The 57,671-nt window shown below is 63.3% G+C and carries 48 protein-coding genes and 1 pseudogene (1 of these 49 running past the window's edge); 14 read left to right on the top strand and 35 right to left on the bottom strand.

Going from position 1 to position 57,671, the window contains the following annotated elements:
* Positions 1-345: the 3' portion of a metallophosphoesterase family protein gene (locus G3480_RS03465; protein WP_164652278.1), read on the top strand. 912 nt of this gene lie to the left of the window's left edge; only the last 345 of its 1,257 coding nucleotides appear in the window; its start codon lies off the left edge, out of view; it ends in the stop codon at positions 343-345.
* A pseudogene (locus tag G3480_RS29405) lies at positions 255-902 on the top strand (ATP-binding protein); the annotation flags it as partial. The gene G3480_RS03465 and the pseudogene G3480_RS29405, both read left to right, overlap by 91 nt.
* Before the next feature lie 62 nt (positions 903-964).
* Here the strand turns inward: G3480_RS29405 and G3480_RS28190 are convergent.
* Positions 965-1,240 (bottom strand): hypothetical protein, encoded by a 276-nt coding sequence (locus G3480_RS28190; RefSeq protein ID WP_240905559.1) that lies wholly within the window; start codon positions 1,238-1,240, stop codon positions 965-967.
* A 103-nt stretch (positions 1,241-1,343) separates the two neighbouring features.
* Here G3480_RS28190 and G3480_RS03460 point away from each other — a divergent pair, with 103 nt between their 5' ends.
* Positions 1,344-3,836 carry an ATP-binding protein gene (locus G3480_RS03460; RefSeq protein ID WP_240905558.1) on the top strand — a complete coding sequence of 831 codons (2,493 nt, stop codon included), beginning with the start codon at positions 1,344-1,346 and terminating at the stop codon, positions 3,834-3,836.
* A 90-nt stretch (positions 3,837-3,926) separates the two neighbouring features.
* Here the strand turns inward: G3480_RS03460 and G3480_RS03455 are convergent, their stop codons facing one another.
* The 5 genes from G3480_RS03455 to G3480_RS03435 are packed head-to-tail and all read right to left on the bottom strand — an operon-like array spanning position 3,927 to position 7,804.
* Positions 3,927-5,000: a glycosyltransferase gene (locus G3480_RS03455; RefSeq protein WP_164652276.1), complete on the bottom strand. Its 1,074-nt coding sequence runs from the start codon at positions 4,998-5,000 to the stop codon at positions 3,927-3,929.
* Entirely contained in the window at positions 4,997-5,413 is a 417-nt protein-coding gene (vapC, locus tag G3480_RS03450) for a type II toxin-antitoxin system VapC family toxin (RefSeq protein WP_206171470.1), read from the bottom strand. The genes G3480_RS03455 and vapC overlap by 4 nt, the downstream gene beginning before the upstream one ends.
* Positions 5,413-5,610: a type II toxin-antitoxin system VapB family antitoxin gene (locus G3480_RS03445; RefSeq protein ID WP_164652275.1), complete on the bottom strand. Its 198-nt coding sequence runs from the start codon at positions 5,608-5,610 to the stop codon at positions 5,413-5,415. Before G3480_RS03445 ends, vapC begins: the two co-directional genes overlap by 1 nt.
* 50 nt (positions 5,611-5,660) lie before the next feature.
* Complete coding sequence (locus G3480_RS03440; protein ID WP_164652274.1) at positions 5,661-6,749, bottom strand: glycosyltransferase; 1,089 nt, start codon at positions 6,747-6,749, stop codon at positions 5,661-5,663.
* Positions 6,746-7,804 carry a glycosyltransferase family 9 protein gene (locus G3480_RS03435; protein ID WP_164652273.1) on the bottom strand — a complete coding sequence of 353 codons (1,059 nt, stop codon included), beginning with the start codon at positions 7,802-7,804 and terminating at the stop codon, positions 6,746-6,748. Before G3480_RS03435 ends, G3480_RS03440 begins: the two co-directional genes overlap by 4 nt.
* A 218-nt stretch (positions 7,805-8,022) precedes the next feature.
* On the opposite strand from G3480_RS03435, the gene G3480_RS03430 reads away from it, so the two are divergent.
* Together G3480_RS03430 and G3480_RS03425 are read left to right on the top strand one after the other, a co-directional pair.
* Positions 8,023-9,396: an O-antigen ligase family protein gene (locus tag G3480_RS03430; RefSeq protein ID WP_240905557.1), complete on the top strand. Its 1,374-nt coding sequence runs from the start codon at positions 8,023-8,025 to the stop codon at positions 9,394-9,396.
* A complete protein-coding gene (locus tag G3480_RS03425) occupies positions 9,393-10,688 on the top strand; it encodes a capsular polysaccharide export protein, LipB/KpsS family (protein WP_164652272.1) in 1,296 nt (431 codons plus the stop codon). Before G3480_RS03430 ends, G3480_RS03425 begins: the two co-directional genes overlap by 4 nt.
* A 139-nt stretch (positions 10,689-10,827) precedes the next feature.
* Here G3480_RS03425 and G3480_RS03420 read toward each other — a convergent pair whose 3' ends face one another.
* The 4 genes from G3480_RS03420 to G3480_RS03405 form a co-directional block, all read right to left on the bottom strand.
* Positions 10,828-12,120, bottom strand: a complete 1,293-nt coding sequence (locus tag G3480_RS03420) for an NAD(P)/FAD-dependent oxidoreductase (protein ID WP_164652271.1) — start codon at positions 12,118-12,120, stop codon at positions 10,828-10,830.
* Positions 12,121-12,145: 25 nt separating this feature from the next.
* Positions 12,146-12,745 carry a c-type cytochrome gene (locus G3480_RS03415; protein ID WP_164652270.1) on the bottom strand — a complete coding sequence of 200 codons (600 nt, stop codon included), beginning with the start codon at positions 12,743-12,745 and terminating at the stop codon, positions 12,146-12,148.
* Positions 12,746-13,018: 273 nt separating this feature from the next.
* Positions 13,019-14,023, bottom strand: a complete 1,005-nt coding sequence (locus tag G3480_RS03410) for an ankyrin repeat domain-containing protein (RefSeq protein ID WP_164652269.1) — start codon at positions 14,021-14,023, stop codon at positions 13,019-13,021.
* Entirely contained in the window at positions 14,013-14,585 is a 573-nt protein-coding gene (locus G3480_RS03405; RefSeq protein WP_164652268.1) for a NapC/NirT family cytochrome c, read from the bottom strand. The genes G3480_RS03410 and G3480_RS03405 overlap by 11 nt, the downstream gene beginning before the upstream one ends.
* Positions 14,586-15,212: 627 nt before the next feature.
* On the opposite strand from G3480_RS03405, the gene G3480_RS03400 reads away from it, so the two are divergent.
* Both G3480_RS03400 and G3480_RS03395 read left to right on the top strand, forming a co-directional pair.
* A complete protein-coding gene (locus G3480_RS03400) occupies positions 15,213-19,094 on the top strand; it encodes a glycoside hydrolase family 99-like domain-containing protein (RefSeq protein ID WP_164652267.1) in 3,882 nt (1,293 codons plus the stop codon).
* Positions 19,095-19,332: 238 nt separating this feature from the next.
* Positions 19,333-20,457 (top strand): glycosyltransferase, encoded by a 1,125-nt coding sequence (locus G3480_RS03395; RefSeq protein WP_240905556.1) that lies wholly within the window; start codon positions 19,333-19,335, stop codon positions 20,455-20,457.
* A gap of 6 nt (positions 20,458-20,463) precedes the next feature.
* Here G3480_RS03395 and G3480_RS03390 read toward each other — a convergent pair whose 3' ends face one another.
* On the bottom strand, positions 20,464-21,855 hold the full coding sequence (locus tag G3480_RS03390) for a glycoside hydrolase family 99-like domain-containing protein (protein WP_338114052.1): 1,392 nt from the start codon (positions 21,853-21,855) through the stop codon (positions 20,464-20,466).
* A 196-nt stretch (positions 21,856-22,051) separates the two neighbouring features.
* On the opposite strand from G3480_RS03390, the gene G3480_RS03385 reads away from it, so the two are divergent.
* Entirely contained in the window at positions 22,052-22,903 is an 852-nt protein-coding gene (locus G3480_RS03385; RefSeq protein ID WP_164652265.1) for an ABC transporter permease, read from the top strand.
* Positions 22,904-22,914: 11 nt separating this feature from the next.
* Positions 22,915-23,673 carry an ATP-binding cassette domain-containing protein gene (locus G3480_RS03380; RefSeq protein WP_164652264.1) on the top strand — a complete coding sequence of 253 codons (759 nt, stop codon included), beginning with the start codon at positions 22,915-22,917 and terminating at the stop codon, positions 23,671-23,673.
* 607 nt (positions 23,674-24,280) lie between these two features.
* On the opposite strand, the gene G3480_RS03375 is transcribed toward G3480_RS03380, so the two are convergent.
* The 9 genes from G3480_RS03375 to G3480_RS03335 form a co-directional block, all read right to left on the bottom strand.
* Positions 24,281-24,514 (bottom strand): ATP-binding protein, encoded by a 234-nt coding sequence (locus tag G3480_RS03375; RefSeq protein ID WP_164652263.1) that lies wholly within the window; start codon positions 24,512-24,514, stop codon positions 24,281-24,283.
* Positions 24,515-24,888: 374 nt separating this feature from the next.
* Positions 24,889-26,544, bottom strand: a complete 1,656-nt coding sequence (ubiB, locus tag G3480_RS03370; RefSeq protein ID WP_164652262.1) for a ubiquinone biosynthesis regulatory protein kinase UbiB — start codon at positions 26,542-26,544, stop codon at positions 24,889-24,891.
* Positions 26,541-27,182: an SCP2 sterol-binding domain-containing protein gene (locus G3480_RS03365; RefSeq protein WP_164652261.1), complete on the bottom strand. Its 642-nt coding sequence runs from the start codon at positions 27,180-27,182 to the stop codon at positions 26,541-26,543. The genes ubiB and G3480_RS03365 overlap by 4 nt, the downstream gene beginning before the upstream one ends.
* Positions 27,179-27,928 carry a bifunctional demethylmenaquinone methyltransferase/2-methoxy-6-polyprenyl-1,4-benzoquinol methylase UbiE gene (ubiE, locus tag G3480_RS03360; protein WP_164652260.1) on the bottom strand — a complete coding sequence of 250 codons (750 nt, stop codon included), beginning with the start codon at positions 27,926-27,928 and terminating at the stop codon, positions 27,179-27,181. The genes G3480_RS03365 and ubiE overlap by 4 nt, the downstream gene beginning before the upstream one ends.
* Positions 27,929-28,287: 359 nt before the next feature.
* Positions 28,288-28,650: a gamma-butyrobetaine hydroxylase family protein gene (locus G3480_RS03355; RefSeq protein ID WP_164652259.1), complete on the bottom strand. Its 363-nt coding sequence runs from the start codon at positions 28,648-28,650 to the stop codon at positions 28,288-28,290.
* Between the two features lie 114 nt (positions 28,651-28,764).
* Positions 28,765-30,096 (bottom strand): ATP-dependent protease ATPase subunit HslU, encoded by a 1,332-nt coding sequence (gene hslU, locus G3480_RS03350; RefSeq protein WP_164652258.1) that lies wholly within the window; start codon positions 30,094-30,096, stop codon positions 28,765-28,767.
* Between the two features lie 110 nt (positions 30,097-30,206).
* A complete protein-coding gene (gene hslV / locus G3480_RS03345; protein WP_164652257.1) occupies positions 30,207-30,752 on the bottom strand; it encodes an ATP-dependent protease subunit HslV in 546 nt (181 codons plus the stop codon).
* A 34-nt stretch (positions 30,753-30,786) separates the two neighbouring features.
* On the bottom strand, positions 30,787-32,607 hold the full coding sequence (gene asnB / locus G3480_RS03340; RefSeq protein WP_164652256.1) for an asparagine synthase (glutamine-hydrolyzing): 1,821 nt from the start codon (positions 32,605-32,607) through the stop codon (positions 30,787-30,789).
* Between the two features lie 77 nt (positions 32,608-32,684).
* Entirely contained in the window at positions 32,685-33,902 is a 1,218-nt protein-coding gene (locus tag G3480_RS03335) for a phosphatase PAP2 family protein (RefSeq protein WP_164652255.1), read from the bottom strand.
* Between the two features lie 580 nt (positions 33,903-34,482).
* Between G3480_RS03335 and G3480_RS03330 the strand changes: the two genes are divergently transcribed.
* Complete coding sequence (locus tag G3480_RS03330; protein ID WP_240905555.1) at positions 34,483-36,876, top strand: DUF1631 domain-containing protein; 2,394 nt, start codon at positions 34,483-34,485, stop codon at positions 36,874-36,876.
* Here G3480_RS03330 and G3480_RS03325 read toward each other — a convergent pair.
* The 12 genes from G3480_RS03325 to G3480_RS03270 form a co-directional block, all read right to left on the bottom strand.
* The gene (locus tag G3480_RS03325) at positions 36,779-37,840 is read right to left on the bottom strand and encodes an NAD-dependent epimerase/dehydratase family protein (protein WP_164652253.1); all 1,062 of its coding nucleotides are present in this window, start codon (positions 37,838-37,840) and stop codon (positions 36,779-36,781) included. The genes G3480_RS03330 and G3480_RS03325 overlap by 98 nt on opposite strands.
* Positions 37,837-38,748 (bottom strand): glycosyltransferase family 2 protein, encoded by a 912-nt coding sequence (locus G3480_RS03320; protein WP_164652252.1) that lies wholly within the window; start codon positions 38,746-38,748, stop codon positions 37,837-37,839. The genes G3480_RS03325 and G3480_RS03320 overlap by 4 nt, the downstream gene beginning before the upstream one ends.
* A complete protein-coding gene (locus G3480_RS03315; protein ID WP_164652251.1) occupies positions 38,745-40,859 on the bottom strand; it encodes a glycosyltransferase in 2,115 nt (704 codons plus the stop codon). Before G3480_RS03315 ends, G3480_RS03320 begins: the two co-directional genes overlap by 4 nt.
* 56 nt (positions 40,860-40,915) lie before the next feature.
* Positions 40,916-41,392: a DUF302 domain-containing protein gene (locus G3480_RS03310; protein ID WP_164652250.1), complete on the bottom strand. Its 477-nt coding sequence runs from the start codon at positions 41,390-41,392 to the stop codon at positions 40,916-40,918.
* A 212-nt stretch (positions 41,393-41,604) separates the two neighbouring features.
* Positions 41,605-42,066: a hypothetical protein gene (locus G3480_RS03305; RefSeq protein ID WP_164652249.1), complete on the bottom strand. Its 462-nt coding sequence runs from the start codon at positions 42,064-42,066 to the stop codon at positions 41,605-41,607.
* A gap of 398 nt (positions 42,067-42,464) precedes the next feature.
* On the bottom strand, positions 42,465-43,358 hold the full coding sequence (gene hypB / locus G3480_RS03300) for a hydrogenase nickel incorporation protein HypB (RefSeq protein WP_164652248.1): 894 nt from the start codon (positions 43,356-43,358) through the stop codon (positions 42,465-42,467).
* A gap of 176 nt (positions 43,359-43,534) precedes the next feature.
* Complete coding sequence (gene hypA, locus G3480_RS03295; protein ID WP_164652247.1) at positions 43,535-43,936, bottom strand: hydrogenase maturation nickel metallochaperone HypA; 402 nt, start codon at positions 43,934-43,936, stop codon at positions 43,535-43,537.
* Positions 43,936-44,109: a hypothetical protein gene (locus G3480_RS03290; protein WP_164652246.1), complete on the bottom strand. Its 174-nt coding sequence runs from the start codon at positions 44,107-44,109 to the stop codon at positions 43,936-43,938. The genes hypA and G3480_RS03290 overlap by 1 nt, the downstream gene beginning before the upstream one ends.
* A 14-nt stretch (positions 44,110-44,123) precedes the next feature.
* On the bottom strand, positions 44,124-46,004 hold the full coding sequence (gene speA, locus G3480_RS03285; protein ID WP_164652245.1) for a biosynthetic arginine decarboxylase: 1,881 nt from the start codon (positions 46,002-46,004) through the stop codon (positions 44,124-44,126).
* Positions 46,005-46,183: 179 nt separating this feature from the next.
* Positions 46,184-46,621: a D-aminoacyl-tRNA deacylase gene (gene dtd / locus G3480_RS03280; RefSeq protein WP_164652244.1), complete on the bottom strand. Its 438-nt coding sequence runs from the start codon at positions 46,619-46,621 to the stop codon at positions 46,184-46,186.
* Positions 46,618-47,580 (bottom strand): prolyl aminopeptidase, encoded by a 963-nt coding sequence (gene pip, locus G3480_RS03275; protein WP_164652297.1) that lies wholly within the window; start codon positions 47,578-47,580, stop codon positions 46,618-46,620. Before pip ends, dtd begins: the two co-directional genes overlap by 4 nt.
* A gap of 496 nt (positions 47,581-48,076) precedes the next feature.
* Complete coding sequence (locus G3480_RS03270; protein ID WP_164652243.1) at positions 48,077-49,627, bottom strand: hypothetical protein; 1,551 nt, start codon at positions 49,625-49,627, stop codon at positions 48,077-48,079.
* 462 nt (positions 49,628-50,089) lie between these two features.
* Here G3480_RS03270 and G3480_RS03265 point away from each other — a divergent pair, with 462 nt between their 5' ends.
* The 3 genes from G3480_RS03265 to G3480_RS03255 are packed head-to-tail and all read left to right on the top strand — an operon-like array spanning position 50,090 to position 52,433.
* Positions 50,090-50,815 (top strand): glycosyltransferase, encoded by a 726-nt coding sequence (locus G3480_RS03265; RefSeq protein ID WP_164652242.1) that lies wholly within the window; start codon positions 50,090-50,092, stop codon positions 50,813-50,815.
* On the top strand, positions 50,812-51,213 hold the full coding sequence (locus tag G3480_RS03260; protein ID WP_164652241.1) for a DUF2304 domain-containing protein: 402 nt from the start codon (positions 50,812-50,814) through the stop codon (positions 51,211-51,213). The genes G3480_RS03265 and G3480_RS03260 overlap by 4 nt, the downstream gene beginning before the upstream one ends.
* Entirely contained in the window at positions 51,213-52,433 is a 1,221-nt protein-coding gene (locus G3480_RS03255) for a glycosyltransferase (RefSeq protein WP_206171467.1), read from the top strand. Before G3480_RS03260 ends, G3480_RS03255 begins: the two co-directional genes overlap by 1 nt.
* A 62-nt stretch (positions 52,434-52,495) precedes the next feature.
* Here G3480_RS03255 and G3480_RS03250 read toward each other — a convergent pair whose 3' ends face one another.
* From G3480_RS03250 to G3480_RS03240, 3 genes are read right to left on the bottom strand one after another with little or no spacing between them, the layout of a single operon-like run.
* On the bottom strand, positions 52,496-53,965 hold the full coding sequence (locus G3480_RS03250) for a hypothetical protein (RefSeq protein WP_164652240.1): 1,470 nt from the start codon (positions 53,963-53,965) through the stop codon (positions 52,496-52,498).
* A complete protein-coding gene (locus tag G3480_RS03245) occupies positions 53,962-55,131 on the bottom strand; it encodes a hypothetical protein (protein ID WP_164652239.1) in 1,170 nt (389 codons plus the stop codon). The genes G3480_RS03250 and G3480_RS03245 overlap by 4 nt, the downstream gene beginning before the upstream one ends.
* Before the next feature lie 48 nt (positions 55,132-55,179).
* Positions 55,180-56,547 (bottom strand): TAXI family TRAP transporter solute-binding subunit, encoded by a 1,368-nt coding sequence (locus G3480_RS03240; protein ID WP_164652238.1) that lies wholly within the window; start codon positions 56,545-56,547, stop codon positions 55,180-55,182.
* Between the two features lie 337 nt (positions 56,548-56,884).
* Between G3480_RS03240 and G3480_RS03235 the strand changes: the two genes are divergently transcribed.
* Positions 56,885-57,484: a hypothetical protein gene (locus G3480_RS03235; protein WP_164652237.1), complete on the top strand. Its 600-nt coding sequence runs from the start codon at positions 56,885-56,887 to the stop codon at positions 57,482-57,484.
* Positions 57,485-57,671: the final 187 nt, after the last annotated feature.

Raw genomic sequence — 57,671 nt, 5'->3', positions numbered from 1 at the left:
GAGGCCCAGCGCTGGAGGGCCGAGATTCTGGGGATCGCACAGGACTTTGGTGAGGACGCTGTCTGGATCGAGCAGATCAAAGTGGCAACCTCACCGGTCTATGACCTCGGCCAGTTGGCGGAGCGTGATGCGCTGACGAAGATCGTGCTGGAAACGCTGGAGCAGGCGACCCACAGCCCGGATGACTTGCCGGACGACATCCTCGAGATGCTCAATGTGCTGCCTCTGGACGTGCGGGCCGAGGTGGAAAGGGAATGGGCGACGGAGCAGCGTTCCGCGCTGATGGCGGATGTCCGTGCAATCATTCTGGATTCGCTCCAAACGGAAGGAGGAACGTCCGCATGAGATTCCAGCGACTCAGCATCCCCGCGTTTGGACCCTTTACCAACCTGGATCTTTCGTTTCCCGCGGAGGATTGCGATCTGCATCTGATCTATGGCGAGAACGAGGCCGGCAAGAGTTCTCTGCTGAGAACCATCCGCGATTTGTTATTCGGCATTCACGGCAAGTCCCCTGACAACTTCCTGCACGACTACAAGCATTTGCTGGTTCGGGGCGAGATTGAGAATCGAGCGGGTGAACAACTGGTGTTCCAGCGCCGCAAGGGCAACAAGAACACGCTTTTGGACCGGGATGGCAATCCCCTGCCGGATAATGCCCTACAGCCGTTCCTGGGTGGTGTTGATCAGGCCCATTTTTCAGCCATGTTTGGCCTGGGCAGCAGAGAACTCCGCGAGGGTGCCATGCAATTGCTCAAGGGAGAGGGCGAAATCGGCACCGCACTGTTTTCCGCAAGCCTGGGCGGCACGCCCATTCAGCGTGTCCTGGAGGCGCTGGTTGCGGATTCCGAGCAGCTCTTCAAAGGCCGGGCGTCGGCCAACGTGTCGATCAGACCGGCGGCGCACCGACATAAGGATCTGTTGAAGCAAAGCCGCGACGCCACGGTCAACGCCGAGACCTGGGATCAGTTGAAAAAGGACTTGACGGAACAGGCTTCGGCCCGACAGACGCTGGAGGACGAGATCAACGACATCGCGCGCGAGCTCGCCTGGGTTGAGCGCTGTGAGGATGCCTTGCCGAGCGTCGGACGTTTGAGCGATGAAATGCGATCACTCAGCGAGCTTCCCCCCTTGCCGGATGTCGCCAGTGATTTCGTCGAACGGGCGCGATTGGTTCGCGCCGCCGTGACCAGTTCCAGTGATGGTGTCCAGGCGCTCACCACCCGGATCAACCAGCTCAACAGCCAAGTGGCCGACTGTGCGACTTCCCCGAAGGTCCTGGCTGAGGCGGAGGCACTCGACGTCCTGCATCAGGAACTGGGGGCCTATCGCGAGCACAAGAAAATGCTCGCCAAGCTGAAAGAGGAACTGGCCGGCATTGAACCGGTCTTGCGGGCGGGCATGAAAAACCTGGGTGTCCATGGGGAACTGACATCACTGGAGACCCTGCGCCTGAGCAGTGCCGTGCGACTGAGTTATGAAGAGGCTGCAAACGCCCTGCGGGACGCGATGAAACAGCATGCCGAGAATGCGGCCACGGTGGATGCCTTGCGGGCCGAGATCGAGAATGATGGAACCGAGCTGGCCCTGCTCCCGGAAACCGACTTGACGCCGCTACGAGAGGCCCTCGCGGAGGCCGCGGAGGCGACGGAAGCCAACAAGACCCTAGCCGCAAGCCAGGCGGAGGTCGAGAACCTGATCCGCGCGGTTGCCACCGAGCAGGCGCTGGTGCCTGGTGTTCCCGAGGACGTGGATGCCGCCGCGCGCCTTGCCGTTCCCGCACCCGCCACCATTCGCAAATTCCGTGAAGAGTTCGACCGGCTGGAGCGCGAAATCGATCAGGCCGGCAAGCTGGTCCGAGACGAGGAGCGAAAGATCAACGCATTGGAGGACGAATTGCGCCGTCTTGAGCGTCGCGGCGCCTTGCCATCCGAGGAGTCCCTCGGGCAAGCCAGGGAACATCGCGACCACGGCTGGCAATTGGTCCTTGCGGAATGGAAGGGGGATGGCGCGCAGGAACCCTTCGACCCCGAAGTCCCGCTGGAAGACGCCTTCCCGCAAGCGATAGCCAAGGCGGACAGCATCGCCGATCAATTGCGACGGGATGCCGAAGCCGTTGCCCAGGCCGAAGAAAAGCGTCTCCAGATCCGAACCAGCCAGAAAACCATCATGGAGGCAAAAGAGGCACTCGTTGCACACCGGGATGCGGCCGCGACATGCCAGGCGGCGTGGGAGGCGGAGTGGGCGCCAAGCGGAATCACCCCCCGTTCGCCCGACGAGATGGACGACTGGCGCGAGAACTGGGTTCGGTTCAGAGACACCGTCATCAGGCTGCGCGAAGCCGAGGCCGCTTTCAGTGCCAGGCACACAAAGGTTCAGAACGCCAGAAACACGCTGGCGGCGGCTTTGGCGGAGTCTCCCAACAAGTCGTTTTCCGTGCTGTTCGAAGCGGCCAGAGACCGTGTTCAGCAAGGGGAGGAATCAACAGGCCAGCGCAATGCCATCGGGAAGCGCCTTGAAAAGCAGAAAAAGACCCTGGCGGGCCTTGATCGAAAGTCTGTCGATCTGCTGGGTGCGCTCGACACGGCGAAGGCAAACTGGACGTCGCGCAGTCGGTCAGCGGGGCTGGCGCAAGACACGACGCCGGAATCAGGTCTGAGATTACTTCAGGAACGCCAAGAGCTTCTCGCCAAGTTCGACACTTGGGGCAAATTGTCCGGCGAAGCTGAGATCATCGCGGACAGGATCCGTCAGTATGAACGCAGTGTTGCCGAGAAGGCGGTCGCGCTGGAGATCGAGGCGGGCCTGACGGAAGCACAGGAGGCCGCTCTGTGGAAGGCGCTTTCGCAGGCTCGGAAGGCGCAGACAGAGCATGATCAGCTCATGACTCAGATGACCGACGCGGACGCTGAGCTGACGACCGCGAGACAGACGGCAACACAGGCATTGCAAGACCAGGCAGAGCTGATGCGATTGACCAACCTGGAGATGCCGGAAGCACTGGAGCCGCTGCTCGCTAACCTAGAGAAGCGCAAGGCCATCCAAGACCGGATCGATGGTCTGAGAGACACCCTCAGCCTACTCGCTAAGGGGCAGGGGGTGGATGAGTTTGTTGCTCGGGTTCAAGCCGAGAACGCGGATGACTTGCCGCAGCGCAAAGCCAGTCTGGAAGGCCGAAAGACAGAAAAAACCCAGAGCCTGCAGGACGTGCAGGCCAAGTTGATCAATTTGAACCATGAAAAAAGCAAATTAGAAAGCGCCGGGGATGAGGCCGCGGATTTGCGCCAGCAGGCGGAATCCGTGGCGGCGACTTTGAAGCAGGACGCTGCCAGATTCATCCGCCTGCGATTGGCCGCCCATTTCCTGCGGAACCAAATCGAACGGTTTCGAGAGGAAAACCAGGGGCCGCTGCTGGAAAAATCAGGGCAGGTGTTCAAGCAGATGACTCAAGGCGCCTTTGATGGTCTCGCGGCGCAATTCAACAACGAGGATGTCCCGGTGATGGTTGGCCGCAGGGTGAATGGGGTAACCCCTGTGCCTGTGGAAGGCATGAGTGATGGAACCCGTGATCAGCTCTATCTCGCCCTTCGTCTCGCGGCGATGGATCGTTATCTGGAGGATTATGAGCCGATGCCGCTCATTCTGGATGACTTGCTGATTACTTTCGATAATGAACGAACTAGGGCGATTCTTCCGCAGCTTGCGCATCTCGCCAGGCGGACTCAGATATTCCTCTTTACGCATCACGCACATCTGGTTGAACTCTGCCGCGAGACAGTGGGTGAGGGGCAGTTCAATCTCCACAATCTCAGCCGCAGTCTTCATCACCCGGGCTGAACATGCACCGGCAGCGCCCCCCGCTATGATCGGACGCCCGTCGCGGCGAGGGCGCAGCTCCCACCGATCAAGGCGCATCCGACTCCGGGCTCAGCCGGCCAGGCAGCGATAGAGTTCGAGATAGCGGTCCATGATCGCTTGGCGGCCGAATTCGCGCTCGACGCGCTCGCGGCCACGGCTGACCATCGACACCATGAGCGCCGGATCGGATAGGGTCTGCCGGATCCCGCTCGCCAACCCGATGGCGTCCTCACAGGACACGCAGAAGGCATCCTCGCCGTGCCGCGCCAACTCGCGCGCCCCGCGAAAGCGCGCGGTCACCAATGGCTTGCCCCAGGCCCAGGCCTCCAGGATGACGTTGCCCAGGGTCTCCGCATCCAGAGACGGGAAGACGACCAGATCCGCCATTTGCAGGTAGGGTGCCGGATCAGGCTGCCAGCCGGCCCAGAGGATGCGGTGGGATTGACCGAGCTGCTCGGCCTGCGCCTGGAGCTTGGGACCCAGGGGACCGTCACCGACCATCACCAGGCGCAGCGGCCGGTCGGCGATGCGCTCGGGCAGTCGGCTCAGCGCCTCGATCAGATAGGCTTGACCCTTGACCGCTACGAAACGCCCAAGCGTCAGCAGCACCCAGGCGTCCTCCGGGATGCCATGCGCCTGGCGCCGCTCGGCGACGGCCTCGGGCGCGACCGGACGCGCAGCATCGGCGAAGTTGTAGATGTGATAGATGCGCTCCGCCGGCAGCCCCTGGCGCACCATCCAGTCGCAGAGCCCCTTGGTATTGCCGATCCAGGCGTGCGCGTGTCGGTAGGGCCCCAAGGCGTAATAGCCGCCGAGCCGCGAGACATGCACCGGACGCTCCCCCAGCGGCAGATGGGTCAGCCGCGTGGCGCGCCCCATGTAGGTCTGGACGATATCCGGCCTGAGCTGCTGGATGAGCCGCGTCGTCGCCCGCCGCGACCAGGGATCCCAAGTCGTGCGATAAGGCAGTGTGTGGACCGGAAGCCCGCCCAGATCCATGCCGTCCAGCGCGCTGCCGTCGCGGATGGCGAGCTGAGCAGCAGCACCGCAATCCGCCAGCGCCTGCGAGAAACGGATGAACCAGCGCTCAGCGCCGCCGAGGGCCTTGCTCGCGACCATTTGCAGGGTGCTTGGGTCGCTCATGAAACCGACCTGACCGAGGCGGCGGGATGGACCTGAAGGCCCAAGATCCGCTCGATGGGCTCAAAATCACGATCAGCGTGCAAAAACGTCACTCCTTCCAGGATGCAATAGCTCGCGATGATGACGTCGATGGTCTTGCGAACCGTGATGCCTCGAGCGCGCAACCGCCGGTAGTTGTCCGCTGCAGCCAAGGCGACCTGGTAGCCGCCAAGCTGACGGAAAGGTAGCGAGCAAAGCAGCTGGCGCGCCTGCAGATAGCCTGCTTCGGATCGGAACCCCTGGAGGACCTCCGTCAGGATCAGGTCGCCGATCAGTACCGGCTCGCTCGCAAGCACGGAATCGAGCGCGTCCGTCTGACGAGAGACGACCCCATTGAAGTAGCCGATCCAGACCGAAGAATCGACCAGTACCATCAGGCATCGTCGCGCCGCATGGCGTCCAGGTCACCTTCCCAGTGCAGCTTGCCGCGCGCAGCACGGATGCGTTCCTGCTCTTTCAGACGGACGAGCATTCGGAGTCCTTCCTCAACAGCCTCGCGTTTGGTCTTGAGACCCGAGAGCGCAAGGGCGCGCTCCATCAGCTCGTCATCGATGACGATGTTCGTTCGCATGACCTTTGCACCAATGTGTACCAGATTCAGATATTATACACATCCGCACTTCAGCCGACGGATTCCATCAGCTCTCGGTAAACGGCGAGATTCCCCTCCACCATGGCGTCGATCGAGAACGCGCGCGCCATGAGCGCTCGGCCGCCCGCGCCCAGGGCCGCTCTGCGCTCGGCATCCTTGAGCAAGGCGGAGATGGCATCGCGCAGGGCGCGGACATCGCCAGGCGGCACCAGCAAGCCGTTCTCGCCATCGCGTACGGCCTCGGGGATGCCGCCGGCGCGACTCGCGACGATGGGCACACCGGCGCTGGCGGCTTGGAGCAGGGAGACGCCCAGCCCCTCCATCAGGGCCGGGTGCACGACCAGGTCGAGGCAGGGCAGGATCTCGGCGAGGTCGTCACGGAAACCGGCGAGCCGGATGCGCGCGCTCAGACCGGTCTCGGCGATCTGCCGCGTCAGCTCATCGGCGAGCGGCCCCTGGCCGAAGAAACGCATCTCCAGGCTCGGGTGCTCCACCATCAAGTCGCGCGCCGCCTCAATGAGAAAGCGGTGACCCTTGCGTGGAATGAGCTGGGCGATGACGCCGATCAGCTGGGCGTCCTCTGACACACCAAGGCGCGCTCGAACCGCCGCCCCCGCACAGCCGCCGGCATAGTGCTCGAAATCCACGGCGCTGCGGACGATACGGAGCTTGGCCGACGGCAGCCCTTCCTCGATCAGCACCCGACCGATGCCCTCGGAGATGGCGACGACCCGATCATGCAGCCGGTACTTGAGCGCGACCAGCCACCTCGGCTCTGGATTGTCGACCCGACGGGTGTGGATGACGGGCACGCCAGCGAGTCTTGCGGCAATCCCACCCATGACGTCCGCCCCGATGCGGCTGTGCAGGTGCACCAGGTCGGGGCGCGCTTGCCGGATCAGACGCCGCAACCGATCGGCCATGAGCACATCGGCATCGCCGTGCATCGGCATGCCGTGGACCTCGGCGACGGACGCCGCCGCCGCGGCCAAGGCACAGCCGCGCGGACAGGCGAGCAGGCTCTGATGCCCGCGCGCATGGAGCCCGCGCAGCAGATGCAGCACCTGAAAGGCCCCGCCGTAGAGATGACGACCGCCCTCGACGTGGAGAATCTTCACGCCTTCAACACCTGCTTGGCGGCGGCGATCACCTCTGAGACCTCAATGCGCTGCATGCAGTCGAGCCAAGGCCGCTGCTCGGGCGTCGCCCGAGGACCGCAGGTCGGCCGCCGCTTGCAGGGCGAACAGGGGAGCTGGTGATAAAGCACCTGGGCATTGGGGCGCGTGGTGTCGAGGTAGGGACAGGTCGAGCCGAACAGCAGCAGGCTCGGCGTATCCAGCGCAATCCCCATATGGCCTAAACCCGTATCCACGGCGACCAGCAGCGCCGCCCGATCGATCATCGCAGCCGCCTCGGTCAGGCTCGTCTTACCCGCGAGATCGACGACGAGATCGTCCGTGGCGTCGGCGATGCGCATCGCGGCCTCGCCATCGCCCGGCCCGCCGAGCAGCACCGGCACCAGTCCCAGCTCGTCGCCTATCCGGCGCGCCAGGCGCGACCAGTGCGCCTCGATCCAGTGCTTCTGCGGTCGCGTCGTGAAGGGACAGAGCACCGCGTAGCCGTTGCCCAGCGCCTCGCGCCGGATGATGTCTTCGACGAAGGCCGCCTCGGGCTCACCGTAATGCACCACCATAGCGAACCCGTCCACCGGCAGGCCCAAGGACTCCGCGAGGAAGAGGTACTCCGAGCCGATCCGCTTGGACTCCCCGCCGCGCGGCAGCCTGCGCGTCATCAGCCATTGACTACCCTCGCGCGAACCCAGCCCAATGCGCTCGCGCGCGCCGGAGAGCCGCGTCAAGGCACCGCTCTTCAGCAAGCCTTGAAGGTCGATCGCCAGATCGAAGTCGCGCGCGCGCAGGTTGTCCCGCAGCGCGCGGATGCAGCGCGCAAGCTCACGCAAACGCCGCTCACGCCACAGGCGCTGCCAGTGTCGGAGCGGACAGACGATGACCTCGTCGAGGTCCGGATGCTGATCCAGCAGTGCCGTGCACTCCGGCTGCACCAGCCAGGCGATATGGGCATCCGGCCATTGGCGACGCAGGGCGGAGACCAGCGGCGAGGCAAAGACGATGTCGCCGATGGCGCTCAGTCTGACCAGTAGGATGGATTTCATGGTGATCGCTGCTGAGCGGTCCTAGGCAGGGTCGGCGCCCAGGATCACCGAGCTTCTCGGCGCCGCGCAGCCAGTTCGAGCCGCGCGCCAGCGCCCGAGGAGCCCCTGCCCCTGGGAATTCCAGAAGCCCAGCATGGTAGCATCCGGCTCCGCATCCCTTCGAGGACCATGCTCGGCCGGGCCTGTCGGCCCGAACCCTGCCCAATCGGCTTGACTCGATGAGACCTCTCACAGACTTTGCCGTGAATATCCTGGCGCCACTCCGCAAGCTGCTGTCCCGACTCGACGCCGAGCGGATCATACTGACGCTCGCCCCAGCATTCCTGGCCGTCAGCACGGCGACCATCAATGTCGCCTACTACGAGGTGCATGGCCCAACCCTGCATGCACTGATGCTGCTGAGTCTGATCTGGCTCTATCTGCGTTGGCGCCGCGGGCAGCCGCTGGAAAGGGGTCGCACCGGCTCGCTGCTGAGTGCGATCTTTCTGGCGTACGCCCTGATTGCGGTCCTCGCGGCGGGCATGGCTGGCTTCAATACCGACGCCTTGAACCGGCTGGAGCACTTCAGCTACTTCCTGGCTGGGGCTTTGCTGATCCCCTTCCTCGTCGCCGCTCGAATCCGACCGCTTTGGCTTTGGAGCGCGGTCGCGGCCGCTGCACTGCTCTCGGGGCTCTATGCCTTTTGGGAGGTCCAAACCCTGGGGCCGGCCTTCGAGCAGACCACAGGCATGAGCTACCGCGCCGGCGGGAGCAAGAGGAAGCAGATCCCCTTTGGCGACATTGCCACACTCGCGGCGGTCCTCAGCGGGCTCGCGGCCTGCGTCTACTACCCAAGGCGCCGCATACTCTCCGTCCTCTTTCTGCTCGCGGCGCTCGGCGGGAGCTACGCCAGCTTCGCCTCTGGAACGCGCAGCGCCTGGCTCTTCTTCCCGACGGGCATCCTGGTCATCGCCCTCTACCTGATGCAGCAATATCCCGCGCAACGGCGTCAATTGTTCGCGGGGCTCGCGGCACTCTTCTTGGTCGCCGGAATTGCGCTGGTGCAGTCCGATCAGATTCGCGACCGCTTCGCCATGGCCGTCTCAGAGCTGGCGGACTACGCCAATGGCGACGGCGTTCAACCGGGCAACTCGCTCGGCGAACGTTTCGAGATGTGGCGCGGCGCCTGGATGGCCTACCAGGCGCACCCCTGGCTCGGCATCGGCGTCGGTCAGCTCAATAGCCATTTCAAGGAGGTCGCCGATCGGGGGCTGATCTCGCAGGCGATCGTCGCCTTCAACCAGGGCGAAGGTCATACCCACGCCCACAACGACTACATCCATACCCTGGCCACACGCGGGCTGGTCGGATTGGGATCACTGCTGCTCCTCTATCTGGTGCCGCTCGGCGTCTTCGCCCGCACCGCGCTCGCCCGGCACGACCCAGAGCTTCGGGGAATCGGCTACGCGGGCATCCTCACCATCTTGGCCTACATGCAGTTCTCTCTCACGGACTCCATCCTGCTCATGCGCATCACCGCCGGCTACTTCGTTCTACTCACCTGCTGGCTGCTGGCCATGAGCCTGGCCGGCTCCAGGGCGGAATCCCTATGAGCACAAAGGTCATCGCCTTCATCGACCCAGGCCCGAACCTGACGCAATATCTCGCCGCCGTCGGCGCCCGACTGCCGGCGGGCTACAGACCGGCCTATTTCGCGCTGCGGGTGAAGAGCCGCAGCCTCTTGCGGCGGCTCGGCCGGCCGATGCATCCGCAACACCGGACCGGCAAGGCGACGCACTGGCCGAGCCACATCGAACTCGATCAGGACGGGCTCATCGCCAGGCTACGCAAGGCGTCCGACAAGACACTGGTCGCCCAGACGGCAGCCGAGTTCTGCTGGCTGGTCGGCGCCCTGGACGCCTTCCTGAATGAGATCGAGCCTGCCGGCGTCTTTCTGTGGAACGGCTCGGGTCTAGCCGCGGTCATCACGGAGCAGCTCGCGCGGGCGCGGAACATCCCACTGATCTTCGGCGAGAACGGCTATCTGCCGGGCACGCTCCAGCTCGATCCCCGAGGGGTCAACGCCTTCTCGGGCATCGGGCGTGACGTCAGCCTCGACGAAATCCGCGCACGCTCGTACAACGATGCCCAAAGCCAAGCGCTGGATCGCCTGCTGGACGACTACCGAGCGGGCAAGGCGCCCAAGCGCATGCCGCCGCGCGGCGGCCGAGTCCGCCCCTCGCCGCTCGCCTATCTCGTCCAGGCTTGGGAGGACTTGCATGAGCGCGAGCCATCGCTGGACGGCAACCGGCTCATCCCGCGCGAGATCCCGCCGCTCCCGGAGCGCTTCGTCTTTTTCCCGCTCCAGGTCCGCAGCGACAGCCAGCTCACCATCCACTCACCCCTCTACGGCAATCGGCTGGACGAGGCCATCGCGGATCTCTATGCGGCCGTGCAGGAGATCGACCCCCAGCTCAAGCTGGTCGTCAAGCTGCACCCGGCGGACCTCGGCAAGTCCGACTATGACCCCGTTGTTCGACGCCTTCCGGACATCCTTTGGATTGGCGGCGGCGATGTGCGGACCATCCTGGAGCGCGCCGCCTGCGTGGTCACCATCAATTCGACCGTCGGCATCGAGGGCATGATCTATGGCAAGCCGGTCGTCACCCTGGGCGACAATTTCTACGTCCGCGAGGGACTGGTCCATCCGGTCCGCGACCGGAGCGAGCTGGTCGAGCGGCTTCGCGCCGCACTCAGCGGCCCGCCTGATACCGAACTCACCCAGCAGTATCTCCGCTATCTCTACTTCCACGCCTTCGTGCGCGCCCATTGGCGCGATTACGCCGAGGCATCGCTCGATGCCATCGCGGCACGCATCGTCGAGATGACGGCAACGCCGCGGTAGACGCCCGCCGCTGCCTATCCGGGAATCGGCGGACCGCGCTCGTGCGCGTGCCTGCTACGCAAATGGAGACCAAATGAAAAAGGGGCCACAGCGTGGCCCCTCGGTCAGTTACCCCCGGCAGGGGTCAAGGCTCTCGCGCTTATCCGAAGATGTCATGCACGATGTTGTTATACCAGCTGTACGCATAGGCGACTTCACGGGCGAGTGCCCAATCCGGCGCATCCATGGGCGTCAGACCACCCGAGTCCGGCACCGATGCGATCTCGGAGCCATCTTCGCTCAGCCGATAGACGGCGGCGACGGAGATCCCGTAATCCGGCGCGATGATGGAGTAGCAGGTGTTGATATAGGAGGGCGTTCCCGGCTCCTCACCGTTGAGCATGGCGATGATGGCAGCGGCCACCACCTTGCCTTGGCTGTTGGCGGAGTAACCTGACTTGGGCATCGTGGTCGCGATGCAGGCGTCGCCGATGACATGGATGCCTTTGTGGATGCTCGACTCGAAGGTCTTCTTGTCGACAGGGCACCAGCCGGAATCGTCCGCCAGCCCGGCGACCTGAGCGATCTTTCCAGCGCGCTGGGGCGGGATGACATTGAGCACATCCGCCTCGATCTTGTCCCCGAAGCTCGTCTCGGCGACGGTCTTGTCGGCATCCACCTTGACCACGGCGGCATCCGGACCTGGATGCCACTCGATTATGGCGTTGTCCGTACCGAAGCCGTAGCGCCGCTCCCAGCCCTGGGTGAAGAGGCCTTGCTTAGAGAACTTCTGCTTGCTGTCGAGGATGATCACCTTCGACTTGGGCTTGTGGGTCTTCAGGTAATGCGCGATCTGGCTGGTACGCTCATAGGGTCCGGGCGGGCAGCGGAAGGGGTTCGGCGGCGCGGCGATGACGACGGTGCCACCGTCTTTCATGGCCTCGAGCTGCTTACGCAGCAGGGCGGTCTGCTCGCCCGCCTTCCAGGCGTGGGGCAGGCGCTCGGCGGCGGCTTCGCTATACCCCTCGATCTTGTCGTAGAGCAGCTCGATTCCCGGCGCGACGACGCAGCGATCGTAGCCGAAGTCCTTGCCCCCGGCGGTCTTGACCACCTTCTTGTCCGCATCGATGCCGGTCGCGCTGTCGTGCACCACGTTGATGCCGAGCGCCTTGAGGCCCTCATAGCCGTGCTTGATGGAATCGAGCTTGCGCTCACCGCTCAACACCTCGTTGCTCATATAGCAGGTGTAGTAGCTCTTGTTGGGCTCGATGATGGTGACGTCGATGTCCGGAGCCGCCTTCTTGATGTAGCGCGCCGCCGTGGCGCCGCCGGTGCCGCCGCCGACGATGACGACGCGTTGGTTCGCGCCGAGGGCGATCTGGGGCAAACCGAGCGCTGTGGCCGCGCCCGCGATACCGGAAACTTGGATGAATTGCCGTCTGGTCAGTGCCATCTCTGCTCCTCCGTCTAGACTCTCGTTATTGTTGGCTGGCGTAGTAGGCATTGAGGGCGTCGAGACCGGCCTCGCCTTCCCGTTCAAGCATCTCCTCGAGCTTTCTGCGCATCTTCTTTTCCATCTCTCTGCGATCTGCGCGGAAGTCGGCCATGGCGTATTGCAGATAGGGGATCCACTGCCCGGCCAGGATGTTGTAGTCCTCTTCATCCTTCAGCGGCTTGCCGCCTTCGGCGTGGCACTTCTCGCAGTACTTGTCGTGAAGCGTCGCGCCCTTGTCGACGAGCGCCTTGTCATAGGATTGGACCGCAGGCTTGTACTCCTGCTTGTGGAAAACCTCCGCCATCTTCTCGAAGTCTTTCGTCGAATAGCCGCGAGCGATGCGACCCATGATGGTCGAATAGGTATCGCCGCTCTTGAAGGCCTCCATGGCATCGACGAAGACGACCGGGTCCATCTCGGCGATCGAAGGGGCCGCCGGCCCCTGGCTGTTTCCGCCATAACCGTGACAACCGGCGCAGGCACCCGCAAGCATCTCGCCGGTCGGCTCGGCGCCAACCGTCGACGACAGGCAGAGCGCAAGGGCCCCGATCGCGAAGGTGAATGTCGTTCTACTTGTTGCCATCGTTCTTATCCTCTCCTCTTCACTTGCTCTAGTGGCTTAATCAGGTGGGACCTGCTCCACCTCTACGAATCCCGCCCGCAGCGCCTCGCGCTCGGACGATCTCGATCACATCGCAGCTCGGGCTTCTGTGGTCAGCTCGAGAGCAGGGTCGCCGTGGGGCATCGCCGCGGACGGGCGGCGATTTGGCGGGGCCTCATGGACAGCCAGACAAATACCTTGCCAAGACTGTTGGAATTCGGTCTCAAACAGAGAGGGGCTCAAGCCCTGGCTGTGTTACTCGGAGGCTGTTGCCGCGAGGATGTCCGCGGCCTCGGCATTGCCCTTGGCGCGCGCGATCTCCGCCGCCGTCCGATTGTCGCCGTCGCGCAGTTGTGCCGAGGCTCCCCCTTCGAGCAAGGGCCGGAGCACGGCATTGTGCTCAGTCGCGACGGCCTCCATCAGCGCCGTCGTGCCCTGGGCGTCTTGTGCGTTCGCATCCCCACCCCAGGCGAGCAGGCGCGAGACCATGTCTGCGTGGCCGCGACCGGCCGCAAGGATGAGCGCCGTCGCGCCCGTCAGGTCACGTGCGTGGAGATCCGCGCCCGCATGGACCAGCGCCTGTGCGACGTCGAGATGCCCCTGATCGGCGGCGATGAGCAGCGCGGTGTCACCCTCCTTATCACGCGACTCCAGCTCGGCCCCGCCCGCGACGAGCAAGGCAATAACGCCGGCCTCTCCCTTCTCGGCCGCCTGCATGAGTGCGGTCCGGCCGTCCCGGTCGGCGGCCTTGGGGTCCGCCCCGCTGGCGAGGAGCTGCTGGACCATCTCGGCGATGCCGTAGCGTGAGGCGATCATGAGCGCATCCCAGCCGGAGCGCGTGCGATCGTGCACATAGGCCTTGTGTTCGAGCAACAGGGCACTGATGCCGGTGTGCCCCCCCTCGGCGGCGAAGGTCAGGGCAGTACAGCCCGCGGCGGTCCGGGCGTTGACAGCGGCCCCTCGATCGAGCAGCAGCGAGACGGTCGGCAGATCATCGGCCTCGACCGCCATCATGAGCGCTGTCTTGCCGAACTGGTTGCCCTCATTGATGGGCGCCCCCTGGTCGAGCAGGCTGCTGATGGTCTCGGTATCGCCGATCATGGCGGACAGCCTCAGCTCGCGCGCCAAGTCCTCCTCGGCCGCGGCCAGCGCATGAAACAGAGCGCCGCTCAGGAGCAGTGCGGCGACGATCGAGCGCGCATGGAGCCTTTGCAGCGTCCTCTCTCCAACGCCGGCTCGGAGTGGGGTCTCAGTTGGCATCCGCAACCTCGCTGTCGCTGTCCTCGGGCGGATCCGGCTCGTAGTGCACGACACCGCGGTGACAATCGATGCAGGTCTTGTCCTTGTCGCGGGCCGTAGAGTGGCGACTGCGCGCCGAACGACTCTGCTCGGACAGGTCCATGTTGTCGAATTCATGGCAGCTGCGGCACTCTCGCGAATCGTTGGCGCGCATCCGATCCCAGACCATGTTCGCCAGATACCAGCGACGCGCCTCGAACTTCTCGGGTGTGTCGATGGTGCCCGCGATCTCGTGGTAGACGTCCTTGGCCGCGATGATCTTGGTCAGCAGCTTGGGGCCAAGCGGTTTGGGCACATGGCAATCCGCGCAGGTTGCCTGGACCCCGGAGGTATTCTTGTAGTGGAGCGAGTCCTGATATTCCTCGTAATTGGTCTGCATCGTGTGACAGGAGGTGCAGAACTCGAGGGTGTTGGTGGTCTTGATGGCAAAGTCGACGCCAAAGACGAGCAGCACGCCGACGACGAGAAGGGCCGCTGTCAAGGCAAGTGAAATATGGCCAGAAGAAGCCGAGGGCTTCGACATTGAGACATCCTCCTCTGTGGCGGCACCCATCGCATGCGCTCGCCGCGGCGGTCTTGTGACGGGCTCAACCCGCCAAGCTGACGCGCTTCGTTATTGATAATTGTCATGGATATTACGTCATTCACGCCGCCTTCGCCAAGTTCAGCCTCGGCGCGGGACAGGGTCTAGAGCGGTCTGTGTTTCCCGATAAGCCCGCATGAACCTTTGGCATGAAACGCCGGCTCCGAGCGCGTCGCGTCCTGTTTTCAGCGTCTCGCCATGCAATCGTGCAATCGAGTCTGAGCTGTTCGCGATGCTGCGCCCTTGGGTGTGAGGCGAAATCCTGTCGCAGTCTCATCCCGCGCCCTCGGACGTCGACAAGCCAAGTACAATGGGGCGTCGACCCTTCCGCAGATGTGCTTGTCGTGCGACGATCCCTTGCAGGTCCAAGGATGCAGCCAGGCGCCGCCCGCCGGCCTTCAGCACTGGGAATGCGGGTGCTGGCGAGACCCTTGTGCGCTCACCCGAGGTCGATCAGGGGAAAGGCGAGAATAGGCGCAGAGACAAGGCTCTAAGCCGACTGCAGTTGGCCCGCCGTTTCTGCCGGGATGAGCTAGGAAGAACCAAAAATAAGCGAGCGAGAAAGCGATGGCGCCCCAAATCTTGGATGATTGCATCGGACCGGGACGGGTCTTGGTGATCGCACGGCAGTGCGGTGACGAGTTGGTCGGCTGCGGTGGTGCGCTCCTCGCGCACCTGAGCCGACAGGATCCGGTCTCGGTGATCTTTCTCGAGGCCCCGCTCACGCCTGCCCGAATGCCTGATTCGCCAGATGAAGCTTGCGTCTCCGCTGACATGCTGGGCTATGGCCGACCCACTGGCCTAGGGCTGGCTCCGGGCGAGATCCGCTACTCTGAAACGCTGATCGCCACGCTTGGCGACCAAATCGACGGCTTTGGTCCCGACCTCATCTATAGCTGCGCGCCAACCGAACCGCTTGCGGCGAACCGCTGGATCGGGCTGTCGGTTGCAGAGGCGCTTCGGCGGTCGGGTCGCTCGTGCCGGTTGGCCTTCTTCGAAATGGATGCACTTTTGCAGCCCAATATGCTCCTGGATATCACCCGCCACAAAGGGCGGAAGGCGCAAGCGCTCAGCCGAATGGCTGCGGACGGGCCTGAAGCGACGCTTGGCCGCGCCGCGAGAGCGCGCGCGATCCTGGCATCCTCTGGTGAAGAGGCGCGCGACCCTTCCGTCGAGGCCTTCTTTCTGCTCGAGGCCGACGCGCTGAGGCGATCGCGTCCTGGCGGTCCTGCGAGCCTGCTCCTGACTGCGGCCCGAGCGAGTGATGCAGCAGAGTCGCTGCGGGTCCCTGCCCCCCTCGTGTCAGTCATCGTTCGCTCAATGGCACGACCTGAACTCGCCGACGCGCTCAATTCGATCGCCCTTCAGACCTACCCCAACATCGAGACCATCGTGGTACAAGCCAGCGCCGGGCCACCGATGTCTTGTCCAGAGCGGGTCGGGCATGTGCCGGTGCGGCTCCTTCGCGGCGACGGCGCATTGCCCAGAAGCCATGCGGCAAACCTGGGCTTGGAGCACGCGCGTGGCGAATACCTCGCCTTCCTGGATGATGATGACTGGTGGCTTCCGGAGCATCTCGCGGCCCTGGTGCCTTTGATGTCGGCTGGTCCGGAGCGGGCGGTCTACAGCGGGGTGCGCTGCGTGCGCGAGGCGGAGGGCGACTGGGTTGAGGCGCACGGCTTCAACGCGGCCTTCGAGCCGGATCGCCTCCTCGTCGAGAACTTCATCCCCATTCACTCGGTCCTCTTCCACCGCTCGCTCTATGAGGAGGGGTGTCGCTTCGACCCCGCACTGGATGTCTACGAAGACTGGGACTTCTGGGTCCAGGTGAGTCGCTTGACCGGCATGCGACACCATGCCGAGATTACCGCCATCTATCGTCTCGCCAGTGGCGCGGGGTTCGGTGTCGATGCCGAGGGCAGCGAAGTCGCGGAGGCGCTGGAGCGCTTTCTTGCGAAATGGCGCGGGCATTGGACGCCTCTCGAAATCATGACGATCATCGAGCGCGCGCGCGCCGCCCAGGGTATCCAAGTGATGCAGCGTCAGGTGCGTCTGCTGGAAGCGCAGCGCGATCAGTTCAGCGAACACGCTCAAGTCTGGCGGACAAGGGCCAAGGAGGCGGAGAGACAGCGGCATCAGGCACAAATCGAGGCGAAGACGCTGGAGGGGCGCTTGCTCGTCGAGCACCTGTCGGAACGCGAGCGGGTCAGCGACGAACTCAAGCGTCTTCTTGGCGAGCGGCAAAGGCACTACGAGCAAGTCATCGGCGAGGTGAGCATCGCGCGCGATGTCGCCCTTGCCACCTTGGATGACGTCTATGGCTCGACCTCATGGCGGGTGACGCGGCCGCTGCGCGGAGCCCGCAGCGCTGTAAGCGCTGTCCGCGCCGGAGCGCGTGCAGCATCAATGGCGCTCCCTCACAGCCTTAGGTGGGCCTATCGTCGGTTGCTGCCCCAACGCCTGCGTCAGCAGGCCGCACCTGCCGTCGCGCGCCTGACTGCGTCTCTGCCGCAGCTGATCGAGCGCAGCACCGATGACGGCTGGCAATCAGCGCCCTTTCCTGCCCAGCCTCTGCAGATCCTCAAGATTCCCAAGGAGCACCTGGCGCGCTGCGCATCGACGTTGGTGATACCGACCTCGGAGGATCCCGAGGTGAGCATCGTCATGCCGGTCTTCAATCACCCCAAGTACACCTTGGAATGCCTCGCGTCCTTGGTCCAGCATCCGCCTCAGACGGAATTCGAGCTCATTCTCATCGATGACGCCTCGAGCCAGGACACCAAGAGGCTGCTGCGCGCGGTGCGCGGGATCCGTCTCATCGAGAATGCCGAAAACCTGGGCTTCTTGCGCTCATGCAACAAGGCCGCGGCCACCGCGCGCGGGCGCTACCTCATGTTCCTCAACAACGACACCCAGGTGCGCGCGGGTTGGCTCGATCATCTGGTCGCACCCTTTGCCGATGCAGCCGTCGGTATGACCGGCTCCAAGCTGTTGTATCCGAGCGGCCATTTGCAGGAGGCGGGCGTAAGCATCTCTGCCGATGGGGTCGCTCACTTGATCGGGCTCAATGGCGATCCCGCCTCGCCTGCCCATAACCGCCTGCGCGAGGTCGACTATTGCTCGGGGGCGAGCTTCATGATCGAGCGCACCCTCTTCGAGAGCCTCGGCGGCTTCGATACCCGGTTCGCTCCGGCCTATTTCGAAGACGCGGACCTTGCCTTCCAGGTACGCAGTCGCGGCCGCAAGGTGCTTTATCAGCCGGCCTCGGAGGTCGTGCACCACCTCAGTGTGACGACCGAAGCCAGCGGCGATAAGCTCATAAGAATCGAGGCGAACCGCGATAAGTTCGTTCAGAAGTGGGCCACGGAGCTGGAAACCCTCAATCAGGTGCGACTGATCAGTTTTTATCTACCACAGTTTCACCCGATCCCCGAAAACGACGCTTGGTGGGGCGAAGGCTTCACCGAATGGACCAACGTCACCCGCGCACGCCCGACCTTTGAGGGGCATTACCAACCGCACCTTCCGACGGATCTGGGCTTTTATGATCTCAGACTCGCCGAGATACGTCAGCGGCAGGCAGACTTGGCGCGGCGTCATGGGATCTACGGCTTTTGCTACTACTACTACTGGTTCAACGGACACCGTCTGCTGCACCGTCCGCTCGATGGTGTGCTGGCCAGCGGCGAACCCGACTTTCCCTTCTGCGTCTGCTGGGCGAATGAGAATTGGTCCAGGCGCTGGGATGGGCGTGATGCGGACCTCCTCATGACGCAGCACTACTCGCCGGAGGATGATGTTGCCTTCATTCGAGCGCTCTTCCCCGCCTTGGCGGATCCCCGCTATATCCGGATCAATGGCCGCCCCCTGGTGCTGCTGTACCGTGCCAGCCTGCTGCCCGATTCGCAGGCGACAACCGACCGCTGGCGAGAGGAGTGCCTCCGGGCCGGTTTGCCCGAGCCCTATCTCGCGCGCGTCTTGAGCTTCGAAGAGCGGCATGCACAGGCGCGGGGCTTCGATGCGGCGGTCGAGTTCCCGCCTCACGGCCATGCCGTTGAGGCTTCGCCCCCTCAAAACATGTCTAACCCTGGCTTTCGCGGGCGTTTCTACGACTATCCGGCAACGGCCCGTGCCTTTGCGGCGGCCCAGTACGAAACGCCAAAGCTGTTTCGCGGGGTCATGCCTTCTTGGGACAACACCGCGCGTCGGCAAGACGCCGCCGATATCTTCCTCGACGCGTCCCCGAGCCTTTACGAGCAGTGGTTGAAGCGCATGATCGAGGAGACGCGAGACCTGCATTTCGGGGACGAGCGAATCCTCTTCGTCAATGCTTGGAACGAGTGGGCGGAAGGGAACCATTTGGAGCCCGACAGTCGATTCGGCTCCAGCTATCTCGAGGCGACTCGTCGCGCCTTGGATGCCGTCATCGTCCAGAAGGGAGTGCGTTGAAGTGACGAAGGTTATGGCTCACTGGCTCGGCCGCCTCGGCGATGCACGTCGACGACATCATGGCCTCCGACCGCTCCTCGCCGCCGTGTGGCGGTTTGCGCGGGAGCAGGGCGCAGGCGCGGCTTGGCGTCGCTTCACTCCATTCCGGCCTCCCGCGCCCCAGGCGTCGGAGACCGTGAGCAGGCTTCCGAGCCGCACCGCACATGAGCAAGCCGCTCCCCGAAGCGCCGATCAGTGGATGAGCCGTGCGCCCGGCGTCCTGCTTGTCGGTCATCCCTATCTGATCTCGGGGCGGGGTGAAGACGTGCGTACCGCCGCCGCCGCGATCGCGGGACAGGGGATGCCCTTTCACATCCGCAACACCTTCGACGCCGGGCAAGAGAACCAGGCGAGATTCCCCAACTTTCGCTATTTCGACCGTATCGCTCGCGAGCAGCGTTATCGAGCGAACCTCTGCGTACTCAATGCCGATGAAATGATCCCGGCGCGGAATCACCTCGGGACGGACTTGTTCGACGGCGGATACAATATCGGTTACTGGGCCTGGGAACTCAGCAACTTCCCCGAGGCTTGGCTGCCGTCTTTAGATGTGGTCGACGAGGTCTGGGCGCCGTCTCGGTTCATCCAGCAGGCGGTCGCGGCCAAGACCAGTCGACCTGTCGTGCGCATGCCGCTGATCGTGGAGCCAGAAGACGTCCAGATGGAGCGGCAGTATTTCGGGCTTCCTGAGCGCTGTTTTCTGTTCTTGTTCTTCTTCGATTTCAGCTCCTTCATCGCGCGGAAGAATCCCTGGGCCGTCATCGACGCCTTCAGGCGCGCTTTCCCAGAGACCTCGGGCGATGAGGTTGGTCTTGTGATCAAGCTCAATGGGGGGCAGCTCCGCCCCGAGGATTATCAGGAATTCCTCGCACGCGACGAGATCCGTCGGCCAGGCATCTGGATCATTGACGAAGTGCTGAGCGATCCGGAGATCCGCGGCTTGATGGGCTGTTGCGACGCCTTCGTCTCTCTGCACCGCGCAGAGGGCTTTGGCCGCGGCCCCGCGGAGGCCATGTACTACGGCAAACCGGTGATCGCGACCGGGTACTCGGGGAATCTGGATTTCTGCAATGAACTCAACGCCTGTGTCGTCGATTACAGGCTCGTGCCCGTTTTGGACGGCGAATATCCTCATGGCGATGGTCAGATTTGGGCAGATGCGGATGTCGAACAAGCGAGCTGGTATATGCGCAAGCTGGTGGCCGAGCCCGACTATGGAGCGCGCATCGGCGCCTGCGGCGCTGAGACCATCCGCATGCTCAACAGCAGCGCCGCTGTCGGACAGCGTTACGCGGCACGCTTGCGCGCCCTCGATCTGATCTGAGGCCTTTCAGTCAGCAGCGGCATCGGGATTTTCCGCTCCAACCGGAGTCTCCGGCGACTCGAGCTGGGTGCGCATGAGCGCATCGCGCGTTGCCTGCAGATAGGCGTATCCGTATTTCTGGTCGGGCTCCAGATGCGCCCCTTCCGCCCACTCGTTCCAGGCATTCACGAAGACGAGCCGCTCCGACGGGTCGGCTATGCGTGCCTGCGAATCCCGGATCGCGTTCTCGAGCCACTCGCGATAGCCGCTTGGCGTAGAGCCTAGAAAGATGGCGCCGCGGCCTGGGCGCCTTGCCTCATTGTCCCAGGACGGATTGACGCAGCGGAAGCGTCTGTAGTCGCAACCCTCGTAGTGGCGGCTGCGCTCGGGATAGATGCTCCAGTCGTAGATGGTGCCTGCAAAACGGGAGTCGCGCCCTTGGATGTGCTTGGTGATATCCACTGGATGACTGTTGTTCGGGGGAAATTCCACCGCTGCGTCGAACCCGTAAGCGGCAGGCGGCTCCGACTCGAAGGATTGCGTGTAGGCGAGGTAGAGGTCGCCGATCCCTTGCTGCTGGCACCAGAGGCGCCACCGCTTGGCCGTTTCCGATGGATTGGGCAGCAGGGCCGGCCGATAGACCATGAGGAGGGGGCGCCCTCCGACGCGGATGTATCTCGGGTCTCTCAGGTACTTCGAGATCCTTGCGATGAAGGCGAGATCGTCCTCAGGAGAATGCGCCTGCGCGATGAGAATCTCTTGATCCCGCCCATCCCAGCGCCGACTCCAGTTCTCGTTGGCCCAGCAGAGACAGAAGGGCAGATCCAGGCTGCTGTCCAGATAGGCCTCGAGCGGGCGCTCCAAGAGACTTTTTCCGGCGAACCAATAGCAGTAGAAGGCGAAGCCGCCGATGCCATAGCCTTTGGCGAGTTCGACCTGGCGTGCCATCACTTCAGGGACGCGCAAGTCATAGAAGCCAAGCTCGCCGGGCAGGTGCGGCTGGTAGTGACCGGGAAACTGCGGTCGACCGCGAACGACATTGGTCCACTCGGTGAAGCCCCTCCCCCACCAGGCGTCATTCTCCGGGATCGGGTGAAACTGCGGCAGGTAGAAGGCGATGAGTCGCGCCGGGGGCGAGACAAGCGGCTCCGCGTCGATGAGCGGCACGGCCTGGACGTCTTGCTCAGGGAGCGCGCCGCCCCTGCCCCGCCACAGCTCGCCGCGCTGGCGCGCTTGCACGAATGCCTTGAAGCCAGGGTGCTTGCGGAAAAGGAAGGGCAGAACTCGGAACAATCCGCGCTGCAGGCGCTGCCGCGTGGAGATGTCGAGGGGGAGCAGGCGCCATATCGGACGCAGGAGATTGAAGGCCATGATTCCATGCCGGTGACTGCGCGGCACGGCTGCGAGCGAGCCGGCCACGCGGCAGGAAAGCTCGGTTGATAGCCGCCCAGGCAGTGGAAATGAGGAGCCGGGTCCGATTCCCGGTGAAACGGCGTGGTATAGTACCCCGATTATCAGCTGCATAGGTGAAAGAGCCTTCTTTCGGTTGGGCTCGAGCGTCCTCCGCTGGCGTCAACGCCTCCTCTTCGTCAAATCTTGGATTGGAATCTCCCCGATGTCGTCTGAGACCCAAGTCGGCGAATCGCCGCTACTGAGTCAGTTCAGGTATGGACTGCGTTCCGAGCAGATCCGCGGTGCACTGCGCGACGTCGCCGAGGGCTGGGAGCGACGTGAACTCTGGATGACCCTCGGTTTGCAGGACGTCCGCCAGCGTTATCGCCGCTCTAAGCTGGGGCCCTTTTGGATCACCATCTCGATGGCCGTCATGGTGCTGGCGCTCGGTCTCCTCTACGGCCAAATCTTCCGCCAAGACATCCACGAGTATCTCCCCTTCCTGGCGGCGGGTTTCGTCATCTGGGGCTTGCTTGCCAGCATGATCAACGAGGGCTGCCTCGCCTTCATCCAGTCAGACGGCATGATTCGGCAGCTCAACGCGCCGGTCTCCATCTACGCCTTCCGGGTGCTCTGGTCCAATTTGATCGCCTTCGCGCACAACATCTGGGTCTTCTTCGCCGTCGCGCTTTGGTTCGGTGTGGATTTCAATTGGAACCTGCTGTGGGTGCCGCTAGCGCTCTTCGTCATCTTGCTCAATGGGCTCTGGATCTCACTGCTCTTCGGGCTCCTGAGCGCGCGCTTTCGCGATGTGCCCTTGATCGTCGGCAGTATCGTGCAGGTGCTCTTCTTTATCACCCCTGTGATCTGGAGGCCAGAAATGCTTCCGGGGCGCGCCCTGCTGCTCGACCTGAATCCCTTCTACCACCTGGTTGAGATCATGCGCGCGCCGCTGCTCGGACAACCCGCGCAGCTCACGCACTGGCTCTCGGTACTCTCCATTCTCCTTGTCGGCTGGGCGGTCACTTTCTTCTTCTACTCCGCCTATCGCTGGCGCATCGCCTACTGGGTTTGAAGGACGCGACTGTGGCTTCGATTCAACTGGAAAACGTCTCGGTTTCCTTTCCTGTCTACAATGCTGCGACGCGCTCGATCAAGAATCGCATCATCCAGAGCGCGACTGGCGGCCAGATTCGAGCGGATACGACTTCGCAGCGTATCTCCGTGGTGCAGGCGCTGCAGGACATCACTCTCACGCTCGGAGAGGGCGACCGGCTCGGCTTGATCGGCCACAATGGCGCTGGCAAGACGACGCTGCTGCGGGTTCTGGGCGGCATCTACGAGCCGAACTCTGGGCGCATCAGTGTCAAGGGGCTGACCGTGCCGCTGTTCGATATCAGCCTTGGCATGGACCAGGAAAGCACGGGCTATGAGAACATCATTCTGCGCGGGCTCTTTCTCGGCCTGACGCGTCGGGAGATCAAGGCGCGGATGGAAGAGATTGCCGACTTCACGGAGCTGGGCGACTTCCTCGATCTGCCCATCCGGACCTATTCGGCCGGGATGCAGATGCGTCTCGCCTTCGCCGTCTCGACCTCAGTGGTGCCGGATATCCTGCTGCTCGACGAGGGGATCGGCGCTGGCGACGCCGCCTTCATGCACAAGGCCCGTGAGCGCCTGGCCCGCTTTACCGAAAAGGTCTCGATCATCGTCCTCTCTTCACACTCGGACGACCTCGTCCGCAGCATGTGCTCGAAGGCGATCCTCATGGAGCATGGTCAGATCGTGCATGCCGGCCCGACGGACGAGGTGCTGGAGCGCTATCGGGAGATGCGCGGTTTTTGAGCGGCCCCTTTGGGGATTGATACCCGATGGGACGATCCGCCGTCCGCGACCCTTGCTTGTGGGGCGCAGCGCAGGGGGAGCACGAGAGAGCCACCAGCATTCAGCGGCTAAGGGAATCGCCCATGCTAGGAGCCTGTCCGACTTGGGGGGATCGAAGCGAGGAAGTGGGAGAGCGAGGCCATTTCGTTCCGGTTTTGAGGCGCATAGTGGTTCTATGTAACGAAAAAGCGGGGCGAAAGGGACCGTTCTCCCGATTCCGCAGCCGATTCATCCTAAGTCGGACAGGCTCCTAGACATCTCAGCAAGCATGCCTATCCGGTTGCCACCCAATGATCCCATGCCAGTTGTGTTTTCGAGCCGAAAGTGCGGCGCAAGCCACTTCCGCGGGCCGTCAGACCACTGGACCGGCAGGTCAGCAAGGATGGGTAGCAGGGGCCAAGGTATGCCGCTGATGCTTGGCACGGACGCCGCTTGGCCGTGAAACCCATCGACCACTGCCCCGACGCTCAATGAAAACGCCCCCGCGAAACCGGGGGCATTTCTTGTTGCGCGGCGCTGATGCCTCGGCGTAGGTTGGATGGGTTTCGCGACGCTCTCCCCATCGGATCTAGAGACCGACCAGCTCAGCATGCACTCCTTGTCCGCGGACGCCTTCGAGCAGCGTCTGAGCATTGGTCCGATCCGGTCGATACTCGACGATGGTCAAGTGTGGCCGATCGTCGGGGTTGTGCACACTCACAACGCCCTCGACGCTGCGGAGAAGCCCTTCGACCACCTCGCGTCGTTCCTGGGGTAGGCTTTCGTCGATATGGATCAAGACATCAGCGAGCGAGATATCCATGATTGCTCTCCTCGGGTTCGACCAATCCGGCAAGTTGACGGCGGGATAGAGCGCCGCGGGATTTGGATCCCTCATGCAGGTCGCTCGCCGCCGTGATGGACCAGGCAGAGGGCTCAAGATGACATCTCAGTGGGACACGCCAGCTTGGCCTTCGGCCCTAGGATCAGTATAGATCCCGCTCGGCGGGAGAGGGCCAAACAGGCTCAGCTTCGGATGCTGAAGATCAGCGTGATGATGAGGACGGGGCTGGGAATGCCAGAGTCGCACCCAGTCGGCCAAGCCATCCGTGGCTTGGAGGGAGGTTGCAAGCGGGTCGCGAAGGCTGCGACTTGCGGTTGGCGCGATCGTCGCCGTGCCGAGAGGAAGCTGGACCCTCAGGCGGTCCTGCGCGCAGCGGTGAAGAAGAGCCAGGCGCCGGCCAGATAGCTGGAAACGACCAGGCCGACGCCGAAGGTCTCGGGCAGCCAGTGGCCGGGGCCGAGCAGCAGGACGAGGGTGCCGCTGACGATGACGGTTGCACCGCCGATCGCGCGGATAGCGCTACCCCCGACGAGTGGACGCGCATCGCGCGACGCGGTGTGCGTCATCTGCATGGCCTCTTCCGTGCGCACCCGGCGGTCGTAGGCCATGAGCATGCGATAGGCAATGAGCGGCAGCTCCGGCGCCTGGTCGGCGACCGAGTAGATGTTGCGCTTGGTGCGGTCGAACAGCCCCTTGAGTCCGATCTGATCCTTCATCCAGCGTTCCATGTAGGGCTTTGCCGTCGTCCAGAGGTCGAGTTCCGGGTAGAGCTGACGTCCAAGCCCTTCGATGTTCAGCAGGGTCTTCTCGAGCAGGACGAGCTGCGGCTGGATCTCCATGTTGAAGCGCCTGGCGGTTTGGAACAGCCGTACCAGGAAGTGTCCGAATGAGATTTCGGCGAGCGGCTTCTCGAAGATAGGCTCGCTGACGGTACGGATGGCGGATTCGAACTCATCCACCCGAGTGCCTGGCGGCACCCAGCCGGATTCCACGTGCAGCTCCGCCACGCGGCGGTAGTCTCGCTCGAAGAAGGCGAGCAGGTTCTCGGCGAGGTAGCGTTGATCCTCTGTCGTCAGGGTCCCCACGATGCCGAAATCGATGGAAATGTAGCGCCCGGACGGCTCGACGAAGATGTTGCCCGGGTGCATGTCGGCATGAAAGAAGTTGTCGCGGAAGACCTGGGTGAAGAAGATCTCGACACCGCGCTCGCCCAGCACCTTCATGCTCACGCCCTGGGCCTTGAGCGTGGCGACGTCGCTGACTGGGGTGCCGTAGATGCGCTCCATCACCATGACGTTCGGACGGGTCCAATCCCAGAAGACCTCCGGGATGTAGAGCATCTCGCTGTTGACCCAGTTGCGGCGAATCTGCGAGGCATTGGCGGCCTCGCGCTGCAGGTCCAGCTCGTCGTAGATGGTCTTCTCGTACTCGCGAACCACCTCGACGGGACGCAGCCGCTTGCCGTCCTTCCAATAGCGCTCGGCCAGGTGAGCGACAGTGTACATCAGCCCGAGGTCCTGACGAATGGTGTGCTCGATGCCGGGACGCAGCACCTTGACGACCACCTCGGTGCCGTCCTTGAGCCGCCCGGTATGGACCTGAGCGATGGAGGCCGACGCCAGCGGGGTCGGATTGAACTGATCCAAAACCTCGTCGACCGAGCAGCCCCAGGCCTTCTCGATCATGGCTCGGGCCGCGGCGCCGCCAAAGGGCGGCACCCGGTCTTGCAGCTTGGCGAGCTCGACGGCGAGGTCGTCCGGGAGGAGATCCCGCCGTGTCGAGAGGATCTGGCCGAACTTGACGAAGATGGGCCCCAAATCCTCCAACGCCAGGCGCACGCGCACCGGATAGGCGGGCAGGTCGCGCTTCACCCAGTGCCAGGGTAGGAGGACCTTGACCCAGCGCAGCGGGCGGAAGATGTGGGTGGCGAGGATGACTTCGTCGAGACCGTTGCGGAGCAGGATCCAATTGATGCGAAAGAGCCGTAACGCCTGGCGGGGACCCATCATTGCTTGATGCCGTGCCCCGCGGCGCGCTGCTTGAGCCGCTCGACGCGGGCGGTGATGCGCTCGACGTCGTCACGCAGGGTATCGACCTGTGCGAGGAAGGCGTCGACCTCGTAGCGCGTCGGCAGCAGGCGACGCTCCTCTTGCAGGTACTCGCGTAGATTGGCCGTCATGGATTCAGAGGTGCGCTGTCCCCAGCGCTCCGCGTCGCGCACACGGTTGCCGACCTGATGGGCGAAGGGATCGCCGATGACGCGCGCGAGTTGCTCCTCCCAGTCGACATCCAGCTTGGCGAGCGCGGCGCTGAAGGCGTGCGCAAGACCCGAGTCGCCCGTGACCTCGACTTCGCCCGAGATCAGCTGGCTCTCCTTGCGTTCGGCCATGGCCATGCGCGCCAATCCGAGCGGCGTCCCGACGATGAGGCAGTCGGGGTCCGCGTCATAGTGTCCGAACAGCTGCAGTCCCTGCTCGTCCGGGATGACGGTGACACGTGTCCCGAAGCCCTTGAGTTCGATCGCGATGAGCCGGCCTTCCAAGGCCGCCAGGCCGGCTGCACCCTCGGGGTCGAGGGCAACATAGCCATTGATCGCCTGTTCGACGACCGCGAGCAGCGCGTCCGGGATCTGAATGCCCTCGCTCACAGCTTGTACCCCCGATGAATAGCGACGATACCGCCGGTGTGGTTGAAGTACTCGCAGCGCTCGAAGCCGGAGGTCTCCATCATGGAGCGCAGCGTCTCCTGGTCCGGGTGCATGCGGATGGACTCAGCCAGGTAGCGGTAGCTGCCGGGGTCCTTGGTCACGATCCGACCGAGCGCGGGCAGCACCGAGAAGGAGTAGAGGTCGTAGACACGGCTGAGCGACTTGCTGACGGGGTGAGAGAATTCCAGGATCAGTGCGCGGCCGCCGGGCTTGAGGATCCGGAACATCTCGTCCAGCGCGGCCTGCTTGTCGGTGACATTGCGCAAGCCGAAGCCAATGGTCACGCAGTCGAAGGTATCGCTCTCGAAGGGGATTTTCTCCGCGTTGACCAGGGAGTATTGCACGTTGCCCACGCGCCCCTGGTCGAGCATCCGTTCGCGTCCCTCCCCGAGCATGGCGGCGTTGATATCCGTCATCACGACCACCCCGTCCGGGCCCACGATGCCGGCGAAGCGACTTGCCAGGTCGCCGGTGCCCGACGCGAGATCGAGCACCTTATGACCCCTGCGAACACCGGACAGCTCGATGGCATGTCGCTTCCAGAGCCGATGAATGCCCATTGACATGAGATCGTTCATCAGGTCATAGCGCGTCGCGACCGAATCGAAGACCTCGCGAACGCGCTTGGCCTTTTCATCGATCGGGACCTGTTGATACCCGAAGTGGGTCGTTTTCTCGTCGGACATGCTCTTTCTCTGGTCTCGAATTTGGGTGGACGGGCTGCGGCACCCCGCCGAATGGCGGCTATCTTACACCAAGGCATCTCAAGCGCTCTTACCGAGCAGGGACGCGAGTTGATCATCGTTTCGGCCAGTCGTCTTCTGCAGGGTGGACAAGCGCAGCGCAGTCCACCAACGCCGACGCCTGATTCGGTGGACTTCGCTCTCGCTCGTCCGCCCTACCAGCCCAACTGATGACCAAGGCCCAGTGGCGCGAGGCTGGAGCCGAGAGGGGCGAGAAAGCCCGGATTCAATAGCCTCGGGCGGAAGAGAAGACTCGGCATCAGACGGGCACAACGGGCTTGCCGGAAGTGCGCCGCCCGGTCTCAGGATGGCTGAGACTTGCGCTTCTGTCCGGCCTTCTCCAGCTCATCCAGGTACTCCTTCCAGAGCCGCTCCTGCTCGGTGCCGAGCTTGTGGAGGTAGTCCCAGGAATAGATGCCAGTGTTGTGCTCGTCGTCGAAGTGGAGGCACACGGCATAGTTGCCGACGGGCTCGATCTTGTCGATTCCGACCTCCTCTTTGCCGAGCTGCAGCACGCGCTGGCCGGGACCATGGCCCTGGACCTCCGCGGAGGGCGAGTAGACGCGCAGATATTCGCAGGGCAACGTGAAACGGGTGCCGTCATCGTAGGCCACTTCGAGCACGCGCGATTGACGGTGAAGGTTGAGTTCTGTGGGTACTGGCATGGGTTCAGTTGTCAGTTGTCAGTTGTCAGTTGTCAGTTGTCAGTTGTCAGAAGGATGGCTCATCGCGCTGCTTGGGGAAAGGCGTGGCGGCTTCGCCGCCACGCACTCCTCCGGCTATAGAATGTAGCGCGACAGATCCTCGTCGGCAGCTAGCCCGGACATGTTCTGGTCGACATAGGTCGCGTTGAGGGTCACGGTGACGCGGTCGAGGTCCGAGGCGTTGTATGAGACATCTTCGAGCAGGCGCTCCATGACGGTATGCAAGCGCCGGGCGCCGATGTTCTCCGTCCGCTCGTTCACCTGCCAGGCGATCTCGGCGATACGCTGAATCCCGTCTTCGGTGAACTCCAGGCTCACGCCCTCGGTGCCCAGCAGCGCCTTGTATTGATCCGTCAGCGAGGCGTCGGGCTCGGTGAGGATGCGCACGAAATCCTCCGTGGTCAGCGCCTTGAGTTCGACGCGGATGGGCAGACGGCCCTGCAGCTCCGGGATGAGATCTGAGGGTTTGGAGAGATGGAAGGCGCCCGAGGCAATGAAGAGGATGTGATCGGTGCGCACCGCCCCGTGCTTGGTCGAGACCGTACTGCCCTCCACCAGCGGTAGCAGGTCGCGCTGGACGCCCTCGCGCGAGACATCGGCGCCGCTCGAGCCCTCGCCGCGCTTGGCGACCTTGTCCAGCTCGTCGATGAAGACGATGCCATTCTGCTCGACGTTTTCGATCGCCCGAAGCTTCATCTCCTCGTCGTTGACACGCTTCGCGGCCTCTTCGTCCTGGAGCAGCTTGCGCGCATCGCAGATCTTCAGCTTGCGGCGTTTCAGGCGGCCTTGGCCAAGGTTTTGGAAGAGCCCCTGCAGCTGATTCGACATTTCTTCCATACCGGGCGGGGCCATGATCTCCACGCCGAGCGGTGTGGCCGAAACCTGGATCTCGATCTCCCGATCATCCAGCTCCCCAGCTCTCAGTTTTTTGCGAAACTTCTCGCGGGTGCCGCTACTTGTGCTCGCGTGGCTGTCCTCCTCGAAGCTCGAGGCTGAGGGGAGCAGGGCTTCGAGAATGCGATCCTCGGCAGCGGCCTCCGCCTGGTCCGACAGCTTGGCCATCTCCTGCTCGCGAGCCATCTTGACCCCGATGTCGGCGAGATCGCGAACGATCGACTCGACGTCACGCCCAACGTAGCCGACCTCGGTGAACTTGGTCGCCTCCACCTTGAGGAAGGGGGCGTTGGCGAGACGCGCCAGGCGTCGCGCGATCTCGGTCTTGCCCACACCGGTCGGGCCGATCATGAGGATGTTCTTGGGCGTGATCTCGGAGCGCATCGGCTCCTCGATCTGCGCTCGGCGCCAGCGGTTGCGCAGCGCGATGGCGACCGCGCGCTTGGCGTCGTCTTGGCCCACGATGTGCTTGTCGAGCTCTGCGACAATGCGTTGGGGTGTGATTTCAGACATCTGAAGAGTCCGTCGAATGGGCCGCGGTGCGAGCGCGGCGCTGAGTGCTCGTAAGGGTGTAGCTGCGGGTGATGGGCGGCGGTCGCAAGATGAGGTCGCGCCGAATGGCGTCAGACCTCTGCGTCCAGCTCCTCGATCACCAGATTGTGATTCGTATACACGCAAATGTCGGCGGCGATGTGCAGACTCTTCTCGACGAGGTCGCGTGCGCTCAGCTCGGTGTTTTCGAACAAGGCGCGGGCAGCCGATAGCGCGAAAGAACCGCCAGAGCCGATTGCCATGATGTCCTGCTCCGGCTCAACGACGTCTCCGGTACCGGAGATGATCAGCGAGGTCTTGGTGTCGGCGATGCACAGGAGCGCCTCGAGCCGCCGCAGCATGCGGTCGGTGCGCCAGTCCTTGGCCAACTCCACGGCCGAGCGCGTCAGGTGTCCCTGGTGCTTTTCCAGCTTGCCCTCGAAGCGCTCGAAGAGCGTGAAGGCATCCGCGGTCGCACCGGCAAAGCCAGCCAGAACCTGCCCTTTATAGAGACGCCGCACTTTGCGCGCATTGCCTTTCATCACCGTGGGGCCCAATGAGACCTGGCCGTCGCCGCCGATCACGACCTTGTCGCCGCGTCGGACCGAGAGGATTGTGGTGCCGCGAAAGTTTTCCATGGTCGATCTTGTTATCGATTGAGGTCTGGCTAGTCTACTCGATCCAGTCTAGCGGGTTCTCGTTCGGCGCGGGCCTGAGGCCCGGCTGCTCGATGAAGAGCCGATGCCAGATCGCGAACTGCATGAGCCCGAAGAGTTCTCGACCGCTGCCTCGTCCGCGCTGCCGAGCGGCGACGAGGTCGGGAATGGCCTCGGCGCGAAACCAGTCTCCAATGCCACGGTTGCGCATGAGGCGCCGCCCCACCTGCTCCGCGATCCCGCCGCGCAGCCAATCGCCGACGGGCACGTGGAAGCCCCGCTTGGGCCGATCGAGGTGTCCAGGCGGAAGGCGCGGCTCGGCCCAGCGCTTGAGCAACCATTTACCTCGGTGGCGCCGGACCTTGAGGCCATCGGGTAAGGAGAGGCCGAATTCGACGATCCTGTGGTCCAGGAAGGGCACCCTGCCTTCGAGACCAAAGCCCATCAACATACGGTCCGTCTTGACGAGCAGATTGTCCGGCAGCGCGGTCACCAAGTCGGTGTATTGACGGCGCTGCATATCCGACCAGCTCGCGGGCGTCGCGCCCCAGGCGCGCAGCACGGGCTGGCGATCCTGCTCGGCCGCGGCCAGGAGATCCGCACCCAGCAGCCGCTTCAACCAGGCTCCGCCCCATTGACCACGGGTGCGGAAGCCGCCGCTTCCAGGGTGAATGAGCGCCTTCACCCAACGCTCGGCGGGACGCGGATGATAGCGCCCATAGCCGGCGAAGACCTCATCGCCGCCTTCGCCGGAGAAGACCACCTTCAGCGCGGCGCCGGCGGTCTCCGCGAGCAGTGAGGTCGGCAGGCAGGCGTAGTCGCGCATCAGCTCGTCGGCGCACCAGATGCTATGCGGGATGCGCCCGAAGACCTGATCGATCCCCAACTCGAGCGCGGTGTGATCCAGGCCGAAGTGCTGTGCGACGCGCGCGGCCTCGTCCAGCTCGTGCGCCATGGTCGTGCCCTTGTAGCCGACCGAGAAGCTCTTGATGCGCCCGGCGCCATGCGCGTGGAGCATGGCCGCCAGCACCGCCGAGTCGACGCCGCCGGAGAGGAAGAGTCCGAAAGGCACATCGGCTCGCATGTGCTCGCGCATGGCGGCATCCATGAGGCCGTCCAGCTCGGCCTGTGCCTCGTCCGCACTGATGTCCCGGGGTGCGACCGCTAGCGCGGACCAATAGGCATGTCGCTGAATCCTCAGATCCGCGTCGATCACCAGCGCCTCGCCTGGAAGCACACGCTTGATGCCGGCGATCAGGGTGTCCTCACCGCTCGCGAACTGATTCTGGAGAAACTGCCGCAAGGCGCCAGGCACGATTTCTGGCTGCTGGGGCAGGATGGCCAAGAGCGCCTTGATCTCCGAGGCGAAGGCGATCCGGTCGGCGAGTCTGACGTAGAAGAGCGGTTTGATGCCCAACCGATCCCGCCCGAGGATCAGCGCCCCACGCCGCGCGTCATGCAGCGCGAAGGCGTACATGCCGCGCAGCAGCCGCAAGCTGTCCAGCCCATGGAGGGCGTAGGCGTTGAGGATGGTCTCGGAGTCCGAGTGCGTTCGCGCCTGGCGTCCCCGCTGGCGCAGCTCGGCGTTCAGCTCGACGTAGTTATAGACCTCGCCGTTGGCGGCCAAGGCAAGTTGACCGTCCTCGGAGACCATGGGCTGATGGCCGGTCGTAAGGCCGATGATCGAGAGGCGCGTCTGTGCCAGGCCAACCGGCCCCGAGCAGTGGATGCCCGCGTCGTCCGGCCCCCTGTGCGCGAGCTGTGTGGACATGCGCCGCAGCAGCTCGGGCTCGGGACGCAGCTCTGGGCGCATGATGAATCCGGCGATGCCGCACATGATGAACTCGCTGGTCAGTGATCAGTGGTCAGTGGTCAGTGGTCAGTGGTCAGGCGCGGGGCGCTAAGCCGCTGATCTCACTGAAGGTCGCGCAGGACCGCACCGTCGTCCGTCTGCAGCATGACCTCGGGCGAGCCTGGCGGCTTGGGATAGACACGAATATCGCCGCTCCCGGTATGGACCTCCACGCGATCCCAATCCTCAGGGGTCACGCCGACCACCAGCGAGGTGTCCTTCTCCGTGAAGATCCCAGCATGGGCGACAGCAAAGGTGAGCACGCCGTCCGCCGCCTCGAGGCGATGCTCGACGCGGGTCCCCGGCAGACCGAAGCCGCGTCCCTTCAGCAAGATCAGCGCGGATCGCTCGGGATACTGGTGCCAGGCGATCGTGACCTGGGCCGTATCCGCGACCAGTCTCAGAGTATGCGGTGCCGGGTCGTACTTGGCTTGAATGACATCCAGTGACAGGCTCTGATGAACGGGTGTGGCGAGCAGCATGCCGAAGAGCAGCGCCGCCGCCGCGATGCCGTATCCGGACGCCAGCGCCACCGGATGCTTGAGCGGCCGAGGCTCCGGAGGCGGCAAATGAGCCAAGGCATCCTCGCGCTGCGGAATGCGCAGGACCAGGTAATAGAGCGTCAAGGCGAGTCCGTAGACGATGACGGCCGACCAGATGACATCCGACAAGAAGTGATCTCCGGCTGTCATGCGCCCGATGCCGAGCAGGATTCCCAGGGCAATCGAGCCCAGGAGCGCGAGGTAGGCGAGAACCGGGCGCCGCCGCAGCCAGATGAGGAAGAAGGCGCCAAGCATGAATCCCGCCGAGCTGTGGCCGCAGGGAAAGGATTTGCCCTTGCCCGATTCGCCAACCATCAGCGGGGGCAGGTAGGCCTGAGTCCCGCCGAACTCCAGCGTTTGATGCGGACGTGGACGTCCCCAATGGTCTTTCAGAACCGCATTGACGATCAGCCCTGGCCCCAGCACGGCGGTTGCCAGCAGAAAGACGGCGTGGATCCGTACCCGCCTGAACCGCGGCCAGAGACTGCCGGCGCCGAGGACCGCCAGGCTGCCGATGGCCAAGAGCCCAATCAGCAGCGGCGCGGCCTGGTAGAAGAACAGCCACAGCGGCTGGCGCGACTCGGGCCAGGCATCTTCGGAATTGGGGTGGTAAAAGGCCGCGGCCGCTTGGATGTCTAAATCGGACAGCCAGAAAGGCAATGTCCCGACGACGGCGAGCAGGACGACGACAGCGAGCTGCGGGAGCCAGCGGGGGCGGGTGGCGGAGATGGTTTGCACCTTTGGATCGGAAAGCCTGGGCGGACTGCGCGAGCGCTGAGCCTATCGGTTCATTCCCCGAATCTCAATCTCCCCAATCCCAATCAATGTGGCTAGGCGGGCTTGAACGCGAGACTGGACGCGCGCGGACTTGCGGCCTGATTCACGTCCTGCTTCGATGGCCTGAGTCAGTTCAGCTGGCCCTGGTGCCTTTGGTCCGAAACCCGGTTCTCGAGGGTTTGCGACGGCCGATATCGCGAACCCCGTCACGCTTGCGGCCCATTGATGCCCGTACCATCGCCCAACGCGGTCATTTGAAACGGATGTGACGCGCGCTGGTCAAAGCCTTTCTCAAGCAAGTGAGAGCTCGTTTGCAAACAGATGCTGCACCAGTCTCTAGACTGAGATTGCGGCAGTCTCAGCACTGTGCGCTCGGTCTTGGCATATCGGCCGCGGGTGGCTGTCGAGCTACACCTTGCTTATGCCGCTCCGGGCCAAAGATGACCCAACAAAGCCTTGAACTTCTCGTTCACTCAGTATCCACATCATGGCCGAAAACAACAGCTCCAATGTCGTTCCCTTCGGGGGTAGAGAGAGCCACTTGACCACGGCAATGTTCGAGGATGCGGTTGCCATACTCGCGGTTTGTCGAGATCGCTTGATCGACCGCATGAGTGCCGTCTTCACCCGTCAGGTCGGGCGGGCGAATGACGAGTTCCTCTCACTGGCGGATCGGGCAACCAGCCTGGAGCATCAGCAGACCTGCCTGACAGCCACTCAAGTGCTTTCCAACCGCGCGCCTCAACTGCTACAGCAGTTTCAGGCGAGCTTCGCGCGCGAGTTCGAGTCCGTCTTGAAGGGTGACAACGCGTCTCAAACCCAGGGTTTGCAGCTTCCCACCGAGCTGAGCCTGGTCGAGGACGAGGATCTGGAGCAAGACCTTGCCATCACCAAGCTGACCACGCGGGCCGCCTTCAACTGCTCTCAGCAACTGGTCGCGCTAGACAGGCGGATTGCGGCCCTGCTCAAGGTGCCGCGCATCACCCAGGACGACAATCCCCTCCACCCAGGTGTTATTTACAAGTCGATGCTGCAGGCATTGACGGGCATGGACCTCGTCCCTCATGTCGCCTTGGCGCTGCTGCAGTCCTTCGAGCGCCATACCGGGCCGGAGCTGCCGGCCATCTACGCCGACATCAACAGGTATCTCGCCGAGACAGGTGTCCTACCCAATATCTCGCTGAAAGCGCCAGAGGAGCAGCAAGGCTACTCAGGCTCAGGCCAGGGCGGCGGCTCAATGGGCGGTGCGGGCTACGCGGCGGCCGGCTATGCCGCGCCTGGGCAACAAGGCGGTGGCAGCGGCGTTGGAGGCGGGACAACAGGTCAGGATCTCTTCAATCAGCTTCTGAGCGCCATACAGAGCATGCACGGCCAAGGCGCAGGGCCGAGTGGCGGCGCCTGGATGCCCGGTGGCGGTATGCCCGGTGGCGGTATGCCCGGTGGCGGCATGCCCGGTGGCGGCATGCCTGTCAGGCATGGCGGCGCCGGGGCGAACTCCTTCACGAGCAACCAATTGGTCGAGGCGCTGGGTAATCTCCAGCGAGGCCCTGTCGACCCCAGTCAGATGCCAGGGCTGGGCTCGGTCCAGATCGATCCCTTCGCCGGCAACGCACTGCAGCAGCTGCGTGCAACGCCAATGGCGAGCTGGTCGCATCCCATGGATGCCATGACCATGGACATCGTGAGCATGCTCTTCGATGCCATGTTCAACGACCCGGACTTGCCGGCGAGCGTGCGCGCGGAGATCGCAAAGCTGCAGATTCCGGTGCTCAAGGTCGCCCTAATCGACAAGCAGTTCTTCTCCGACCGCAACCACCCCGCGAGGCGCTTGCTCGATGCCATCGCACATGCCGGCATCGGCCGCGGCGACAAGGACCAGCCAAGGCTGACGGAAAAGATCCGCGCCGTGGTCGAGGCGATCCTCAAGGGCTTCGAGTCCGATGTCCAGGTCTTCGAGAGCCAGCTGGCCGTCCTCAACAACTTTCTCCACGAGGAAGAGGTCGCCGCCAAGAGCAAGGCCGACAACATGGTCGATGAGCTCGAGGCGCGCGAGCGCAAGGAGATGGCCGCGGGCCGCGTCGGCGCCGAGGTCGATCTGAGGATCAATCGCCGTCGCTTGCCCCCGCTGCTCGCGGACTTCATCACACGCCACTGGCGGCTAGTGCTGGTCGAGGCATTCGTCAGGGCTGGCGAGTCCGGTGAGGCCTGGAAGGAGGCACTGCGGCATATGGACGAGCTGATCTGGAGCGTCGAGCCCAAGTCCAGCTCACAGGACCGAGACCGCTTGGTGGTCATGCTGCCGGCAATGCTCAAGGGGCTGCGTGAGGGGCTGGGACGGGTCGGCCTGCAGGGCGCTTGGGACGGTTTCTTCAGTGAGCTGATCCAGCTGCACGTGTCTGCACTGCACAAAGACGCCCCGCCACAGCTCTATCCACAGGGGCCGCGCAGTGGCTTTGCCGAGCCCCTGTCGAAGTCCAGGAGTTCCCTGCAGCCGCCCTCCATGTCGGTCGCCGATCCGCTCTCCAACCTCGACGACGATGACGCTGCCGAGGAGTCCGAAGACCTCTCGGCCTTGATCCCAGAGCCGCCGAGTCAGCCGGCAGCGCCCCCGGACGATGAATACATGAGCTTGGTGAAGAAGCTGGAGGTGGGCGCCTGGGTCGAGTTCAACAGCGAGCGCGGGACGCGCAGTACGCTCCGGCTCAACTGGGTGAGCGAGTTCCGGCGCGTCTTCCTCTTTACCAATCGCCAGGGTGAGAACGCCATGACCCTGGCGGCCGGGAGCCTGGCCGATCATCTGCGCCGGGGCAGGGCGCGCCTGCTGAGCCAGAATCCGCTTACGGATCGCGCGGTCGCTCAGGTCCTGGAGAAGGTCTCGCCCGCAACGCCTGCGTCAAGCGCGGGATCTCGCCCCTCAGGCTATGCCTGGGAGTGAAGCCTAGCTCCAACCTCAGCTTGTCGGATGAAAGCCAAGCATCGCCCGTGAGCTTGCTCAGGCCTTCCGAGGTCAGCGGCATCCGGCGGCCGAGCAGGCGCTCCGCCGCCGAGCCTGCCCCGGCAGCCAGTCGCAGCAGGCTCAGCGGAACCGTCCAGCCGGGAATCTTCTTCCCCAGTGCGCAGAGGATCTGCTCGTAGATCCAGCGCGTCGAATAGCCTCCGCCGTCCGTCACGCAATAGACCTGCCCGGCGGTCTTTGGGCTGCGCGCGATGAGGATCGCGGCGGCGATCACGTCGTCGACATGGACCGCCGAGCGGTGGTTCTCGATCCTGGGCCAGGGTGGAAAGCGACCGGCGGCAATGGCGGCAATCATACGCGGGATATTGCCCGCGTCACCGATGCCATAGACCATGGGCAGCCGCATGACACTGGTCTTGATGGCGTTGATGCCTTCCAACTCGAGCACCGCCTGCTCTGCCTTGAGCTTCGCGCGTCCGTAGAGCGTGTCCGGCTGCGGCGCGGTCGACTCGTCCGCCGGCCGCCCGAGGCTGCAGGCCTGGTCGCCCATCGCCTTGATGCTGCTCAGGTAGACGATACGCCGCACCCGCGACTGTCTTAGTCGGGCAGTCAGGTTCTGAGTGCCCTTGGCCGTGACCTCCCAGTGACTGGGTGCGTTGTAGATGTCTGGCTCCTGGGCGCCTGGTGAGTAGCTCGCCAAGTGGAAGAGGGTGTCAATCTGGTCCAGGTCCGCAAGGCCGAGTGTGCTCGGCGCTGTCAGGTCCGCTTCTAGGATCTCGACCCGCCCTTGCGGCCAGAGGTCCGTCGCGGCTTCGCGCGAGCGGGTCAGCACGCTCACCGCCTGGCCCTGCTCGATCAGGGCCGCAACCAGTCGGCGGCCGACCTGACCCGTTGCGCCGGTCACCAGGATCTTCCCGAGGTCCTTGTCTTCGGCCGCGCTCATCTTGGCGCCTTCCGGCCCCGGTTTCGCCATGAGTGCCGAGCCGCCAGCACGAGCGCCTTGAGCCCGAAATGCAGCCTGATCCCGACGATCACGAGCCAGCCAAAGGCGCGCGGATACTGCTGTGCCTGATGCTTGCGGAAAAAGCGCTCCATTCCGCGATGCTTGTGGCGCTCGACCGCGATGGGTGTGCTGGTGCTGCAGCTGCCCTTGTAGTGCGTCGCCCCTGCGCTCGGCACCAGGGCGATCTTCCATCCGGCCTCATGGAATCGCACGAACCAATCCAGATCCTCGCAGTGCAGGAAGTAGCCCTCGTCCAGCGGGCCGACCTCGTCGAGCGCCGCGCGGCGCACCATCATGAATGAGCCCGAGATAGCCTCGACCTCGATGGGTCCTTGCGGAAGGGGCTCCAAGGAGTGGTTCAGACGACGCCCCCTTGAACCGCCCAAGCGATCCAGATGGAGGATGCGCTTGAGCGCGATCCAGGGATCCGGAATCGAGCGCCGACAAGCGACCTGCTCGGAGCCATCCGGATCCAGGACCAGGCAGCCCGCCATCCCGACGTCGGGGCGATTTTCCAGGAATGCTCGCACCCGACCGAGCGTCGCGGGCTCGACCACAGAGTCTGGATTCAGGAAGAGCAGGTAGTCGGCCTGGGTATGTGGAAGCGCCTTGTTGTTGCCCTTCGCGAAACCGAGGTTGGCGCCGTTTTCGATCAGGGTCAGCCGGGCCTCTGCGCCCCAGGTCGCTCGCAGCAGGGTCAAGCTATCATCGGTCGAGCCGTTGTCGCTGACCACGACCTCGACCGGGATGTCCGAGCCCAGCACGGCCCCAACGCAGCGGCTGAGGAGCGGGCCGGCGTTGTAGTTGACGACGATGACCGAAACCTGGGGGGCGACTGAGGCAGTCATGGCGCGGACTCCACGGCCAGGGCCTCCCGCAGCGCCCGCTCGGCGGCGGCGAAGCTGAAATGCGCCTCCATCACCCGAAGTCCGCCATCGGAAAGCCGCTGCCAGAGCGGCTCGTCCTCGTAGAGCCGCAGCACGGCCGTAGCAAAGTCCTGAGCACTGTCGGCGATCAGGGCGGATTCTCCGTCGACGAGATGCATCCCCTCCACGGCGATCGGGGTGGCGACCACTGGGAGTCCGTGGGCCAGGCTCTGATTGATCTTGCCCTTGACGCCGGCGCCGTACCTGAGTGGCGCGACCGAGAGTCTGCAGTCGGCGAAATGGGGCGCAACCTCGGGGACGTAGCCGAGGATGGCGATGTCCTCTGCCGCGCAGTTCAGGATCTCGCTTGGCGGATCGGCGCCGATCACGCGCAGCTTGATGCCGGTTTGGCGTGCGCGGATCAGGGGCATGACCTCATGACAGAGGAAGAGCACGGCGTCGCGGTTGGGCGGGTGCGCGAAGGCGCCGATGAAGAGCAGGTCCCGTCGCTCGCGCATTGGGCGCGCAGAGCCGAAGATTTGGTGGATGTTGGAGACGACACGGACAGTGACGTCGCTTGCCTCGCGGGTCAGGAGGTCACGCTCCGCCTCGCTAACGACCAGGGTGATGTCGGCTTGCCGCATGAGGTCGAGTTCCTGGCGCTTGCGCACCTCCGCGACGACGCGCGTCGCACGGTCGCCTTTCAGCTCCGCCAGGCGCTGCTCGCGCAGGAAATGCAGGTCGACGGTGTCGAAGACGATCCGCGCCCGGCTGCAATGGCGTTGCGCCGCCGCGATGACCTGCGCGGCCGCATCCGCGCGGCTCAGCATGACGAGATCGTAGTCGCCGCCACGGGCAGAGAGGTACCTGGGGATGGACCGCACATAGGGCCGGTAGAGCACCTCGACGCCAATCCGCTGAAGATTCGCGACATAGGGCTGGGGGGCCTCGAGGTTGGCCGCGGCAAAGGTCACCTTGTAGCCCATGCATTGCAGGATGCGAAAGAGATTCAGCATCCTCAGGGATCCGGACTCCCGATCGGGCGTCACCATATAGTTGTCGACGATGAAGGCGCGCCGGTCGACGCGGCGCTCCTTGACCCGTTCGAGATCTTCGCCCCGAGTTCCATAGGTCGCCAGCTCCTCGGCCCAGCGCTCGCGAAAGCGCTCGCCGTTGATGCGTTGGAAGCGTTTGAGGCCGCTCTCCGCGCCCTCGTCGCGGCCAGCGGAGACGCCCTCGAAGTGGACGACCACGGAGAGCGGCTGATAGTAGACCTGATAGCCGGCGGCACGGACGCGGAAGGCAAGATCCGTGTCTTCATAGTAGGCCGGCGCGAAGGCCGCGTCGAAGCCGCTCAGTGTTCGAAAGAGATCCGCCCTGACGGCGAGCGCCGCCCCGGAGCAATAGTCGACGGCGCGTCGATAGCTGTACTGCGGCTTGTTGGGGTCGTCGAGATGGCCGTAGTTCCAGGCCGAACCCTCGCTGAAGAGAATGCCGCCCGCTTCCTGCTGACGGCCGTCCGGGTAGATCAGCCGGCTGCCGACGATGCCCGCGTCTTGGGCCTCGCCAAAGGTCGCCACCAGCGCGTCCAGCCAGCCGGGTTGAACCTGGGTGTCGTTGTTCAGGAAGACGATGAAATCGCCCTGGGCAAGCTCGGCGCCACGGTTGCAGGAGCCGACGAATCCAAGGTTCTCGCGGTTGCGGATGACGCGCACCCCGGGATAGCCGGCTAGGCGCTCCGCCGAGCCGTCGTCCGAGCAGTCGTCGACGAGGATGACCTCGAAGTCGATCTCGGCGCCGGCTCGGGCGAGCGCGCAGAGGCAATGGTGCGTGTAGGCGAATTGGTTGAAGATGGGGATCACGACCGAGGCCAGGGGCGCCTCGACCTGAGGCAAGGCGACGGGCGCGAAGGGCTCCTCCAGCCTCAGCAGGCTGGGCGGACCCTTAATGGCGAGCGGCGTGGTCTGGAGGCGGCGCTTGAGCTTGCGCGCCAGGACGCCCGCGCCCTCGGTCCTGAGGACGTGAAGCACCCGCGGGAGGTAGCGCACGGCGATCTCAACGAGATTGGCGCCTTGCGTGCGTGCGATCGCCATCCGGCCTTACCTTGCTCGTGATCGCGCTGTCTTCAAGGTCGGCAGGGCTGCGAGGCTCACCAGGCGATTGCAGCCTCGGCCACATCCTTCAGCATCTTTGCGACCTTCCGCATCGCCGGACTGGATTCCTGCTCTTGAGCCGAAATCTCTCGATGCGCGACATAGGTCGTGCCGGATTCGCCGGTCTTCTCATAGACGCTGATGATGAAGGGGCAATTGACGATGCGTACAGGGCTCTCGATCGTCATTTCGTGAGAGAGTATGGCGCTGCAGAACTGGACGGATTTGGCCTGGGTATAGGCCGGCGTACCCAGCCCGAGATCTTCGCCCGTTCGCTGCAGCATTCCGGCCATGTCCATGATCTCGTTGATATAAAGGCCACGCTCTTGGATGGCGGCTCGCAGTCCGTCCATGACGTCCTCGAAGGGGGCATCCGTGCTGTAGCGGGCATAGCCCGGCTCTGCGGAGCTTACCGGTTGGATGAGCACGCTGACCAAAGCCACGGCGAGCAGGGCGCGAGTGAGCTGCATCATGGTTTCCCCTGTCCTTGTCGATGATTCTCGGGCCACGCTGAGCGCCCGGACCAGGTGCCGGGGCGCGGTTGGGGTCCGCCAGATTGATTGCGGAATGGTATCAGGAGCGGACCCTCGCGGCGATCAGATGACTGGGGGTGAGCGCTGAGCGCGTCCGGAATGAAAAACCCCGCGCTGTGGCGGGGCTTGCCGACTGGAGTCTTCAGCACGAATTAGTATTGATTCATGGGACGAAACGCGGGTGCTGACGGCCATTCATTGGCGGCTGGCTGGCTCTGCTGCTTTGCCTCGAGTTCTTCGATGCGTCGCTTGAGTGCCTCGACCTCAGCGCTGTTGCTGGAGGCTGCCTGGGGTGCAGCCTGAGGCGCCGCGGGAGCGACTCCGTAGCCCGGTGCGCCGTAGCCGGCTGGCGGCATCCCGAAGCCCGGAGCACCGTAGGGCATGCCATAGGGAGAGCCGTAGGCGCCAGGGTAGCCATAGCCGCCGCCATAGGGTCCGCCCCAGTAAGGCTCATCGTAGCGATCGTCGTAGCGGTCGTTGTTGCCCCCCATCCAGCGGCTCGGGTTCATCATGTTGCCGAAGTTGAAGGCTTGGCTTACCGGGGCGAAGGCCATCAAGGTGGCCGCCGTGGTCAGGGTCAAGACAGAAAGGGCTTTGTAGGGCTTTACAGACACAGCCGCGAATCCTCCGATAGTAGTGCTCGTTCGATTGTAGTGCTCGTTATTTCCGAGTCTTTCTATGTAGACGCTAAGTAACGATTTGTCCATGGGGCCTGCGCTCAGGCCCCCTTGGGACGCTGTCGATGCTTTGTCGTCCTGAGATCGCGTCCGCCAAGGACTCGACAACAGGACTTCGCGACCACTGCATGCTTGGGCGCTGGCGGCAGTGCGAGGACTGGTCCGTGCTTACTCCGCACTGGAAGCGCGTCAAGTGGCGCTCTACTCAGCCCTCAACACCTATCGGTTTCCCGAAATCAACCGGAACAGCCGCTCCAAGCCTGCGTAGCCAGGCCATCCTGGCCTGGTTTGCCAGGGCTGGAAGCCCTGGCTACATAAAACCGATAGGTGGTGAGCTACTCAGCCGTCACTTTGGGGTGATGATGCCCTGCGTGATGCTCGTGGTGGTGATGGTGATGATGGTCCTTGGCGTCATGGGCCGCGTGTAGACGCTCGCCGTCCTTCTGGATGTTCGGCCGGATCGTCCGGCCGAGTTCGAGGCGCGAGCGTTGGGCGTGCAACTCGTCCTGCAGCCACTGAAGCCAGGCCGACAGATCGCCGGAGGCGCGGCTTGACACGGCCTCGAAGGGAGCGGTGCTGGCGAGATCGCGCAGGTAGCGCTCGGCCCGCTCCGGTTGGAACTCCGGCATGTGAGGAAGCAGGTCGGTCTTGGTACAGAGCACTAGGTCCGCAGCCCTGAACATGACGGGGTACTTCGCCGGCTTGTCGTCGCCCTCGGGCACGGACAGCAGCGTCACGTTACGATGCTGACCAAGGTCGAAGCTCGCGGGACAGACCAGGTTGCCCACGTTCTCGATGAAGAGAATATCGATGTGGCTCAGGTCGAGGCGGTGCAGCGCGTCGTGGACGAGGTGCGCATCAAGGTGACAGGCGCTGCCAGTTGCGATCTGGACCGCCTGCACGCCCTTGGCGCGGATGCGCTCGGCATCGTTCTCGGTCTCCAGGTCGCCCTCGATGACGGCGATGCCGATATGCTCGCCAAGCGCCTCGATGGTCGCCTCGAGCAAGCTGGTCTTGCCCGCGCCGGGCGATGACATGAGGTTCAAGGCCAAGACCCCGCGACGGTCGAAATGCTCGCGATTGTGAGAGGCCTGGTGGTCGTTCTCGGAGAGGAGTCCCTGGAGCACGGTGACCGCTGCACGACCATCCGCAGTCTTAGCGTGCTTGCCCTCGCCGCGGACGAGGTGCTCGTTACCAGGTGTGATATTGCAGCCGCAGGTGTCGCACATATAGGCATCTCCCAGCGAAAACGGCAGTGTACGTCATCGTCTCATTGAGGTTTAGCATTTCTGTCATCCTAAGGAAACGCAGACTGATTGCGTTTCTCGTCTGGGCCATGGATGACCCTCCATTTTCAAGCGTCCGAGCGCTGGAACATGCAGTGACTCGGAAACCGCATTTTCGATCAGCGCTTCCTTTGGTGAAATGCATCGGTCGGCACTCCGACGGTCGGCTCGTCGTCCGGAATGGTCAGCTCGAGGTTTGCCAGCAGCATCTCGTCACCGCTGATTAGACGCGTCTTGAAGCTGTCGCAAGCGCCGCAAAGCAGCCGGTTCGGCTGAGCGTCCGTCTCCGCGCCGCAGTCAAGGCAGCGCACGCGCACCTCGGCCGGCTCGATCACTAACTCGGCGGCCTCGGCGATGGTCCCAGCGGCCGCGAGCGGATAGGCATGCTGTAGAAGGCTTGGCTCGACGCCAGACAAGGGGCCGACCTTGAGCAGGATGCGGTCCACCCGCGTCGCCCCGTGGTCCTGGGCGACGCGCTCGACCTGATCGAGCAGCGCCTGACAAAGCGACAGCTCGTGCATCAGGCGACCCCCCAGGACTGGGCGCCGAGCAGCCGTCCGCGGCCAGGGATCAACGCCAATAAGCGGGCAGAGAGTGCGAAGCTGACGCTGCGCGGCGGGCGCTCACGCAGAGAGCGAACCAAGCGGCTGCCGGCCTCGCCGCCACACTGCCCCAAGGGAATTGCAGTACACATCTCGGGCGCTCCGATCAGGTCTCAAGATAAGTGTAGCCATAGAGTCCAGCCTTGAGTTCGACGAAGAGGCGCTCGCGCGTGGGGCGGTCCAGCCCCGTTGCCTCCAGCTTGCGCCTGTATTGGGTCAGCAAGGCGCGCGGCTCGAAGTGGACGTAGCTCAGTAGCTCATCCGTGGTGTCGCCGCGCTCGGCCTCAAGCAGGCGGTAGCCGCGCGGGGCGCTCGGGTCCAACTCCACGTTGACGGCATCCGTGTCGCCGAAGAGGTTGTGGATGTCGCCCAGGATCTCCTGATAGGCCCCGACCATGAAGAAACCGAGCAGATAGGGCTCGCGCGTGCCGGCGTCGGCATGCACGGGTAGGCTGGCCTCGATGCCGCCCTCGTCGACGTAGTGCGCGATGCAGCCATCCGAGTCGCAGGTCAGGTCATGCACCACGGCGCGCGAGGTCGGCTTCTCGTCGAGCCGCTGAATCGGCACGATGGGGAAGATTTGATCCAGCGCCCAGATGTCGGGCAAAGACTGGAACAGCGAGAAATTACAGAACAGCTTGTCCGCCAGGAGTGCGTTGACCTCATCCGCCAGCTCGCGATGCCGGCGGATGCCCGGATCCAATCGCCCGGCGAGCGCGCGGCAGATGGCGAAGAAGAGTTCTTCCGCGCGTGCCCGGCCGACCAGGTCCAGCCTGTTTTGCGCAAATCGCTCGCGGGCAGCGTGCAGCAGCTCGCGGGACTCGGCATAGATCTCCTGCGGTGACCCCTTGGCTGCGATCCGCAGCTGCTGGCTGAGCGCGGTCAGCGTGGCATCCGTCTCGTCGCTGCGCGGCTCGACAGCTTGGCCGCTCGCGTGCTCGCGGTCGATGACATTGGTGATGAGCACGGCGTGATGGGCCGTCATGGCCCGCCCGGACTCACTCAGCAGATGCGGTTCGGGAAGCCCGTCGCGCCGACACTCCTCGGCAATGGTGGTGACGATCGCCGCGGCATAGCCATCGAGCCCATAGTTCACCGAGCAGTAGTTGCGGGTGCGTGTCCCTTCGTAGTCGACCCCGAGACCGCCGCCGACGTCGATGATGCCGATGGGTGCGCCCAGGCGGCGCAGCTCGGCATAGAAGCGCACCAGCTCGGCGGCGCCGGCGCGAATGTCCTGAAGACTCGGAATCTGCGAGCCGAGATGCGCATGCAGCAGGCAGAGCCAGTCCAGTCGGTCGGCCTCCGCCAACGTGCTCACCAGCTGCAGAATCTGATTGGCGGCGAGGCCGAACTTGGCCTTTTCGCCACCGGAACTCTGCCAGTTGCCCGCCGCCGCCGCCGCCAAGCGCACGCGCACACCAAGCAGGGGCTCGACGCCCAGCCGCTCCGCCTCCTCCAAGATGAGCGGCACCTCGGAGGGCTTCTCGATCACCAGGTAGACACGCAGCCCCAGCCGCCGGCCGATCAAGGCCAGACGAATGTACTCCCGATCCTTATAGCCGTTGCAGATGACCAGGCCGCCCGGCGGCGACAGGGCAAGCACGGCCATCAGCTCAGGCTTGCTGCCCGCCTCCAGACCCGCGTCGCCCGAGTGCAGGATCTCGCGGACGACACCGGCCTGCTGGTTGACCTTGATCGGATAGACGGGCTGATAGCCCCCTTGATAGCCGCAGTGCGCACTCGCATCCGCAAAGGCTTGATGAAGGGAGCGCACGCGGTGACGCAGGATGTCGCTGAAGCGCACCAGCACCGGAAGCGCGAGTCCCGCCTCGGCGATCTCCTCTGAGAGTTGGGCGAGATCGATCTCCGTCGCGCTCCTTGGGTCCGGGCGCGCGCAGAGATGCCCCTGCTCATTGATGCCGAAATAGCCTTCGCCCCAACGGTCGATGGCGTAGATCTCAGTACAGCGTTGGACCGCATGGTCCATCAGCGGGGCCTCCGGATTTGGATATCCCATTACGAGCCGACAGCGCCCCGTCGATCGACCAGTACATCGCATTGGACGGTCCAATCATCGAGCCCGACGTCACGGATCGCGCATCAAGGACCAACATCATAGTGTCCGTCGCGAGACGGAGCCAGCGCCCCGGGATGCGAATGCTGGCCTCATGTCTCCAGCCAAAAGGTCACGGGACCGTCGTTGATCAGGCTGACCTTCATATCCGCGCCGAAGCGGCCAGTCTCAACCTTGGTGTGGGCGGCAGCGGACCGTGAGACCAGATAATCGAACAGCCGCTCACCCTCGTCGGGCGGTGCGGCTGAGGTGAAGCTGGCGCGCCTGCCCTTTTTCGTGTTGGCCGCCAGCGTGAACTGCGGCACCAGCAAGAGGCCGCCGTCGATGTCGCCCAGGCTGAGATTCATGCGGTCATCGGCATCCGCAAAGACGCGATAGCCCAAGAGGCGCTCGAGCAGCCGGTCGGCACGCGTCTCGGTGTCGCCCTTCTGCACCCCGACCAGGACCATCAGACCTGCCCCAATGGCCCCGATGCGCTCACCATCCACTGTGACCTCGGCCTGAGTGACCCGCTGCAGCAGCCCGATCATCCGAGCGCTCGAGCGAAGCGGTCGGTCGCGGCGACCAGGGCGCGCCGGATGCCGGGCTCGAAGGCCGAATGTCCGGCGTCCGCGATCACCTGCAGCTCGGCGCCCGGCCACGCCTGGTGCAACTCCCAGGCCGAACGCATGGGACAGATGAGGTCATAGCGCCCCTGGACGATGACGCCGGGAATCTCGGCCAGCCGATGCGCGTCGCGCAGCAGCTGGCCGGGTGCCAGGAATGACTGATTCACGAAGTAGTGGCACTCGATCCGCGCCAGGCTCAGGGCGACATGGGAGTCGGCGAAGTGGGCCTCGACATTCGGATTGCCGAGCATCGTGGCCGTGCGTCCTTCCCAGATCGACCAGGCCTGCGCGGCCTCCATGCGCAGCTGTTCGTCCTCGCTCGTCAGCCGCTTGTGGTATGCCGTGAGCAAGTCGTCTTGCTCTGAGGCAGGGATAGGGGCCAGAAAGTCTCGCCAGAAATCCGGATAGACCCAGCTCGCGCCCTCCTGATAGAACCAGCGAATCTCCTCATCCCGACAGAGGAAGATACCGCGTACCACCAGGGCAGAGACGCGTTCCGGATGCGTCTCGGCGTAGGACAGTGCCAGGGTCGAGCCCCAAGAGCCGCCGAAGACCAGCCAGCGGTCGATGCCGAGCTGTTGGCGAATCGTCTCAATGTCCGAGACCAGGTCCCAGGTGGTGTTCGCATTCAGCGACGCATGCGGCACGGAGCGGCCGCAGCCGCGCTGGTCGAAGAGCACGGCGCGATAGCGCGTCGGATCGAAGAAGCCGCGATGGGCCGGCTCGCAGCCAGCACCTGGGCCGCCGTGCAGGAAAAGGGCGGGGATGCCGTCCGGACGTCCGCACTCCTCGACATAGAGTCGGTGTCCGTTGTCCACGACGATCTCGTGGGTCACAAAGGGGTCGGTGATAGGGTAGAGCGCTGACTCAGTGGTATCCATGCGGTTGTCGATCTTCAGGCATTGGGGTGCGTGTAGAGCGTCGCAGAGCTTACCCAAGGCATGCCCGCGCTGCCGAGTGCTCAGCATGCTCCGCTCCTTGGTTGCTCGACTGCGATTCGCAGTCGATGTCCGATCATTGGACCCGCAAAGAAGGAAAGGACGCGAAGAAGATGATCATCGGACCGCCTAGTCGCTTGAGTCGACACCCTGCACCTTCAGACAACGCGACGTGGGAGCGGCGCCCCGTCGCGACCGCGCGTCCGTCGCGGCGGGGCGCCGCTCCCAGCAGCCATGCGGTTGAATCAGAGGATGCAGTGGGGGCGATGAGCGGGAGATCTCTCGGGACCGATGCGGTTCGTGCCGCCGAGGGCGCCTAATGGGACAGCTCCGGGGAGAGCCCTACTCAACTGTGAAACTCAAGTCAGATGAGTAGGGCAATGCCGGTCGCTAGGAGACTCGCCTCTAGGACACTCTATGAAGTCTTCGCACGAGACGCCTAGTTGTAGGGACTTGGCCGATTCAAATAGTCCTCGTACGCATCCGTATCGAGGGTATTCGGGGGTAGCTTGGTTCCATGCCAGGTGAAGTTGTAAGGACTGCTGTACTCGTTCTCCGGGATCTGCACAACGCCGCCGAATTGGCTACATGCGCAACGCGCCTGGGTCTGATAGGTGTCGCAGGGTTCGACATTACCTTCCTCGTCGGGAACACCGCATCCAGGCGGAACATTCTCAATGTAGTCGCACCCAGGTTCGATGCCGACGACGCAATCGGTCGGGACGCTGTTGCAAAGGAGCCCTAATTCCTCATCCGCGCAATCAGCAGGGATGTAACAGGAGTTTCCCTCCGCACATTCGCAGAAACCGGTAAAGCCGGTTTCGGAGGTTGTCGAGACGAACTGATTCAGAAGACAAGGCGCGTCGAATAAGCGTTTGTGATTGACCCGCATGAAGTAGTAGCCCGGATCCTTGAGCCCGATCCGGTAAGTCGCTGATGGGTCTTCGACCGTGTCGGTGTTGAATGCCATGAGTGGCGTCAAAGTGTTGCGGCTCTCGCCAGCTTCCCAACGTTGAGCCATGGCCTGATCATAGACCTCGATAAACCAGTTACCAGGACCACACTTCTCTTTCGCGCAGAAGCCTAAGGTGATGATTTCGTTACCTGTCGTGTTGTACACATACCAGTCATTCTCACCTTGCCCCCAGACGAAGGTATCTTCAGATTCTAACGGCGTGTTGAAGGTGAGATTTATCAGACCGTACATGCTCACACCGGTTGCGAGCGGGTTGGCTCGGCTCGGGACATCATTAGGCTCAATCTCGGAATCGTAGAATCCGACAATCGGCTGATTGTTATTGAAGTCAGGGGTTTGCAAGAAGGCTGTGAGCGAATACGTGTAGGCCGTGCTCTCATCGCCGGTCACTGGCTTGATCATGATATAGTAGGTGCCCACTAAGCCGAGCGTGACATTGTAAGTCACGGCATTCGGCGTACTCTCGACGGCCCCGAGCACGTTCGTGTTGAAGTTGGCGAAGACGTTTCCCGCAGCGTCGCGGACAGAGAGGTTCCAAATGGCAGGGACTCCGGTGACGAGATTAACACCCTCAATCCAATCAGGTACCGAAAAGTTGACGATGAGATTCTGATTCGGCGCGGATGTCTCGGTGTAGAACCAATCCTGATCGGCCGCGCCATAGTTTTGACCCCAGAAGGGGGCGCCGAGCGTGAGCGGGTCGGCCGTGATGAAGTTGTCGTTGGGTTCGGTCTCGCCGTAGGAGGCGTCTGGGATACAGGAAGCGAGCGTGATGCCACATCCCTGAGGATCGGCCACGCACGCAGCAACCTGGGCAGCCGCGCCATCCCCGAAGCCAATCGGATAGCCGCGGTTGTAGCCGTTCTCGTCTCCGGCGGCGAATCCCTCCGCGTAGCTCTGATTCCGAGCGTCTTCGCAGGTCGCGTCGCTTGGATAGTTACCAAGTGACTCAGCATTGGCGGCCAGCGGCAAGGCGAGGCTCGCTCCGATCAAGGTACGGGCGAAGACAGTCATGGTTCGTTCCCTGCTCAAGTGGATGGCAAGGTGTGTGGTGAAAACCACAACCTCACGCTTAGAGTGCTCAGAATACTGTATGCAAGAGTGTAGCGAAACCAACGTCTCGATCAAGCGTTTCGCCGGCCCAATGCTTGACGGATCGGGACTGCGCCGCAGAGTTGTGACCTACCTCACTCGACTTCCACGGCAGGTGACGATCGCGTTGTCGCCGCCTCAAGCCGGAGAAAATCGGGCGACCGCACTTGAGTTTCGGTTAGACTTGGGCTTCCGGAAGCGCCAACCTAGCCTACCGAGCACCTCGTCTCGGTTCCTTGACGACGGACAGGCAAACGACCTTATCCGATGGCGTTACTGCCAAGGGTCGTGGTCCGTGAGGGGTGGGACGCAGAAGCGATCCTAGCTTCCGGGGCAACACTTGACCTACCCGCTTGGCGTCGGCACCAAGAACCGACTTTCTGCATGCACATGGCTGACGCACACCCTGTCGTCTTGATTCCCGCCCGTAACGAAGCTCCGACCATCGGCGTTGTGGTCACGGAGCTGCTCGCGCGCTGGGACTACCCCGTCATCGTCATCGATGACGCCAGCACGGATGACACGGCGAAGATCGCCGAGGACGCCGGCAGCGAAGTCATCCGCCTGCCCTTGCAGCTCGGCGCCTGGGGCGCGATCCAGACCGGCTTCCGCTATGCGATATGGCAGGGGTATGACCTCGCCATCACGCTCGATGGAGATGGACAGCACGACTCAAGGTTCCTCGCGCAACTGCTCGCCCCGATCGCCGCGAAAGAGGCGGATGTCGTCATCGGCGCTCACCCTGCGCGTGCCTCCAAGGCGCGCAAATGGGCTTGGAGCTATTTCCGCTGGCTAACGGGCCTGAGGCTCGAGGATATTACCTCCGGGTTTCGCGCCTACAACTTGGCGTCCATGGTGCTTCTGGCTTCGCGCGAGGCGACGCTGCTGGATTATCAAGACGTCGGCGTCCTATTGATCCTCCATCGGAACAAACTGCGGACGCGGGAAGTCGATGTTGCGATGACGCCTCGCACTCAAGGTGCCTCGCGAGTATTCGACTCTTGGTGGACGGTCGGCAAGTACATGCTGCAAACGAGCGTCCTCTGCGCGGCCCGAGTCGGATTCGGGCGCACGCATCGGATCAAGGATCTCACCGAGCCCAGGCCATGACCTATCAAATGACATCGATGGCGCTTGGCATCACGATCAGCGCCGTCATCCTCTTACTCGTACGCAGAGATCATCTCCACGGCCCCTATGCGCTTTGGTGGATTGGAGCCGCTGGCGCGACCATCCTGCTAGGCGCCTTCCCGCGGATCGTCGACTACATCGCCAGGCATCTGGGCATCAACTACCCGCCGATGCTGATCGTGGTGATCGGCCTCGGCTTGCTGCTGCTCAAGATCCTCACCATGGATTTGGAGCGCTCTCGCCAAGAGCGCCAGATACGTCGCTTGACGCAGCATATCGCCATTCTCGAAACGCGCATCAAGGCGTCTCAGTCGGCGGGAGCAAGTCGCCAGACCGAACACTCCGCCCGGCAGCATCGGCCGCAAACGGAAGACTGATGCGCGTCTTGCACATTGGAAAGTACTTTCCGCCCTTCGCGGGTGGCATGGAGTACTTTTTGGCCGACCTTGCGCAGGCGCAGGCTCAAGCCGGCGCCAAGGTCGCCGTGCTGGTGCATAGCGAGCGCCGACAGGGGTATCGAACGCTCCCATCGGGAGATCGAGGTATCACGGTTTATCGTGCGCCCTGCTACGGGCAGCTGCTCTATGCGCCGGTCAGCCCAGCCTTTCCATTCTGGCTCAAGCGTGCAATAAGCGAGTTTCGGCCCGACCTACTGCATTTGCACCTGCCCAATACCTCAGCACTGCTCGCGCTCGCCGTTCCAGCCGCGCGCCGTCTACCTTGGGTCGTGCATTGGCACTCGGATGTCGTGTCTTCCCTAAGAGATCGCCGTCTCGCCGTCGCCTATGGCGCTTATCGCCCGCTGGAGCGGTTGATCCTTGAGAAGGCCCACAGCATCATCGCGACATCGCCGCCCTATATGCAATCCAGTGAGGCCCTGCGGCCTTGGCTAAGCCGATGCGTCACAATCCCTCTTGGAATTGACATCAATAGGATCGCCGAACCTACGGAAGGCGCCCTCAAGCAAGCAGAAGACGCCTGGGGGTCAGCCACATTGCGCGTGCTCGCCATCGGTCGGCTGACTTACTACAAGGGCCACGAGGTCTTGATCCGGGCTGCGGCGACGGTCGAAGACAGCCGAATCCTGATCGCAGGCAGGGGGGAACTCAAGGATCACTTAGCGTCCCTGGCCCGCGACCTAAACCTGAGGAATCGCGTCCAGCTTATCGGATATCAGTCCGAGGACAAGCTCAACGCCTTGCTTGCGACGACTGACGTCTTATGCCTGCCATCCGTCGAGAGAACCGAGGCGTTCGGCCTGGTGCAGCTCGAAGCCATGTGCTTCGCAAAAGCGGTTGTCGTCAGCGACATTCCAGGATCGGGGACCGGCTGGGTTGCGCGACTCGCCAATAACGCGCTTCTAACCAAGCCGGACGACCCCGCAGATCTGAGTGAGAAGTTGAGGCTTCTGCGAGAAGATCCGGAGCTTCGGCGAGCACTGGGGGCCGCGGGGCCAGCGACCCTCGCCAAGCACTTTGACATTGGCCAGGTTGCGGGGAAGGTCTTGGCGGTTTATCAGGGAGCCTGCGCCGATCGCAGCGGGCGGCGCACATCCTCGCGTGCTCGCTCAGATCGTGATGGCTCAGAGGCTGTCTGAATATTGCAATCGCCCGAGCTGTCGGGGCGAATTCATTCGCCCCGCCGTCGATCCAGGGATTCTTAGCGAATAAGTTCGCCCCGAGGTTTGTCAGACAGCCTCTCTGGTCGCAGCTGATTTGCGGATATCCAACACCAGAGTGCGGTCATCCAAAATAACTGGCTAGGGACAAAATGAAGGATCAGCCGATTCAGGCTCGTCGCCTTCTCCACCCAGCGATAGGCATCGGTCCAGAAGAACAAAGCGTAAAGGGCAAGAAGACTTGTCGCCAGGAAGATCATCTGAACATTCAGCCAGTGCACCCCACGGCCTTTGATGATCAACACCAGGGCGAATAAGCTGCTTATGAGAACGAAGTAGGGAAGCAGGTGCCATGTGTCGAACACGAAGAGATGCCGCAGCACCGACGACCACACATCATGGTAAGCAAGGTCGAATCGACCGAGATAAGGCAGCTCGATAAGCTCTGGACCAACAACCACTCCTCCAAGGCCGGGCACATTCATCGAGATTCCACCCGCGAACCAGAGTGCCCCACCCAGCAGCAATACAGCGAGAATAAGACCCAGCAAGACTCTGCCGGAGATCTTAGCTGCGACAAGGGCTGGAAGAAAAACGAGCGCCCAAACAACGCCTTCATGTTTGAGCCCTAGGGCCGACACCAACATGATCAGCGATAGAGCACCTTGGCGCCTATCTCCGTTGCGAGTCCACTGGAAGAACGCGATGCTGGCGAAACCGAGCGATGTTGCCATCCATAGGTCTGCATAGCCTGCGAGCGCAACGTGAGTATTGAGGATGGGCAGCGTCAACAGCCCAGAAACGCCGACCAAACTGCCAAGCGGTGAGCAGCCCCAGATCCTTGCCTGGCCGTAGAATCCTAGCCCGAGCGCGACGTAGCAAAAAAGCCAGGGAAGTTTCGCCGCGGTTTCCTCCCATGCCCCGTAGCCAAGCGTTGACCAAAGGGCGATGACGGAAACCCTATCGGGATAGGCCCAAGCGTCAATGGTATAAGCGCGGTTCGCAGGATCCGAGAGCCAATCTTGGAGGGAGACGAAGGGCACAAATTCGCCTAACTCGGCCCATGCGCGCGCGCGAAACAGCCAGGTCGTCCAGGCATCCCATGCCAATACCGGCCGCCAGTAGACTTCCAGTGTTAGATCCAACGCCCTTAGGCACAGCCACAACAGCAAGCCGACAAAGAGAACCATCTGCCAGCTGAATGCCAATTTCGACCCGGACTGCGGCTGCGCGGCACCCTTTGCAGTTACACCGCTTAGCCTCCGAACACCCAGGGCCAAGAGTGCCACGAGGACTAAGCTTGGAGCCATCAAACCGAGCGGAAGCCCGAGCGCCATTGCCGCCTGAAGCAGGAACGCAGATCCTGTAACCCCGATCACATATCCATAACCGATAGACGCCAAATAGCCAGCAGCACTTCGATCGCGCAGCAGCACTTGAGCCCAAAGGGCACCAGTCACCCAAGGTAGGAGCGTTGCGAAGACAAGGCCGAGCCAGCCGCCGAGCATCATTCTCCCTCCTCGACCCGAAACAGTTCGCCCGCTCCACGCCATGACCGAATGAGTGCGACCGGCAACTGATGGTTCCTAGACACCAAGAGACGCTTCTCGCGATCGAAGCTGACATTTTTTGCGGGGTTCAGCATGAGCACGAAATCACCGGGGCGCGCTTCGCTTTCAGACGGCAGCGCTTGCAGACCGAGAGAGGTGTTCTGAGGTAGAAGATGATAACGCGCCCGCCCGACCATGGCGGCATTGGGGTCTGAGGTGACGATGAACACCCTGTCTGAGTCACCTGGTAGTGAGCTGCGGATTTGCTCGACCAGCTCAAATAGCTTTCCGTCCGGCGCAGCCCGCTGTCGCTCGACTTCACTGAGGCCGGCAAAGCTGTCTTCGGCTCGCTGCAACCGATGAAAGAGCTCGGCTTGCCAGCGGGTCTCGAGCGCCGCCCAGCCAAGACAGCAGAGAATGAGGTAGGGCGATAAGGCACGGCTGCCATGACGCGCCGCGTTGATCGCGAAATAGATCAAACCGCTCAGCAGCACCCAGAGCGCGACAATGGGAACGAGCGGCAAGCGCGATTCCACAGGGCCGCCGCGATTGAAGTTCGGAGAGCGCCCGCTCCAATCGGCGGTGCCCACCCAGTTTGCGCGCAAGTCTTGCAACGTCGTCAAGGGCGTGACACCAGCCGGCGTAAGACGCAGCTCATGCAGGCTAACGGGCTGATCGAGCCTTCCTCTCAAGATGAGCCCCACGGCGATGATGCGCCCCTGCCACTCAGGCGCTTTTGCCAGTTCGATGCCTTGATCGCGGGCGTTCAACAGCGGCAAATCAAGATAGCGCGGCTGCCTTGGACTGGCGGCAGTCGACCACACGAACTGCAAGGTCTGCCCTTCTGCGAGGCCATCGACACTGAGCGACAAGTCGCTATAGGTGCGCGCATCGAAAGGTTGGACAGGCGCTTGGGCCATCGCAATTCCCCGGGGGCCAAGCGCTGTGATCGCCAGACTTCCCGGGATTTTGCGACCAGTCCCAACGATGACGCGCAGGTCTGACCCGGCGACCACCCAAGCCGATGAGACCGAGTGGCCGCTGCCCACCTGATAGAGCCAAAGCGCTAGGAAGGTGACCACCCAGCCTGCTAGGGCGGCAACGAGGAGGACACCGAGCCTCTTCATTCGCGTCATTGTCGACAAAGGCTTGGAGGATTCACAAGACGTCAAAGCTTAAACATCCCAACTGAGGTTCTCCTGGGTTTCAAGGGGAGTTGTCAATCTTCTTAGGCGCCGCTGCAGTAGCTGAACGTGGAGCCGCAGATCATAGAGCTGATCGGAGTACGAGAGCGGCACCTCGACCTGTGCGGCCTCGTACTCGATGCGCTCCAGACGCTCCGCCAAAGCTTCGAGTTCGGCAGTATCCCGGCTGCCAGTCTCGAGCTTGAGGTCGATCTGGCGCAGCTCGACATACCAGCGCAGGATACGGCGGCGGATGCGCCAAGCGTAGAGCGGCGGCAGTATCTTGAACAGCGGAAACAAGAGGGCCAGGAGCGGGAGCAGCATGACCTTGGTGCGATCGATCCAGGTCGCGGCCCAGAAGGGCAGATAACGCTGCAGAAAGGGTGCGCCGTCCTTGTAATGCCGCTTGGCGTCGCTGTTCATTGGAAAATCGCTGTGCTGTGGCGTCGGAAAGGTATCCGGCGCAGCCAGGAGCCCGCCCTGACCATGCACCTCGACTGCGGCCTCGATCAGCAAATCCACGAGCGCCGGATGAATCTCTGGCCGAGCGACCAAGTTGGCCGTCGCGGCGATCAGATCAAGATCCGTCTCCGGAAGCTGTTTGGCGAGATCGAGCGCTCCGGCAGGCAGCGCGAGGTTGGTGAGCGATCGGTCGATACGGGCGTAGGCCGGCGCTTCCGCCAGGGTGCGGATGCGAATGCCTGGGTCGGCGACGAAGGCTCGCAGCATGGGTGAGTCTGTGGAAGCGACCATGAAAAGGAGTTTCAGATCACCGGTGCGTAGCTGCTCGGCAAGCTTCTCGATCGCGCCCCAGCGCAGCCCTGCATTGTCCTCAGTGATGCCGCTCTGGGCGAGCATGCGCGTGGCAAGGAAGCCAGTCCCGCTATTGGCTGGGCCGACGCCGATCCGCTCACCCTGAAGCGCGCTCAGGCGGCTGTCCTGCGTGTCTATGGGCGCGAGCAGCCAGACCGGCTCGTAGAACATGCTGCCAAGGCCGCTCAATGCTTGGCGCTGCTCAGCCGTGGCGACCCCGCCCTGAACGAACGCCAGATCCACCGGCGCATCCTCATCCAAGAGAAGCTCCAGATTCTCGAGCGAGCCCGAGGTCGCCATGACCTCCAGGGTGATCCCATGCCGCGCCAGGATGCGACGATACTGCTCGGCGTAGCGGTAGTAGCCGCCATCTTCGGCGCCAGTGGCGATACTGACCTGGCGCGGCGGTGCTGGCTTGACGTATTGGGCGGCGATGAAGAGCGCGACGAGGACCAAGAGCGCACTGCCGCCGAAGAGGCCAATCGCCTCCCAAGGATTCTTCTTGGGCTTGGGTTGATTGCCAGGCTTGGTGCTCGAGGAGGACATCCGAGACTCCCGAATGGCGGCCGGCGGCGGCATGCCGAGGCCTGTGCGGAGAGCGCATTATAGCCCCCTGCGCTCGACCGGGTCCTGCCTCGGGCCGTGTCCAAGGAAGGCGCAGGCACACAGCCTTTCAGCCGCCAGGGGCAAGGCGATGGATCGCTTTGAGCGATCCAGGTCACAGTCGGTTTAACCCGAGCGACCTATGCTGACAGCAATGCTGTGCAATCAGGGTTACTCGAGACTTGAAGTCGTCCGTCTAGCAGCAAATTCTAATGTTGCACTGCAAAAGAAGCGTGCGTAGCATTCCTCAGCAACAGTCGTTTTCCGCGAGGTTTCATCCGTGCAAGGTCAAGCAGTCCGTGAGTCCATTCAGGGCCAACCCTTCAACGACGTTCTCAACGAGCTGCACGCCCATACCTTTTCGGGCGCGCCAGGCGAGTCAGACCCCTTTACGCTCAGCGAGCTGGAGCGCGAGTACATCGCCTACGCACTCGGCCTCTACTACCAGTGCGATCATTGTGTGCAGTATCACGGCCGCGTCGTGGAGCGCGTGCGCAAGAAGCTCGGCTCCCCGCCTTGGGCCTGGCAGGAAGAGATGTTGAAGGTCGTGCTTTTTCTGCGCACCAGCCGCAGCAACGTCTCGGCACGGGAATGGGAAGGTTGGATGGACGCCTGGCGGCGCTTCGCAGGCCGCATGCACCACCATGAACGCGGCCTCGCCTGCAACATCGCCTACGCCGTGGGTATCGCCCGAGCGGACGAGTATCTGATGGACCTCGCCTTCGAGTCGCTCCGCGGTATCTACGACGACGACGCCATCTTGCTCGGGGTGATTCGCGACATCGATCGGGTTGTCGTTTTCATGAAGGCCGCGACCTCCAAGAACCGAACAGACCCCATTGTTCGGCGACAGCTGGGCACGCGCGGGATCCGCATTTGAGGTCTTTGCAAGGCCGCGGCACCACAAGACCTCTTGCGCGCCAAGGGCGCGCCCGAGAGGTCGGCAGCGCGCTGTATCCGGCGTCATGCACGGCGCTATTGCGCCCTAAGTGCGTATTCCAGTGAAACCGGACACCCAGTCCGAAGGAAAGCGGACAGCCGTTCCGATCGAAGCCGGACAGTCAGTC

Source organism: Thiorhodococcus mannitoliphagus (assembly GCF_010915725.1).
GTDB lineage: Bacteria > Pseudomonadota > Gammaproteobacteria > Chromatiales > Chromatiaceae > Thiorhodococcus > Thiorhodococcus mannitoliphagus.
The sequence above is the reverse complement of the archived record's forward strand: the minus strand, read 5'-3'. Positions and strand labels throughout refer to the sequence as shown.

Coding starts and splice junctions, on each gene's coding strand:
- G3480_RS03355 (WP_164652259.1), bottom strand. CDS start 28,650: ATGCCAGTACCCACAGAACTCAACCTTCACCGTCAATCGCGCGTGCTC.
- G3480_RS03265 (WP_164652242.1), top strand. CDS start 50,090: ATGCACATGGCTGACGCACACCCTGTCGTCTTGATTCCCGCCCGTAAC.
- hslU (WP_164652258.1), bottom strand. CDS start 30,096: ATGTCTGAAATCACACCCCAACGCATTGTCGCAGAGCTCGACAAGCAC.
- hypA (WP_164652247.1), bottom strand. CDS start 43,936: ATGCACGAGCTGTCGCTTTGTCAGGCGCTGCTCGATCAGGTCGAGCGC.
- G3480_RS03260 (WP_164652241.1), top strand. CDS start 50,812: ATGACCTATCAAATGACATCGATGGCGCTTGGCATCACGATCAGCGCC.
- ubiB (WP_164652262.1), bottom strand. CDS start 26,544: ATGATGGGTCCCCGCCAGGCGTTACGGCTCTTTCGCATCAATTGGATC.
- G3480_RS03240 (WP_164652238.1), bottom strand. CDS start 56,547: ATGTCCTCCTCGAGCACCAAGCCTGGCAATCAACCCAAGCCCAAGAAG.
- G3480_RS03435 (WP_164652273.1), bottom strand. CDS start 7,804: ATGAAATCCATCCTACTGGTCAGACTGAGCGCCATCGGCGACATCGTC.
- G3480_RS03385 (WP_164652265.1), top strand. CDS start 22,052: ATGTCGTCTGAGACCCAAGTCGGCGAATCGCCGCTACTGAGTCAGTTC.
- G3480_RS03430 (WP_240905557.1), top strand. CDS start 8,023: ATGAGACCTCTCACAGACTTTGCCGTGAATATCCTGGCGCCACTCCGC.
- G3480_RS03325 (WP_164652253.1), bottom strand. CDS start 37,840: ATGAGCGCGGCCGAAGACAAGGACCTCGGGAAGATCCTGGTGACCGGC.
- G3480_RS03425 (WP_164652272.1), top strand. CDS start 9,393: ATGAGCACAAAGGTCATCGCCTTCATCGACCCAGGCCCGAACCTGACG.
- G3480_RS03410 (WP_164652269.1), bottom strand. CDS start 14,023: ATGCCAACTGAGACCCCACTCCGAGCCGGCGTTGGAGAGAGGACGCTG.
- G3480_RS03405 (WP_164652268.1), bottom strand. CDS start 14,585: ATGTCGAAGCCCTCGGCTTCTTCTGGCCATATTTCACTTGCCTTGACA.
- hslV (WP_164652257.1), bottom strand. CDS start 30,752: ATGGAAAACTTTCGCGGCACCACAATCCTCTCGGTCCGACGCGGCGAC.
- ubiE (WP_164652260.1), bottom strand. CDS start 27,928: ATGTCCGACGAGAAAACGACCCACTTCGGGTATCAACAGGTCCCGATC.
- G3480_RS03455 (WP_164652276.1), bottom strand. CDS start 5,000: ATGAGCGACCCAAGCACCCTGCAAATGGTCGCGAGCAAGGCCCTCGGC.
- G3480_RS03445 (WP_164652275.1), bottom strand. CDS start 5,610: ATGCGAACGAACATCGTCATCGATGACGAGCTGATGGAGCGCGCCCTT.
- G3480_RS03315 (WP_164652251.1), bottom strand. CDS start 40,859: ATGGCGATCGCACGCACGCAAGGCGCCAATCTCGTTGAGATCGCCGTG.
- G3480_RS03460 (WP_240905558.1), top strand. CDS start 1,344: ATGCTCGCCAAGCTGAAAGAGGAACTGGCCGGCATTGAACCGGTCTTG.
- G3480_RS03415 (WP_164652270.1), bottom strand. CDS start 12,745: ATGGCAACAAGTAGAACGACATTCACCTTCGCGATCGGGGCCCTTGCG.
- dtd (WP_164652244.1), bottom strand. CDS start 46,621: ATGATCGGGCTGCTGCAGCGGGTCACTCAGGCCGAGGTCACAGTGGAT.
- G3480_RS03320 (WP_164652252.1), bottom strand. CDS start 38,748: ATGACTGCCTCAGTCGCCCCCCAGGTTTCGGTCATCGTCGTCAACTAC.
- G3480_RS03250 (WP_164652240.1), bottom strand. CDS start 53,965: ATGATGCTCGGCGGCTGGCTCGGCCTTGTCTTCGCAACGCTCCTACCT.
- asnB (WP_164652256.1), bottom strand. CDS start 32,607: ATGTGCGGCATCGCCGGATTCATCATGCGCCCAGAGCTGCGTCCCGAG.
- hypB (WP_164652248.1), bottom strand. CDS start 43,358: ATGTGCGACACCTGCGGCTGCAATATCACACCTGGTAACGAGCACCTC.
- G3480_RS03290 (WP_164652246.1), bottom strand. CDS start 44,109: ATGTGTACTGCAATTCCCTTGGGGCAGTGTGGCGGCGAGGCCGGCAGC.
- G3480_RS03395 (WP_240905556.1), top strand. CDS start 19,333: ATGAGCCGTGCGCCCGGCGTCCTGCTTGTCGGTCATCCCTATCTGATC.
- G3480_RS03375 (WP_164652263.1), bottom strand. CDS start 24,514: ATGGATATCTCGCTCGCTGATGTCTTGATCCATATCGACGAAAGCCTA.
- G3480_RS03420 (WP_164652271.1), bottom strand. CDS start 12,120: ATGGCACTGACCAGACGGCAATTCATCCAAGTTTCCGGTATCGCGGGC.
- speA (WP_164652245.1), bottom strand. CDS start 46,004: ATGGACCATGCGGTCCAACGCTGTACTGAGATCTACGCCATCGACCGT.
- G3480_RS03255 (WP_206171467.1), top strand. CDS start 51,213: ATGCGCGTCTTGCACATTGGAAAGTACTTTCCGCCCTTCGCGGGTGGC.
- G3480_RS03400 (WP_164652267.1), top strand. CDS start 15,213: ATGGCGCCCCAAATCTTGGATGATTGCATCGGACCGGGACGGGTCTTG.
- G3480_RS03310 (WP_164652250.1), bottom strand. CDS start 41,392: ATGATGCAGCTCACTCGCGCCCTGCTCGCCGTGGCTTTGGTCAGCGTG.
- G3480_RS03270 (WP_164652243.1), bottom strand. CDS start 49,627: ATGACTGTCTTCGCCCGTACCTTGATCGGAGCGAGCCTCGCCTTGCCG.
- G3480_RS03245 (WP_164652239.1), bottom strand. CDS start 55,131: ATGAAGAGGCTCGGTGTCCTCCTCGTTGCCGCCCTAGCAGGCTGGGTG.
- pip (WP_164652297.1), bottom strand. CDS start 47,580: ATGGATACCACTGAGTCAGCGCTCTACCCTATCACCGACCCCTTTGTG.
- vapC (WP_206171470.1), bottom strand. CDS start 5,413: ATGGTACTGGTCGATTCTTCGGTCTGGATCGGCTACTTCAATGGGGTC.